Consider the following 56,541-nt stretch of genomic DNA (forward strand, 5'->3'; position numbering starts at 1 on the left):
TACGCGGCACGACGGTCCGCACCACCCCACCGCGTCCGGCGGCCGGAGCGTCGCGCCGGCCGGAACGGGCGGCGGCCCGGCCGCCGTCGAGCACCTGCAACGCCGGCCGGAACGGGTCACCGGAGCGGGTGCTGCGCGGCGTACGCCGCTGCTCGGCACCCTGGCCACGGGTCGGCGTGCCGCGCTCCTCGCGGACCGTGCGACCCCTCGGGGTGTACGCGCGCGCGCCGGAGATGCCCCCGATGCCCGGCTCGCCGGTGCGCGGCTCGCCGTCGACGGGCTTGGCATCACGTGCAGAACCGCGCCGGGACCCCGTAGGGTCCCGGCGCGGCTCGTCCGACCTTGGTGGCACCGGTCAGCCTCCCGCACCCTGGCTGGTCACCGACGGCTGGCCGTTGGCCGGCTGCGGCACCTCGAGGGTCTTGCCGTCCGGCAGCCGGATGTAGCCGGGCTCGCCGGCGTCGACCAGACCCAGCCGCCGCGCCTCGGCGGTCAGGTTGCCCGGCGCCTCGGCCTCGGCGATCTGCTTGTCCAGCTGCTGCTTCTCCAGGTCCAGTCGAGCCTGCTGCTGCTGCAACCGCTCCAACCGGAACGCGTTCTCATTGATCTTGGTGTTGACCGCCAGGATGCCCAGCACCCCGCCGACCACCAGCACCACGATCAGCGCCGCGAACGGCGCACGCGGCACCGAGATCGGCGGCGGCGGCGCCACCCGCAACCGGGGCGGGCGGGCGACGGTCGCACTGCCGGCCTTCTCGACCGGACGCAGCGCGGCGGTGCCCTGAGTCGGGAACTCGCGCGCCCCCCGGGCGCGAGTCTCCCCCTGCCGGTTCACTCGATCGATGCGTGGCGTACCGTTTCCGAGGCGTGGAGCCCGCTCCGCCGCGATCCGGCCCCCCGACCGCGGTGCGCGCTGCCCGCCGCCGGTGACGTCCCGGCGGTCGCGCTTGTCAATGCTCATGTCCCTCCCCCTCAACATCCGTCCCTCTAGCCGTCCCGGTGCCCCTGACCCCCCACGGATCAGGCGGACCCCGTGCCCGGTTGGTGCATTCCCTTCACCCGTCGGCGGGACCGTTCGCGGTCGGTCCGCCCAAGCTCTGTCGCGTTCGGGTCGAGTCGCTCCGCGGCCCGCAGCCGCACCGAGGCGGCCCGCGGGTTCGCGGCGACCTCCGCCTCCCCGGGCAGTTCGGCGCCCCGGCTGAGCAGCCGGAACGTCGGACCGGACCCGGGAAGCTCGACCGGGAGGTCAATCGGGCCCTTACTGCGGACCCGGTCCGTGAGGGCCGCCTTGGTGAGCCTGTCCTCCAGCGAGTGGTAGGACAGGACCACCATGCGACCGCCCACGGTCAGTGCGTCGAGTGCGGATGGCAACGCTGTCTCCAGCGCTGCCAGCTCTCTGTTTACCTCGATCCGTAAAGCCTGAAACGTTCTCTTTGCCGGGTGACCGCCCGTTCGTCGGGCTGGCGCCGGAATGGAGTCCCGAACCAGCTCCGCCAGCAGCGCGGACGAGGTGATCCGGGCCCGCTCCCGCTGCCGGATGATCGCCGAGGCGATCCGACCGGCGAACTTCTCCTCGCCGTAGACCCGCAGCACCCGGGCCAGATCCGGATGCGCGTACGTGTTGACCACCTCCTCGGCGGTCACCCCCCGGGTCTGGTCCATCCGCATGTCCAGCGGCGCGTCCTGGGCGTACGCGAACCCGCGGTCGGGCGCGTCCAACTGCAACGACGAGACACCCAGGTCGAACAGGATGCCGTCGATGGCCGGATAGCCCAGCCGCTCCAGCACGTCCGGCAACTCGTCGTAGACGGCGTGCTCCAGGTGCACCCGATCGGCGAACCGGGCCAACCGGACCCGCGCGTGAGCGAGCGCCTCGGTGTCCCGGTCGAGCCCGATCAGGACCGTCTCCGGATGCGCCTCGAGCACCGCCTCCGCGTGCCCGGCCAGGCCGAGCGTCGCGTCGACGTAGACCGTCCGGCCGCCTCGACCCAGCGCGGGGGCCAGCAGCTCGAGGCACCGCTCGAGCAGCACCGGCACGTGCGTGCCGCGCAACTCCCCCATGTTGACCCCCACTGGTTGAAACGTCCGTTCTTGTCGTGCGCCTGTCGTCGGACGGCGCTGCCGTCGTACCGCCAGATCCCCATCCGCTCCCGCCTGACACCGGACCGTCGCCCAGTGACTGGATCGTGCGCCTGGCACCGGGGAAGTGATGCCAGGAACTCGAAAGCGGCTGGAGATCTCGCAGTACGTCGGGCGCCGTTACCGCCCTACAGACCGCCGGGCAGCACCCCCTCCTCGATGTCGGCGAAGTCGTCTTCGCTCTCGGCGAGGTAGGTCTCCCAGGCGACCTTGTCCCAGATCTCCACCCGCGTGCTCGCGCCGATCACCACCAACTCGCGGTTGAGTGCGGCGTAGGCGCGCAGGTGGGCCGGAATGGTCACCCGACCCTGCTTGTCCGGAACCTCGTCGTGCGCACTGGCGAAGAAGACCCGGCTGTAGGCCCGGGCCGCCTTGTGTGTCATCGGCTGTGCGCGCAACTGCTCCGCGATCCGCTGGAACTCAGGAGTCGGGAAGACGTAGAGGCAGCGCTCCTGCCCTTTGGTGACCACGACACCCCCCGCCAGCTCATCCCGGAACTTCGCCGGAAGGATCAACCGGCCCTTTTCGTCCAGGCGCGGAGTGTGGGTGCCGAGAAACATCGGCCCAACCCCCTCGCCCTTGAGCGGCGTTCGCGGCGCCGCTGACCCCCCGGGCCGGTGAGCCCTCCCGGCCTCACCATTGGTCCCCACTCTACTCCACTTCCCTCCACCCGCAACCAAATTCACCCGCGCGGCGCGCCTTACTCGGGGGCAAAACCGCACGTCACGAGGGGTGGAGCGGAGTGGAGGGCGCCGGCCGCCCCTCGGCGTGGTCCGCTTTCCGACATAGATCGACTCCGTCCGGGGGACGCCGACCCGGCCGCCCGCGCAGCCACCACGGCCGAACGGTTCACCGTCGGCGGCGATCTGGTGGGGCCGGCGGTCCGGTAACCTCGCTCGCGTGACGGACGCGAAAATGCCCCTACGGGCCAAGGTGGCCAGCTCCGTGTCACGGACCGCCGCGGCGCTCTCCCGGGCGGCTGGCCGTGGCGACGGTTCGGTGATCGGCGGGTGGATCGGCCTGAAGATCGACCCGGACCTGCTGGCCCACCTGTCGGCCGGGCGCGCGATCGCGCTCGTCTCCGGCACCAACGGCAAGACCACCACCACCCGGTTGACCTCCGCCGCGGTCGGCGTGCTCGGCCGGGTCGCCACCAACTCGTTCGGCGCCAACATGCCCAGCGGGCACACCTCGGCGCTGGCCAAGGCCGGCAGCACCCCGTACGCGGTGCTGGAGGTCGACGAGCACTATCTGGCCCAGGTGCTGGAGGCGACCGAGCCACACGTGGTCGCGCTGCTGAACCTCTCCCGCGACCAGCTCGACCGCGCCAAGGAGGTCGCCATGATGGCGCAGCTCTGGCGCGCGGCGCTGGTCCGGCACACCGACGTACGGGTGGTGGCCAACGCCGACGACCCGCTGGTGGTGTGGGCCGCCACCCCGCCCGGCGACCCCGCCCGGGGCATCAAGCCGCCGCACGTGACGTGGTTCAGCGCCGGCCAGCGCTGGCACGACGACTCCTGGGTCTGCCCGGAGTGCGGCTCGACGATCCAGCGCTCCGGCGAGCAGTGGTGGTGCACCGGCTGCCCGCTACGGCGACCGGAGCCGCACTGGGTCGTCGAGGACGAGGGCGTGCTCGACCCCAGCGGCGCCTGGCACAAGGTCTCCCTCCAGCTGCCCGGCAAGGTCAACCTCGGCAACGCGGCGACGGCGCTGGCGGTGGCGGCCGAGTTCGGCGTCCGCCCGGTCGACGCGGTGTCCCGCCTCGGCATCGTCACCTCGGTCGCCGGCCGCTACGCGCAGGTCGACAAGGACGGGCGCAACATCCGGCTGCTGCTGGCCAAGAACCCGGCCAGCTGGCTGGAGGCGTTCGACATGGCCGACGAAGCGCCGACCCTGCTCTCCATCAACGCGCGCGACCCCGACGGCATGGACACCTCCTGGCTCTACGACGTCGACTTCGCCCCGCTCCGGGGCCGGCAGGTGCTGATCACCGGCGACCGGGCGTACGACCTGGCGGTGCGGCTGGACGTCAACGACGTCCCGTTCCAGCACGTCCGGACGTTCGACGACGCGCTCCGGGCGGTCCCGCCCGGGCGGCTGGAGGTCATCGCGAACTACACCGCGTTCCAGGACATCCGAGCGGAGTTGGACCGTGTCATCTGAGAGTCTGCGCATCGTCTGGATCTACCCCGACCTGCTCTCCACCTACGGAGACCGGGGCAACGCCCTGATCCTCGCCCGTCGGGCCCGTCAGCGCGGGATGCCGGTCGAGGTGCTGGAGGTCCGCTCGGATGAGCGGCTGCCCGCGACCGCCGACATCTACCTAGTCGGCGGCGGCGAGGACGGCCCGCAGGCGCTGGGCGCCCAGCGGCTGCTCGCCGACGGCGGCCTGCACCGCGCTGTCGCCCAGGGCTCGGTCGTGTTCGGCGTCTGCGCCGGCTACCAACTGCTCGGCACGTCGTTCTTCGCCAAGGGCGTGCAGTGCCGCGGGCTGGAGCTGCTCGACCTGCAGTCCGACCGGGGTGAGACCCGGGCCGTGGGCGAGCTGGCCGGCGAGATCGACCCCCGGCTGGGCCTGCCCCCGCTCACCGGCTTCGAGAACCACGGCGGTCGCACCCACCTCGGTCCGGAGGTCTCGCCGTTGGCCCGGGTCACCGCCGGGGTGGGCAACGACGGCGCCACCGAGGGCGCGTGGCGCGGCAAGCTCCTGGGCACCTACTCGCACGGCCCGGCGCTGGCTCGCAACCCGGCCCTGGCCGACCTGTTGCTGCGCTGGGCCACCGGGGCGCACCAGCTCCCGCCGTTGGACGACACCTGGTCGGACCGGCTCCGCAACGAGCGCCGCTCCGCGGTGGCCGCCGCCCGGGCATGATCCGCGCCGTCCGGCGGCTGCTCCGGCAGCCGTCGGCCGTCCGGTTCGCCCTGCTCGTGCTGCTGATCGGCGCCTGCGGGTTACTGCTGCTGCTGGTGCCCCACCCGGATCCGGAGCAGCTGCCGCTGGTCGCCGACCGGCTGGGCGATTTGGCCCCGGTGGCGGCGATCCTCGGGGGCGCGCTGCTGCTGGTGGCGCTGGTGCCCCGGACCTTCATCACGCTCGCCGCGGGCGCGATCTTCGGCCCCCTGGAGGGCGCCGGGTACGCACTGGGCGCCGCGCTGCTGGCCGCGGCGATCGGGTTCACCGTCGGCCGGTTGCTCGGTCGGGAGTTCGTCGCCGAACGGGTCCGCGGTCGACTGGCCCGCCTCGACCGCTGGTTCGCCCGGCAGAGCGTGCTCGGGGTGGTCACCGTCCGGCTGCTGCCGATCGCCGGCTTCGGGCTGGTCAGCTACGGCTACGGCACGACCGGCGCCCGGGTGCTGCCGTTCCTGGCCGGCAGCGTGATCGCGTCCGCGCCGACAGCCTTCGGCTACGCGGCGATCGGTGCGGCGGTCAGCTCCCCGGGCGAGGTCAACTGGTACGCCGCCGCCCCGGCCAGCCTGGGCCTGATCGCCAGCCTGGTGCTCATCCACCAGTGGTGGCGCGCCGAACGCCGCCGCCGCGCCACCCAACCCTGACCCCGCCCCACTCCACCCCCACCCCCAGCCCCGCCGATCTTGCAGTTCCTGTCCCGACAAACCGTGCTGCGACGGGCGAAACGACATCCGAAAGTGCAAGATCGACGAGGCCGGGGCGACGAGGCCGGGGCGACGAGGCCGGGGCGACGCGGGCAGGGCGACGCGGGGCGGGGACGGGGTGCGGGTCAGGCGACCACGGAGACCATGCGGCCCTTGACCACGATGACCTTGCGGGGTTCCTTGCCGCCCAGGGTCGCGGCCACCGCGTCCAGGGCCGCCGCGCGGACGGTCTCCTCGGCGGCGTCGGCGGCGACCTCGATGCGGCCACGAACCTTGCCGTTGACCTGCACCGGGTAGGTCACCGTGTCGGCCACCAGCAACGCCGGGTCGGCGCTCGGGAAGTCCGCGTACGTCAGCGAGGTGTCATGGCCCAGCTTGCGCCACAACTCCTCGGCCAGGTGCGGGGCGAACGGCGCCACCATCAGCACCAGCGGCTCGGCCACCTCGCGGGGCGTCGCCGACAGCCCGGTCAGCCCGTTGGTCAGCTGGATCAGCTTGGCGATGGCGGTGTTGAACCGGATGCCGTCCATGTCGCCACGGACCCCGTCGATGACCTTGTGCAGCAGCCGGCGGGTCGCCTCGTCGGCCGGGTCCTCGGTGATCCGCAGGGCACCGGTCTGCTCGTCGACAACGGCCCGCCAGACCCGCTGCAGGAACCGGTACGAGCCGACCACCGCCCGGGTCTCCCAGGGGCGGGACACCTCCAGCGGGCCCATCGACATCTCGTACACGCGGAAGGTGTCAGCGCCGTAGGCGGCGCACATCTCGTCGGGGGTCACCACGTTCTTCAGCGACTTGCCCATCTTGCCGTACTCGCGGTTCACCGCCAGGTCGCCCAGGTAGTAGGCGCCGTCGCGCTCGAAGACCTCCTCGGCCTGCACGTAGCTGCCGCGCGAGTCGGTGTACGCGTACGCCTGGATCATGCCCTGGTTGAACAGCTTGCGGAACGGCTCGAACGACGACACGTGCCCCAGGTCGAACAGGACCTTGTGCCAGAAGCGCGCGTACAGCAGGTGCAGCACGGCGTGCTCGGCGCCGCCGACGTACAGGTCGGTGCCCCCGCAGTCGCCCTCGCCGCGCGGACCCATCCAGTAGCGCTCGTTCTCCGCGTCCACGAACCGGTCGGAGTTGCTCGGGTCCAGGTAGCGCAGCTCGTACCAGCAGGAGCCGGCCCACTGCGGCATCACGTTGGTCTCGCGGGTGTAGCGCTTCGGCCCGTCGCCCAGGTCCAGCTCCACCTCGACCCAGTCGCGGCGACGCGACAGCGGGGTCTCCGGGTTGGAGGCCGCGTCGTCCGGGTCGAACGTCTTCGGGGAGAAGTCCTCCACCTCCGGCAGCTCGACAGGCAGCATCTCCTCCGGCAGGGCGATCGCGGCGCCGGTCTCGTCGTAGACGATCGGGAACGGCTCACCCCAGTAGCGCTGCCGGGAGAACAGCCAGTCGCGCAGCCGGTAGGTCACCGCGCCGGTGCCGTGTCCGTTCGCCTCCAGCCACGCGATGATCGCCGCCTTGGCGTCGGCGACCCCCAGGCCGTCCAGGTCCAGGCCGCGCTCGGGCGCGGCGCTGTTGATCGCCGGGCCGTCACCGGTGTACGCCTTGCCGTCGAAGCCCTCCGACGGCTGCACGGTCCGCACGATGGGCAGCTCGAAGACCTCGGCGAACGCCCAGTCCCGCTCGTCCTGCGCCGGCACCGCCATGATCGCGCCGGTGCCGTAGCCGGCCAGCACGTAGTCGGCGATGAAGATCGGGATCTGGCCGCCGGTGACCGGGTTGGTGGCGTACGCGCCGATGAAGACGCCGGTCTTCTCCTTGCTGTCGGACTGCCGCTCGACGTCGGTCTTGGCGGCTGCCGCCTTCCGGTACGCCTCGACGGCCTCCCGGGGGCCGGCGTGCCCGCCGGTCCAGGCGTCCCGCGTGCCCGCCGGCCAGCTGGTCGGCGCCAGCGTGTCGACCAGCTCGTGCTCCGGCGCCAGCACCATGTAGGTGGCGCCGAAGATGGTGTCCGGCCGGGTGGTGAACACCCGGATCGGCGCCCCGGCCGTGGCGAAGTCGATGTGCGCGCCCTGCGAGCGGCCGATCCAGTTGCGCTGCATCAGCTTGATCGGCTCGGGCCAGTCCAGGCTGTCCAGGTCGTCCAGCAGCCGGTCACCGTACGCGGTGATCCGCATCTTCCACTGCTTCAGGTTGCGCTTGAAGACCGGGAAGTTGCCCCGGTCGGAGCGACCGTCGGCGGTGACCTCCTCGTTGGCCAGCACGGTGCCCAGCCCTGGGCACCAGTTCACCGGCGCCTCCGAGACGTACGCCAGCCGGTGGTCGTCGACGACCTGCCGGCGCTCGGCGACGCTCAGCTCCGCCCAGGGGCGGCCGTCCGGGGTGGACCGGTTGCCGCCTTCGAACTCGGCGATCAGCTCGGCGATGGGCCGGGCCTTCGCGGCGTCGCGGTCGTACCAGGAGTTGAAGATCTGCAGGAAGATCCACTGCGTCCAGCGATAGAAGTCGGTGTCGATCGTCGCCACCGAACGCCGCTCGTCGTGCGCCAGACCCAGTCGGCGCAGCTGCGCCTTGTACCGCTCGATGTTCGCCACCGTGGTGGTACGCGGGTGGGTGCCGGTCTGCACCGCGTACTGCTCGGCGGGCAGACCGAACGCGTCGAAGCCCATCGCGTGCAGCACGTTGCGCCCGGCCATCCGCTGGTAACGGGCGTAGCAGTCGGTGCCGATGTAGCCCAGTGGGTGGCCGACGTGCAGGCCCGCACCGGAGGGGTACGGGAACATGTCCAGCACGTACAGCTTCTCCGCGCCGGCGCGCGGGTGGGTCGGGTCGGCCAGCGGCCCGGTCGGGTTCGGTGCGTGGAAGGTGCCCTCGCGCGCCCAGGTGTCCTGCCAACGGATCTCGATCTCGTCGGCCAGGGCCGCGGTGTACCGGAACGGGGGAATGTCGCCCGCCGGTGCGGCTGCCTCACTCATCGTCTCTCCTCGCTTCGCTTCGCTTCGTCTCGGCACCACCGGGCCGGGCCGGCGGCGGGCACAAAAAAGCCCCTCGCGCAGGAGGGGCCGCCGTGCTGTCGCTGCGTTCAGCGCATCAGCACGGCCCGGTAAGAAGCAGGAAGACTCCGGCCATGCCCCGCAGTGTACCTCGCCCACGGTTCGTCCTGCCGGCCCCCGGGCGGCTCGAAGCCGTTCCCCCGAGCTGGCGAAAATCGGTGCGTAACCGACGGACTACCTGCGGGGGTCGGCGATAACGACAAACATGGTTAGCCTGAGAGACCAGTGAGATTCCTGCGGCAAACGAGGCTCGGCGTCGCGAACCCAACGGCGGGTCCAGGTGCTCTCTGTGCAGAGCTGCCGTGACGGCGACGAGGAGGAGGCCCGTGACACAACAGACCTGGGACGAGGTGGGCGGCCTATTGCCGCACGACGAGTTCCGCGCCGCCAGCGAGGCCATCGTGGCCAACATCGAGCAGGTCATCGAGGGTAAGACCGCCACCGTGCGGCTCGCCCTGGCCGTCCTGCTCGCCGAGGGTCACCTCCTGATCGAAGACGTCCCAGGTGTCGGCAAGACCAAGCTGGCCAAGGCCCTCGCGCGGTCCATCGACTGCACGGTGCGGCGCATCCAGTTCACCCCCGACCTGCTGCCCAGCGACGTCACCGGGGTCAGCGTCTACAACCAGGAGACGCACGACTTCGAGTTCCGTCCGGGCGCCGTGTTCGCCAACCTGGTGGTCGGCGACGAGATCAACCGGGCCTCGCCGAAGACCCAGTCGGCGTTGCTGGAGTGCATGGAGGAGCGGCAGGTCACCGTCGACGGGGTGACGTACCAGCTCCAGACCCCGTTCATGGTGATCGCCACCCAGAACCCGATCGAGATGGAGGGGACCTACCCGCTGCCGGAGGCGCAGCGCGACCGGTTCACCGCCCGCATCGCGATGGGTTACCCGGACTCCAACGCCGAGCTGGCCATGCTCGACGGTCACGGCGCCACCGACCCGCTGCACGAGCTGCGCGCGGTCTCCGACGCGGCCATCGTCCGGCAGCTCATCGCCACCGTCCGGCAGGTGCACGTCGCGGACGCGGTCAAGCAGTACGCGATCGACCTGGTCACCGCCACCCGCGAGGCCCCCGACCTGCGGCTCGGCGCGTCCCCCCGGGCGACCCTGCAGTTGCTGCGCACCGCCCGCGCGGTCGCCGCCCTGGAGGGCCGCGACTACGTCCTCCCCGACGACCTGCAGGCCCTGGCGGTGCCGGTGCTCGCCCACCGGATCATCCCGACCGCCGACGCGCAGCTCGCCCGACGCACCACCGACGCCATCGTCTCCGAGCTGGTGCACCGCCTGCCGCTCCCCCACGACCGGCAGCGCAACCCGTACGACACCCGGCCCGCCACCGGAAACGGCCGCGCGCCCTACGAGCCGCGGAGGCCATGACGTGCGTGCCGGGCTACGCGGGCTGACCACCCGCGGGCGGTCCTTCCTCGCCGCCGCGGTCGCGGCGGCGATCTCGGCCGGCATCCTCGGCGAGAAGGACCTGCTGCGGGTGGCCGTGCTGTTGGCCATCCTGCCGTTGCTGGCCGCCGCCTACGTCGGGCGCAGCCGCTACAAGCTGGCCTGCAACCGTTCGCTGGACCCGCACCGGGTTCCGGTCGGGGCCAACTCCCGGGTGGTGCTGCGCCTGCAGAACCTGTCCCGGCTGCCGACCGGCACCCTGCTCCTGGAGGACCGGCTGCCCTACGCGCTGGGCAGCCGGCCCCGGGTCGTGTTGGAGCGGCTCGGCGCGCACCAGGCCAGCTCCGTGGCGTACACGGTGCGGGCCGACGTGCGGGGCCGCTACGACGTGGGCCCGCTGGTCGTCCGGATGACCGATCCGTTCGGCCTCTGCGAGCTCACCCGCTCGTTCCCCAGCACCGACCACCTGACGGTCATCCCGCAGGTCACCCCGCTGCCGTCGGTCCGGCTCCCCGGGGAGTACGCGGGCAGCGGCGACAGCCGGGCCCGCTCGGTGGCGGTGCACGGCGAGGACGACGCGGCGACCCGGGAGTACCGGCGCGGCGACGACCTGCGCCGGGTGCACTGGAAGTCCACCGCCCGCACCGGTGAGCTGATGGTGCGCCGCGAGGAGCAGCCCTGGGAGAGCCGCGCCACCGTCGTGCTGGACACCCGGGCGTACGGCCACCGCGGCGAGGGGCCGACGGCCAGTTTCGAGTGGGCGGTCTCGGCCGCCGCGAGCATCGCCGTCCACCTGCGGCAGGCCGGTTACAAGTTGCGGCTGGTCACCGGCGCGGGGGCGGACGTGGACGCCTCGGAGGCCGGCGGGGACGGGGCGCTGCTCGACCACCTGGCCGAGGTACGACTGGATCAGCGTGCCGAGGTCACCGGCCTCGTGCAGCGGGTCCGCCAGCGCTCCGACGGTGGTCTGATCATCGGCCTGTTCGGCACTGTCAGCGTCGCCGAGGCGGAGCTGCTGGCCGGGCTGCGGGGCAACAACGCCACCTGCGTCGGCTTCCTGTTGAACAGCTCCACCTGGCTCAGCCTGCCCGAGAAGGCCCGCGCCGAGGCGGAACACGCGCACGCCGCCGCCGTCCTCGCCATGTTGCAGAGTGGCTGGCGGGTGGTCGGCGTCGACCACGGCGGCCGGCTACCGGCGCTGTGGCCGCAGGCCGGCCGGGGTGCGCAGGGGTTCGCCATGCGGGCCGCGCTGGCCGAGACGGTCGCCGGCGGTGTGCGATGAACGGAAGGCTCCCCTCATGATCAGCAGTCGGAACATCGGCGTGGTGGCGGCGGTGGCCACGCTGCTGGCCGCCGCACCGCTGTCGGCCATCTTCCAGGGCTGGACGTGGTTGATCGAGTCCATCATCGCGGTCGCCGTGGTGGCCGGGGTGGCCGCGCTGACCCGACTCGTCCGGGCACCGCTGTGGGGTCAGGTGCTGGGCATGCTGGCCGGCCTGATGCTTGCCCTGACCTGGTTGTTCCCCAGCGGCGAGGAGCTGCTCGCGATCCTGCCGACCCCGGGCACATTCGCGTACTTCGGTGACCTGCTCGCCGGCTCCATGCAGGACATGCGTTCGTACGGGGTCGAGGTCCCGGACACTGACCCGCTGCTGTTCATCGCCGTCCTCGGCGTCGGTGCGGTCGCCGTGCTGGTGGACGTGCTGGCCGTGGGGTTGCGTCGGCCCGCCCTGGCCGGGCTGCCGATGCTCGCCATCTACTCGGTGCCGGTCGCCGTCTACGTCGACAGCGTCCCCGCGGTGCCGTTCGTGGTGGGCGCCGCCGGTTACCTCTGGCTGCTGGTCACCGACAACGTCGACCGCGTACGCCGCTTCGGGCGGCGGTTCACCGGTGACGGCCGCGACGTCGACGTGTGGGAGGCCTCCCCGCTGGCGTCCGCCGGCCGCCGGCTCGCGGCGGTCGGGGTGGCCCTGGCGGTGCTGCTGCCGTTGGCGGTGCCCGGCATGACCGGCGGGCTGCTCGACTCGCTCAGCCGAGGGTCGGGCAACGGCACCGGGAACGGGGGCGGCTCGGGTGGCACGTCGGGTCGGATCGACCTGTTCGCCTCGCTCGCCGGCCAGCTCAACCAGTCCCAGGTAGCCGACCTGGTGAAGGTGAAGACGTCCGAGCAGAACCCGTTCTACCTGCGCTACGCGGTCGCCGACGAGCTGCGCCCCAGCGGTTTCCAGGCGCGCAACCCCAGCGGCCGGTCGGTGAACCGGGACCTGCCGAACCCGGCCGAGAGGGCCGGCCCAGGCGTGCAGCAGGCCACCTACCAGGCGACGGTCGAGGTCACCAAGAGCCTCAGCATGTCGCTGATGCCGGTGTACGCCGAGCCGACCCGCACCGACGACCTCAGCGACAACTGGCTCTACGACACCAACCAGCAGGTGGTCTTCTCCAACCGGGAGAACTCCCGGGGCCGGAAGTACTCCTTCGACTACGTCCGCTCGACCTTCACGCAGGCGGCGTTGCGGGCCGCGCAGCCACTGCCGGCCGACCATCCCGTACGCCGCCAGATGACCGCCACCCCCGCGCCGGTGCCCGAGGTGGAGGAGCTGGTCAAGGGGTTGATCCAGGGCAAGCGCACGGACTACGACCGGGTGTTGGCGATCTACCAGCACTTCTCGGCGGACAACGGGTTCAGCTACCGGTTGAGCACCGAGAGCGGCAGCAGCGGTCAGGACATCGTCAACTTCCTGACCAACAAGGTCGGCTACTGCCAGCAGTACGCCGCCGCGATGGCCTGGCTGGTCCGCTCGGCCGGCATCCCGGCCCGGGTCGCGTTCGGGTTCACCAACGGCAGCAAGCGCGACGGTGACACCTACACGCTGACCAACCTCAATCTGCACGCCTGGACCGAGGTCTACTTCGACGGGGCCGGTTGGGTGCCGTTCGACGCCACCCCGGCGTACGGGGTGCCCGGCGCGACCCGGTCGCCCTGGGCGCCGGACAACGACGCACCGGAGACGCCCAGCCCGGACACTGAGGTCCCGACCACCCCGACGGACCCGGGAGCCTCGGCCGGGCCCTCCAGCCCGGACAACGCCGACCGGGAAACCGACGAGGGGTTCGCAGCCGGTGGGACGACGCCGGACGAGCAGCCACCGGTCTGGCCCTGGTGGGCGGCGGGCCTGGTGGCACTGCTGGCGCTGCTCGCGGTGCCGGCACTGCGCCGGTTGGCGCTACGCCGCCGACGGGGTGGCCGCGAGGTGCGCGCGGCGGTGGCCTCCGCCAGTGTCGACGGCGACAGCGAGCCGGGGGCGCGACCGGTGGTGGTCAGTGTGGACGCCAGCCGGGCCCGCGCGGACGCGCACGCCGCCTGGGCGGAGCTGCTCGACACGCTGGTGGACTTCCGGGTCCCGGTTGATCCGACCGAGACGCCCCGGGCGACCGCGGACCGACTTGTCCGGGACGCTCTGGACGACGACGAGGCGATCGGGTCGGCGCGGCTGCTCGGCCGGGCGGAGGAGCGGGCCCGCTACGCGCGGGATCCGCTGACCGGTGAGCGGTTGTTGCCGGCGCTCCGCGCGGTCCGTGCGGCGCTCGCCACCGGGGCGGACCGACGGACCCGCCTGCTCGCCACGGTGCTGCCGCCCTCGGTGTTGCTGCGCTGGCGTACCACCCTGGCGGACAGGTCCGGCCGGATGGTGGCGTTCACCGGGCGGGCCCGGTACCGCCTGCTGCGGTGGAACCCTCGACGGATGCTGGCCGACCGGGCAGCTCGCTGACCGGGCAGTTCCCCGACTCGCTGACAGGGCAGTTCCAGATCCGGGGCGGCGGCCACCACCGCCGCCCCCCTGTCTGCCCGCCTAAGGTGCCGCCACCCAAGATCGTGCCCGATCCAGGAAAGAGGCCCCTCCCTGGCGCACGATGCCACTCCATCCGGGATCGAGCACGATCATGCGGAAAGGTGGTCCTGCGGAGAGTGATCAGCGGGAAGAAGGGCGCGCGGATACGACGGAGGTCGCCGGTCGCCGGGGGCTGTGCCCGGCGACCGCTCGTCGCGCCGTACGGCCCGCCTCAGCGGCGGGACGGGCTCAGCGGTGCCCCTCCGGGCGCTGCCGCCACCTGTCCTCCATGCGGTCCAGGATCGACGACCGGCGACCGGATCGGCCACCGCGCGGACGACGGCGACTCGTCGTGCCGCCCACCACGTGCAGGTCGGGTGACTGCGCCCGCCGGTGCGACTGCACCGCGAACGCGGCCGACGCCAGCATGACGACAAAGCCCGCCACCGCCAGTGGTGGAGTCTTGATCACCGCGCCATAGACCAGTAGAGCCAAGCCAGCGATGATGACGCCGGCGGCGACGAGCAGGCGACGCCGCGCATGGAAGCGCGGATCGCTGGCGCGCACGGCCGAGGCGAATTTGGGGTCCTCGGCAAGCGACCGCTCGATCTGCTCGAACAGCCGCTGCTCGTGCTCCGAGAGCGGCACGGCACTCCTCCCCGGTCACGTTGGTCGGGCCCACTCGGGCCGACAGACCGTGGCAGCCATCCGGCTGCTTACCCGCAAGTCTACGAGGGGGGTCGCGCGTCGGAAAGCGGGACGACCTATGGGCGGGGTGGATTTTCGTTTCGACGGGGATCACGGTCGCCCATCAGACTGGCCGGACCTATGACGGACCGCCCGAAACGGGCAGCGGCGGCGTCCGCGGCAGCTTCCGCCTCGCGCCAGCCGCGCTCGGGGGCGCCGAGGGTGAGTTGCCGGGGAGCGCCCTTCGCCGGGGCGAGTCCTTCCACCCGGACACCGACGAGTCGGATCCGCTCGCCCGGGTCCAGGGCGGTGTAGAGCGCCCAGACCGTGTCGAACATCTCACGGGCGGTGTCGGTGGGCACGTCGAGGGTGCGAGATCGGCTGACGGTGCGGAAGTCGGCCAGCCGGACCTTGAGCGAGACGGTGCGCCCCACCTGGCCGGAGCCGCGTAACCGGACGCCGACCTTAGCGCTGAGCGCGAGCAACGCGCGGCGGATCTCCAACGGGTCGGCCACGTCGACGTCGAAGGTCACCTCGGCGCCGATCGACTTGTCGACGTGCTCGGGGCTGACCCCGCGCGGGTCGCGACCCCAGGCCAGCTCATGCAGGTGCGACGCCGAGGCGGCACCGACGGCTCGACGGAGCATGCCCACCGGCGCCTCGGCGAGGTCGCCGACGGTGGCCAGGCCGAGCTTGCGCAGCGCCTCGGCGGCCCGCTCCCCCACCCCCCACAGGGCGTCCACCGGCAACGGGTGCAGGAAGTCGAGCACCTGCCCCGGAGGCACGACCAGCAGGCCGTCCGGCTTGGCCCGGGTGGAACCCAGCTTGGCCACGAACTTGGTCGGCGCCACCCCGACCGAGCAGGTCAGCGCCTGCTCGTCGGCGACCCGGCGACGGATCAGCCGGGCGATGGTGGCCGGCGAACCGAAGAGCCGCCGGGCGCCGGTCACGTCGAGGAACGCCTCGTCGAGGGAGAGCGGCTCGACCAGCGGCGTGACGTCCCGGAAGATCTGCATGACGGCCCGGGAGGCGGCCGAGTACGCGGAGAAGTCCGGTGGCAGGTACACCGCGTGCGGGCAGCGGGCCCGGGCCTGGCTGGTCGGCATCGCGCTGCGTACGCCGTACCGGCGGGCCTCGTAACTGGCCGAGCTGACCACGCCGCGCGGGCCGACGCCGCCGACGATCACCGGCCGGCCACGCAGCTCGGGGCGGCGGCGCACCTCGACCGCGGCGAAGAAGGCGTCCATGTCGACGTGCAGGATCGGGCTGGCGGAGTCGTCGGCGTCCGGCCCGAAGCGCGGATCGTCGCCCCGGGGCAACGACTGACTGCGGCCCATCCCGGCAGGTTAACCCGGGGGTACGACACCACCATCGGCCAGTGGGCCGAACCGCCCCCGGGTCAGCCCCGGACGACCAGCAACGGCACTGTCAGCTCGGCGGCGGTGTCCGACCCGTGGTAGGCCACCAACTTCGACGCCATCGGCCGCTCGGTACGGCTGGCCATGACCGCGTACGTGTCGTTGCAGGTCACCACCACGTCGCCGACGCGGCCCAGGTGTTCCTCGGGCACCGGCCCGAACCAGCCGGTGGCCACCACCTCGTCGCGGGTGCGTACCCGGGCCGTGGCGCCCAGCACCGCCGACCAGGCGGCCAGCACGTCCTCGGTCGCGCCCGGCTCGGTGTGCAGGTAGCGGACCCGGGCCTCGCCGGCCACCAGCCGCACACCGGCCCGCAGCCGCGGATCGGTGTCCAGGTCGAAGCGGTGCGCGGCGGGAATGTCGAGCTGACCGTGGTCGGCGGTGACCAGCAGCGCCGCGTCCGGGGGCAGCCCGTCGACCAGCCGGGCGAGCAGGGCGTCCACCTCGGCGGCGGCGACCCGCCAGGGCTCCGAGTCGACGCCGTAGACGTGGCCGTACCGGTCCAGGTCGGCGTGGTAACCGGAGACCAGGGCCGGCCCGGAGCCGGCGGCCAGCGCGGCCAGCATGGCGGCGGCCACCGCGTCTCCGCCGGCGGCGCCCCGGAAGTCGCCACCCCGGTTGGCGGCGACTGTCAACCCGCTGCCGCCGAACTCCGGCCGACTCACCACTGTCGTCGTCACCCCGGCGGCGCGGGCCCGCTCCAACTGGGTGGGCACCGGCTGCCAGCGCAGCGGCGACGGATCGGCGGCCCAGTCCGTGTGGGTGAGCACCCGATCGGTGCCGGGCACCCGGACGGTGAAGCCGAGCACCCCGTGCGCGCCCGGCGCGACACCGGTGCCCAGCGACACCAGGCTGGTCGGGGTGGTGGACGGGAAACCGGCGATCAGCGGGCGGGCCACCGTCGCGGCGAGCCCGGCGAGCGTCGGCGCGTACGGCGCCGCGGTCGGCAGCTGGTACCAGCCGAGCCCGTCGACCAGCAGTACGGCGATCCGGCGTACCCCGGCCAACGAGGGCACCAGCCCGAGCGGGTCGGTCGAGCCGGGCACCCCCAGCACTGCCAGCGCGCTGGGCAGCACGTCGGCGAGCCGGCCGCCGCCGTGCTGCGGCCCGAGGATCGCCAGCGGCGCCGGCACGTCACCGGCCTCGGCGGTCATGCCGGGCGGCGGGCGAACAGGTGCAGTTGGGCGGCCAGATCCCGGTACGGCGACTGGGCGGCCAGCGCACGTTCCAGCTCGACCAGGGCTGCGGGCTGCCCGTCGGCGACAGCGGCCGGCAGCAGGTCGGCCAGCACGCGTACCCCATGGATCTCCTCGACCACCAGCCCGGCGGCGCCGAGCAGCGCGGCGGCGCCCGGGGCGTCGTAGCGTCGGCGCAGCGTGTCGCGCGGCCCCGCGGTGCCGGCCGGATCGGCGGCCACCGCGGTGGCGACGTCCAGGTGCCCGTTCATCGCCCGGCCCAGCACGGCGGCGGCCCGGCCGGCCACCAGCACACTGGCCGCGCCACCCGGGCGCAGCGCGCTGGCCAGCGCGGCCACCACCGGCGTCGGGTCGTCGACCACCTCCAGTACGGCGTGGCAGAGCACCAGATCGACGCCGGCCGGCTCGACCAGCCCGGCGAGGGCGTCGCCGTCGCCCTGCACGGCGACGATCCGGTCGGCCACCCCGGCCTCGGCGGCGCGGCGGGTGAGCGCGGCGAGCGCGTCGGGGCTGGCGTCGACGACGGTGACCCGATGCCCGGCGCGGGCCAGCGGAACGGCGAAACCGCCGGTGCCGCCGCCCACGTCCAGCACGGTGAGCTCGGCGTCGCCGCGCCGGTCCAGCTCGGCGCGGAGCACCGACCAGATCACGGCGGTGCGGGGTGTCAGCGGCGGCTCGGCGAACCGGCCTCGGGTCTGCTCCACCCGGCCGAGCCTAGTCACCCGGCCCGGTGGTGGCGCGGGCGTGTGGTGGGTGCGCCCACCACACGCCCGATCGGTGCGTGGTGCGGCGGGAGGTCAGGCCTCGGCACCCTCAGTCTCGTCCTCCGCCCGGGACCGGCGCTCGTTGGCCACCGGACCGTTGGTCACCTCGTACTCGCGGGGGTCGGCGAGGTGCGACGGCACCCAGCCGTTGCCCAGTCGGGTCCGCCGGGCGTTGGCGATTCCACCGGTGTACGCGTGATTTCCCGTCACTGTCGTTCCCCCTCACGGATCACGGGCCGCTCTGCCCGCTCGCAACGAGTCTCCCGCTCGGCGGCTCGGGAAACCGTAATGTGGATCACTGGATCAGCGGAAGTCACGGGACGCGGGGCTCACCGGCGGCTCGATGGCGTCCAGCCGGTCGGCGACCAGGTTGGTCACCCCCTCGTGCCGCTGCAACCGCCCCCGGACCACCAGCGCGGCGCTGGTCCGCGCCACCCGCCGGTAGCGCTGCCACAGCCCCGGCGAACAGGTGACGTTGAGCATCCCCGTCTCGTCCTCCAGGTTGAGGAAGGTCACCCCGCCCGCGGTCGCCGGGCGTTGCCGGTGGGTGACGATGCCACCGACCCGGATCCGTTGCCCCGGCTCCACCCTGCCGAGCCGGGCGATCGGCACCGCGCCGAGCACGTCGAGTTGCCCCCGGATGAACCGGGCCGGATGGCTCTCCGGCGACAGCCCGGTGGCCCACACGTCGGCGACCAGCCGGTCCACCGCCTCCATTCCGGGCAGCGTGGGCGCCGCCGCGCCGGTCACCGTGCCGGGCAACCGACCCGGCCGGTCCTGGGCCGCCGCGCCGGCCGCCCACAGCGCCTCCCGCCGGGTCAGCCCGAAACAGGCGAAGGCGTCCGCGGTGGCCAGCGCCTCCAGCTGCGCGGCGGTGAGACCGAGCCGCCGGGCCAGATCCGGCATGTCACGGTACGGCCCACCGGCGACCCGTTCGGCCTCGATCCGTTCGGCCACGTCGGCGCCGAGGGTCCGCACGCTGGACAGGCCGAGCCGGACGGCGGGGCCGCCCAGCCCCCAGGCGTGCGGCGGCTCCCCCGGCCCGCTGCCCCACCGGGTGTCCGGGGTGGACTCCAACACCGCCTTGGCCCCGCTGGCGTTGATGTCCGGACGGCGCACCTCCACCCCGTGCCGGCGGGCGTCGTCGACCAGGGTCTGCGGCGAGTAGAAGCCCATCGGCTGGGCGTTGAGCAGCGCGGCCAGGAACGGCGCCGGGTGGTAGCGCTTGAGCCAGGAACTGGCGTACACCAGGTAGGCGAAGCTCATCGCGTGGCTCTCCGGGAAGCCGTAACTGGCGAACGCGGTGAGCTTGCGGTAGACGTCGTCGGCCAGCTCACCGGTGATGCCCCGCTCGGCCATCCCGGCGTAGAGCCGCTCGGCGATCCGGGTCATCCGCTCGACCGACCGTTTGGCGCCCATCGCCCGGCGCAACTGGTCGGCCTCGGCCGCGTCGAAGCCGGCCAGGTCGATGGCGAGCTGCATCAGCTGCTCCTGGAACAACGGCACACCCAGGGTCTTCTCCAGGGCGTTACGCATCAGCGGGTGCGCGAAGGTCACCGGCTCCTGACCGTTCTTGCGCCGGATGAACGGGTGCACCGAACCACCCTGGATCGGGCCGGGCCGGATCAGCGCCACCTCGACCACCAGGTCGTAGAACTCGCGGGGCTTGAGCCGGGGCAGGGTGGCCATCTGGGCGCGGCTCTCCACCTGGAACACCCCGACCGAGTCGGCCCGGCAGAGCATGTCGTAGACCTCCGGGTCGTCCAGGGTCATGTCACCCAGGTCGAGACTCTCGCCGATCATGTCGTAGCCGTAGTGCAGGGCGGAGAGCATGCCCAGGCCGAGCAGGTCGAACTTGACCAGGCCCACCGCCGCGCAGTCGTCCTTGTCCCACTGCAGGACGCTGCGCCCGGGCATCCGCCCCCACTCCACCGGGCAGACCTCGATCACCGGCCGGTCGCAGATCACCATGCCACCGGAGTGGATGCCCAGGTGCCGCGGGAACGTCTGCAACTCGTTGGCGTACTCCACCACCTGCTCGGGGATGTTCTCCACATCGACGGTGGCGACCGAGCCCCACCTGTCGATCTGCTTGCTCCAGGCGTCCTGCTGCCCCGGCGAGTAGCCGAAGGCCTTGGCCACGTCCCGCACCGCCGAGCGGGGCCGGTAGGAGATGACGTTGGCGACCTGGGCGGCGTGCTCCCGGCCGTAGCGGGTGTAGACGTGCTGGATCACCTCCTCCCGACGGTCGGACTCGATGTCCACGTCGATGTCCGGTGGGCCGTCGCGTTCCGGGGCGAGGAACCGCTCGAAGAGCAGCCGGTGCCGCACCGCGTCCACATTGGTGATCCGCAAGGCGTAGCAGACCGCCGAGTTGGCCGCCGAGCCCCGGCCCTGGCAGTAGATGTCCTTGTCCTGGTCACGGCAGAACCTGACGATGTCGTAGACCACCAGGAAGTAGCCGGGGAACCCCAGCTCCTCGATCATGTTCAGTTCGTGGTCGAGCTGCGCGTACGCCGCCGGGTGCGCCTGCGGCGGCCCGTAGCGTTCGTGCGCCCCGTCAGCGGTGAGCTTGCGCAGCCAGCTCATCTCGGTGTGCCCCGGTGGCACCGGGTACGCCGGCAGCTGCGGCGCGACGAGTTGCAGGTCGAAGGCCAACTCGGCGCCGAACTCGGCGGCCCGCGCCACCGCACCCGGGTACGCGGCGAACCGGGCCGCCATCTCCGCGCCGCTGCGCAGGTGGGCGGTCGCCGCCGCGGGCAGCCACCCGTCGATCTCGTCCAGGCTGCGTCGGGCCCGCACCGCGGCGACGGTGGTGGCCAGCCGCCGCCGGCCAGGGCTGGCGTAGTGCACGTTGTTGCTGGCCACCGTCGGCAACCCGGCCGCCGCGGCCAGCTCGGCGAGCGCGTCGTTGCGGTCGGCGTCGACGGGGTGGCCGTGGTCGGTCAGCTCCACCGCCACCGTCTCCGCGCCGAAGAGCGCGGTCAGCCGGTCCAACTCGCGGGCCGCCGCGTCCACCCCCTCGGTGAGCAGCGCCCCCGGCACGTGCCCCTTGCGGCAGCCGGTCAGCACCAGCACGTGGTCCTTCAGCTCGGCGGCGACCTCTTCCAGCTCCCCGTAGACCGGGCGGCCCTTCTCCCCGCCGCGTAGCTGGGCGCGGGCGATGGTGGTCGCCAGCCGGGCGTATCCCTCGTGGCCGTGCGCGAGCACCAGCAGGTGCGCGCCCTGCGGGTCGGGCTCGCCGTTCTGCGGACCGGGCAGGTCGAGGGACAACTCCGCGCCGAAGATGGTCGGCAGGCCCAGCGTGCGGGCCGCCTCGGCGAAGCGGACCACCCCGTAGAAGCCGTCGTGGTCGGTGACGGCGAGCGCGGTGAGCCCCAGCCGGGCCGCCTCCTCGGCCAACTCCTCCGGGTGACTGGCGCCGTCGAGGAAGCTGAAGTTGGTGTGCGCGTGCAGCTCCGCGTAGGGCACCACGCCGTCGGGGCGGGTCAGCTCCGGCGGCTGGTACTGCTCACGGCGGCGGCTCCAGGCCGGGGAGTCACCACCATCGGCGTCCACGGCGAGCGGGTCCACCACGTGCAGGTGCCGCTCACCTCTGCTCCCGCGGTTGCCACCCGCTCGGGTGTCACCGGCCCGGCCGGAGAGCACGCGCTCCAGCTCCGACCAGGGCATCTTCGGGTTGTGAAAGCTCATCCGGCCGCTCCGGCCGCTCCGGCCGCGCTGCTCGGCCCGGTACTGCTCGGCCGAGGAACGCTGGGCGACCGGGTCGACGACGGACACGACGGCGGTCGCCCCGCCGGCGGCGAGAGGTGCGATGAGCGTGATGACTCACCGGCATCTTGATGCCGGTGAGTCATCACGCTCATCAGGACGTCTGTTCCCCCGCCAGCGCGGAGCCAGCCGACGCCGGGCAGGGATCGACCTGACTCAGTCATAGATCGCCTCCACCAACCACTGCCCCGACTCCACGGCCAGCAGCAGGGCAGCACCGTCGGCCAGGCTGACCTGGAACCGGGCCCGGCGGCGGGCCTCGGCCGGCGCCCACCAGCGCTCGTCCACCGGCCACGGCCCGGCCCAACCCACGATCTCCGCTGGCTGACCGGTGCCGACCACCAGTCGGGCGGGCGCGGCGCTCACCGCCAACCGCGCGCTGATCACCACCGGCTCGCCAGCGGCGTCGTGCACGGTCGCGGCGAGCGGATTGGGCAGCACCACGGCGGGCGCGGGCGGCGGCAGCCGGCCCGGCCACGGCGGGGTGCCCTCACCAGCCCTCGCGCCGGCCGGCGGGCCGGGCCGGGCCGGGAGTCGTTCGTCGCCCCACGGCACCAGTCGCACCTGGTCGGCCGGGGAACGCCCACCACCGAGCACCGCGGTGACCACCGCTTCCGGGCCGAGGATGCCCTGCACCCGGCTCAGCGCCCGGTGCGCGCGTTCCCGCTCCTCGCCGGTCTCCCCCCAGAGACCGGCCTGCAGACCGGCCTGGGCGATCACCCCGTCCGGGACCAGTCGCAGCCGGATGATGCCGGCGGTCGGTCGGGCCGCGCGGGCACCGGCACGACCGTTGCTGCCGGAGAGCCACCCGTCGAGCTGCCAGCGCACCCGGTCGGCGATGGCCGCGGCGGTGAGCAGGCCATCGTGCCGCCACACCCGGTGCAGCTCCTGCCCGTGCTCGGTGACCGCCTCGATGCCGAGCCGGGTGCAGGCCAGCCCGTGCCCGGCCAGCCGCTCGTGCAGCTGCTCGGCCAACGCCCGGGCCACGAACGCCGCCGCGTCGACCCGGTCGATCGGCTCGTCGTGCTCCGAGGTCACCGTCAGGTCGGCCGGCGGCTGTCGGACGGCGAGTGGGCGGTGGTCCCGCCCGGCGGCCAGCCGATGGGCCAGCGCACCGTCGAACCCGAACCGGGCCAGCACGTCGCCGGCCGGCAGCGCGGCGAAGTCGCCGAGGGTACGCACCCCCAGCCGGCGCAGCAGGTCGGCCAGCGCCGACCGGCCGAGCGCCTCGACCGGCAACCCGGCCAGGAACTCCGGTGTCCCGCCCGGGGTCACCACCCGGCCGGCGCGAGCGGCCAACCCGGCCGCGAACACCCCGTCGGCGATGCCGACCTGGCTCTCCACCAGGCAGGACTGGGCCACGTGTTCGATGATCCGCTCGGCGGCGGCCTCCTCGCCGCCGAGGTAACGGCTCGGCCCCCGGGCGGCCACCGCGCAGGCGCCCGGACGGACCACCTCGACGCCGGCCACCAGTTCCTCCACCGCGGCGACCACCGGCTCGAACGCCCGGGCGTCCCGACCCGGGTCGTACTCCACGACGGTGAGTTGGGGGCAGCGGCCCTGCGCCTCCCGTTTGCGCAGGCCCCGACGCACCCCCTCGGCGCGGGCCCGCTCGGAGCAGGCGACCACCCGGTTGGCGTGCAGCACGGCGACCGGGCCGGTCGCCGGCACCCCGTCGACGATCTCGGCGGCGAGCACCGGCCAGTCCGGGCACCACAGCAGCAGGGTCCGTGCCGGCGCGCCGGTCATCCCCGACCGACCAGGGCGAGCGGCGCGGCCGACCGGCCCACGGGCGACGGCGGCGTACGAGGGATCACCCGGGTCAACTCGTCGCCCGGCAGCCAGACCTTGATCTCCTTGGGTCGGGCGGCCGCCCCGCGCCCGCGCGCCGAGACGGTGATCTCCCGGCGGCGCAACCGCCCCCGGCCCAGCCCGAGCCCCTCCCAGACACCACGGACCACCTGCAACGTCACGTCCGCGCCGTCCCACCGGCCGTACGGGACGAGCACACTGCCGCGCTGCCGGGCCCGGGCGGCCAACCGGGTGGCGACGGAGGCGGAGACCGTCGCCGGCACTGTGGTGACCACGACGTCCACCCCGTCGATCAGCGCGGCCACGACGGTGGCCCACTCCGGGCCGGGGTTCGGCACCAGGGCCAACCGGTCCAGGGCGATGCCCAGCTCAGCGGCCGCGCCCGCGCCGAACGTCGGCACCCCGACCACGGCACACCACGAGCCGGCCCGGGACGCCGCAGCGAGCAGGGCCAACATCAGTGAGGTGCCGCCGCTGCGGCTGGGCTGGCCGGCGGCGACCGCGATGGTGCTGCCCCGGCGCAGGCCCCGGTTGGGCAGCAGACCGGTCAACTCGGGCACCACCGGCAGCACCCGGTGGCCACCGACCGGGTCGGGTGCGCTCGCCGGGCGCACCAGATCGGCCAGCGCGGCGGAACCGACCACCATGCGGCCCGCCATTGGACCAACTCCCCCGTCGTTGCTGTGGATCAGATCAGGACCGGCACGCCGTGCCACCGGCCGCCCGGCTCCCCCCGCAGGGCGGCCGGTGGCACGACGGGATCAGGCGGCGAGGCCGTCCAGAGCCGGTTGGTGGGCCACGCCGAGCGCGGCTTCCACCACCGTGACGAACTGTTCGGCAGCGCGGAGCAGATCGTCGGCCTCCCGGGCGCTGACCACCCGGGGGATGCCGGCCTCGGCGGCGGCACGCTTGCTGGCCCCCGCTGCGAAGAACCGGGACCACTCGTCGAGCTCTGGAGCGACCGCGCAGAGGAGGACCCAGACGCTGGTGATCCGGTTGCGCCGACTCGGCGCGGGCCGGGCCCGGGCGGCGAGCAGGGCCGCCGCCGCGCGCAGGGCGGCCAGGTGGGCAGCCGCGTAGCGCAGGCCGTCAGGTCGGGTCTGGCCGGCCTCGACCAGCCCACGGCGGGCCAACATGAGGAGCTGGGCGGGGGTGCGATGCGGCAGCACGTGTGCCGGCACCGTCGGTGCCTGAGCCGGGTTGGTCGGCATGGGTGTCTCTCCTCCACGTGGCCGAGACGTCACTGCGGCGGCTGCTGCCACCGACGAGACGCCGAGGTCGGGGTGGTGCGGAGGAAGACGCACCGGGTGTGGCCGGCCGGGTGTGGATGCTTCCCCACACCACACCCGGCCGGCGGACCGGCGGGTGCGTCGCCCGCCGCCCGGGGGTCGTGGGCGGCGGACGACGCTCCTGCCTGTTGGGACCAGGCTCGCGACTGCCCGGAAACCCAGGTGCGGCCCGCGGAGCCGCACCGCCCGGAGGTGGCGCCGCGAAACGCCGCGCTCCGGCTGGTTGGAACGGGCGTTCGAGGCAATCGAACACTCGTTCTAACTACTGCTGACAGTACACCTCCCCTCCGACGAAAATGCAACGTGTGACGCGCTGAGCGTGCCGGCCGGATGAACCCACCCCGGCGAACCGGGAAGAATGACGACATGCAGCCACACCCGAACGTACGAGCGGTGCAGGACGCGCTCACCGCCGCCGGCACGCGCGACGGCACCGGCGAGCCCAGCCTGGTCCGTCTGCTGCCCGACGCGGTGCACACCGCCGCGGCGGCCGCCGAGGCGCTCGACGTCGAGGTCGGTCAGATCGCCAACTCCCTGATCTTCGACGCGGACGACACGCCACTGCTCGTGCTCACCTCCGGCGCGCACCGGGTCGACACCGCCGGCCTGGCGGCATCGATCGGCGTCACCCGGCTGCGCCGGGCCACCCCGGAGTTCGTCCGGACCCACACCGGACAGCCGATCGGCGGGGTCGCCCCCCTCGGGCACCCGCACCCGCTGCGCACCCTGGTGGACACGGCGCTGGCGGCGTACCCGGAGATCTGGGCCGCGGGTGGCGTACCCCAGGCGGTCTTTCCGACCACCTACACCGAACTGCTGCGGGTCACCGCCGGTACCCCGGCCGAGGTGGCGTGAGCGAGCGGAGCGTGCTGACCAACCAGTCCGGCAGCGCGGTCCCGGAGCTGGTCACGCTGCACGTGTGGCGGACCTCCCGCGGCGCGCTGCCCCGGGCGCTGACCCGGATGGCGCTGGACCCACGCCGGCTGCGCGCCCTCCCGGGCGCTCGGTTCGGCAAGCTGCTGGGCACCGGGACCGGCACCGACTTCGGGCCGAGGGACGCCGACCTGACCCGGTGGGCGGCGCTGACCGTCTGGGACTCCCCCGCCGCGGCGGCCGACTTCGACGCCTCGTCGGTCGGACGGGCCTGGGCACGCATCGCCCACGCCCAGGCCCGGATCGACCTGCGCCCACTGACCAGCCGGGGCGAGTGGTCCGGCCAGCGGCCGTTCGGTGACCCGTCGGGCGGCCGGGTCACCGGCCCGGTGCTGGCACTGACCCGGGCCCGGCTGCGGGCCCGCCGGGCCGCCACCTTCTGGCGGGCGATCCCACCGGTGGCCGCCGCCCTGCGCGACGCGCCCGGGCTGCTGGCCCGGTTCGGGGTCGGCGAGGCACCGTTGGGCTGGCAGGGCACGGTGAGCGTGTGGCGCGACCCGACGGACCTGGTGGCGTTCGCGTACCGTCACCCGGAGCATCGGGCGGCGATCATGCGAACCCCCACCGCGGGCTGGTACGCCGAGGAGCTGTTCGCCCGGTTCGAGGTGCGCGACGTGGTCGGCGACCGGTCGGTGCTCGGGTGGGCCGCCGATGGTGGCCCGGAAACGGTGAAGGGTGGACGGGCATGAGGTTGGTGCGCTGGACGCCGGACGATCTCGTCCGGCGGCTGGACGACGTGGTGGCCGTCTACGGCGAGGCGATGGGATACCGCACCGACCTGCTGGAGGCCCGGCGCGGTTACATCGCCACCCACGTTCGCCGGCCGGGTTTCCGGGCGGTCGCCAGCCTGACCAGCGAGGGGCACCTCGCCGGCTTCGGCTACGGCTATCTGGGCGCCTCCGGTCAGTGGTGGCACGACCAGGTGCACCGCGCGCTGGACGCCCCGACCCGTACGCGCTGGCTCACCCACTGCTTCGAGGTGGTCGAGCTGCACGTCCGGCCACCGGCGCAGGGGCACGGCCTGGGCACCGGTCAGCTGCGCGCCCTGCTCGGCATGGCGGAGGGCGACACCACGCTGCTGTCCACCCCGGAGGCTGACGAGCAGACCTCGCGGGCCTGGCGGCTGTACCGACGGTTCGGCTTCGTCGACGTGCTGCGCGACTTCCACTTCCCCGGCGACGAGCGGCCGTTCGGTGTGCTCGGTCGGGATCTGCCGCTCGACCCGCCGGCGTCATGACCCGACGGATCTCCTGGACACTGCTCGCCGTCCTGGTGCTCGCCCAGATCTGCTACCCGCTCACCACCGGCGACACCCGGGCCGGGCTCACCGTGGCCACCGTCGTCCTCGGCTGGCTGCTCTCGGTCGGCCACGCGCTGCTCAGCCGGGGCCCACGGGTGGCGGCGGCGCTGGTCGCGGTGGCCACCGGCGGCGGGTTCGCGATCGAGGCGATCGGGGTGGCCACCGGCGTGCCGTTCGGCAGCTACGACTACTCCGGGGAGCTGGGCCCCAAGCTGGCCGGGGTGCCACTGATCATTCCGCTGGCCTGGACCTGGATGGCCTGGCCGGCGTGGCTGGCAGCGGTCCGACTGACCGGCGGCAACGCCGCAACGGCCGACGGCGGCGCACTGACCGCCGGCGGCAGCGGGTCGACGGTGGGGCGGTGGGTGGGGCGGATCGCGCTGGCCACTGTGGGGCTGGCCGCCTGGGACCTCTTCCTGGACCCGCAGATGGTGGCCGAGGGCTACTGGGTCTGGCGCGACGCCACCCCGACGTTGCCCGGCCTGGCCGGCATCCCGGTCAGCAACTACCTGGGCTGGCTGCTCTTCGCGGTGCTGATGATGAGCGCGCTGCGCCCGCTGGCCGGGCCGACCGCCGCGCACACCGATCGGCGGGACCACCCGATGGTCGCGCTGTACCTGTGGACGTACTTCTCCAGCATCCTGGCCCACGCGGTCTTCCTCGACCTGCCCGCCTCGGCGCTGTGGGGCGCTGCCGGCATGGCGGTGACCGCCGTGCCGCTGGCGGTGACCCTGCTGCGCGACCGCCGGAGCCGCGCAGCGGACCGGGAGGACCACGAGCCGCGCCGCGCCGGCGTCGACGCCACCCGATGACCGTCCTGCTCGCCCTGCTGATCGCCGTCGCCGCGTTGACCGGACACACCTGGCTCAACGCCGCCCGCTGGCTGCGCCGGCCCACCGACCGGCCGGACGCCGTCGACGAGCCGGTGGCCGTGCTGCTGCCGCTGCGCGACGAGGCCACCCGGGTCACACCCTGCCTGCGCGCCCTGCTCGCCCAACGCGGCGTACCCGGGCTGCGCATCGTGGTCCTCGACGACGGGTCCACCGATGGCACCGCCGACGTGGTCCGCGCGGTGGTCGGCGACGACCCCCGGGTCACGCTGCTCAGCGGCGTCGCCCCGCCGCCGGGCTGGCTGGGCAAGCCGCACGCCTGCTGGCAGCTGGCCACCCGGGCCGACCCGGACGCCACCGCGCTGGTCTTCGTCGACGCCGACGTGGTGCTCGCCCCGCACGCCGTGGCCGCGGCCGTCACCGAGTTGCGCGCCGCCCGGGTGACGTTGCTGTCGCCGTACCCCCGGATCGTGGTGGCGACGGCGGCCGACCGGTTGGTGCAGCCGCTGTTGCAGTGGCTCTGGCTCACCTTCCTGCCGCTGCGCGCGATGGAACGCTCACCGCGGCCGTCACTGGCCGCGGCGGGCGGGCAGTTCCTGGTGGTGGACCGGGCCGGCTACACCGCCGCCGGCGGGCACGCCGCGGTCGCCGACCGGATCCTGGAGGACGTCGAGCTGGCCCGGGCGGTCAAGCGGGCCGGCGGGCGGATCGCCCTGGCCGACGGCTCCCGGCTGGCCACCTGCCGGATGTACGACGACTGGCCGCAACTGCGCGACGGGTACTCGAAGTCGCTCTGGGCGTCGTTCGGGCACCCGGGCGCGGCGGCGGCCGTGGTGGCGGCGCTGCTGCTGCTCTACACCGCTCCGCCACTGGTGGCGCTGGCTGGCGTGGTGGCCGGCGCGCCCGGGGTGGCCGCCGTGGGCCTGGCCGGCTACCTGCTGGGGGTGGCCGGGCGGGTGCTCACCGCCCGCGCGACAGGTGGCCGATGGTGGCCCGACGCGCTCGCACACCCCGTGTCGGTCGTGGTCCTCGGTTGGCTGACGGTGCGGTCGTACCATCTGCGAAAGCGACGCCGCCTGACCTGGCGGGGTCGCCCGGTCAGCTAGGAGGACGCGGTATGGCGCGGATCGTGGTCGTCGGCGCCGGGGTGGGTGGCCTCGCCACCGCCGCCCGGCTGGCCGCCACCGGGCACCAGGTGACCGTCTTCGAGCGGGCCGACACGGTCGGCGGCAAGCTCGGCCGGTACGCGCACGACACACCGGCCGGGTCGTTCCACTTCGACACCGGGCCGAGCCTGCTCACCCTGCCCGAGGTCTTCCACGACCTGTTCGAGGCGACCGGGGCGAAGCTCGACGAGTACCTGGACCTGGTCGGCCTGGACCCGATCGTCCGGCACGTCTTCCCCGGCGGCGGCCCGGCACTGGACTCGTGCGCCGACCCGGTGGAGTTCGCCAGCCGGATCGGCGCCGCCTTCGGCGACCGGGCGGCGGCCGACTGGCAGCGGTTGTGGCGTCGGGCCGCTCGGGTGTGGAACGCCTCCTCGCGGGACATCCTGCGCCGTACCGTCGACTCCCCCCGCGACCTCGCGTCGCTGGCCTGGCGCGTCGGCGACCTGGCCGCCATCGCCCCGGGTCGCACCCTGCGCGGCCTGGGCCGCCGGCACCTGTCCGACCCGCGGCTGCGGATGATGCTGGACCGGTACGCCACCTACACCGGCGCCGACCCACGTCGGGCACCCGCGGCGCTGGTCGCGGTCCCCTACGCCGAGTTGGCCTTCGGTGGCTGGTACCTGCGCGGCGGGCTGGGCACGCTCGCCGACGCGCTGCTGACCCGTTGCCTGGACCTCGGCGTGGTCGTGCAGACCGACGCCACTGTCACCCGGATCGACGCCACCGGCGGCCGGGTGCACGGGGTACGCCTCGCCGGAGTCGCCGCCCCGGTGCCCGCCGACGTGGTGGTGGCCAACGTGGACGCGATCACCGTCTACCGTGACCTGCTGCCGCACCCGGGTCGGCTGGCCGCGCTGACCGACCGCAGCCTCGCCGGTTTCGTGCTGCTGCTCGGCGTCTCCGGCAGCACCGGGCTGGCCCACCACAACGTCTTCTTCCCCGACGACTACGACGCCGAGTTCGACGCGGTCTTCGGTGACCCCGGGCGCGGGGTGCGGGCCCGGCCGGCGGCCGACCCGACGGTGTTCGTCACGGTGGCCGACGACCCGATGGTCCGCCCAGCCGGACACGAGGCGTGGTTCGTGCTGGTCAACGCCGCTCGGCAGGGCACCGCGGCGGGAGCTGTCGACTGGCGACGTCCGGGGCTGGCCGACGCGTACGCCGACCGGATCCTGGACGTGCTGGCGCGGCGCGGTGTGGACGTCCGCGACCGGTTGCTGTTCCGTGAGGTCCGTACCCCCGCCGACCTGGACGTGGCGACCGGCGCGCCCGGTGGCTCGATCTACGGCACCGCCGGTGGGCTGCTCCGCCCGGCCAACCGGGGCCCGGCGAACGGGCTGTGGCTGGTGGGTGGCTCCACCCACCCGGGCGGCGGGTTGCCGATGGTGACCCTCTCCGCGCAGATCGTCGCCGACGAGATCGGCCCCGCCTGGTAGACCGTGCTCAATCGGCGTCGAGCAGGGCGCGCCGGATGCTGGAGAGCAGTTGCCCCAGGCCGAACCCGGCCAGCAGCACCCAGACCGCTGTCGCCATGGTGATGGTGCCGGCGGCCAGGTCCGGCTCGATCAGCCCGGCCAACCCGGCGACCAGCAAGCCGGCCAGCGCCACCGAGACCCGGGTGGGGCGTTCGCCCACTGTCACCGCACCGATCTCCCGCATACCGGCGGCGACCGCCCGCGCCCGGACGTACTCGTGCAGCCAGGACAGCGCGCCGCCCGCGACGACCAGCCCACCTGGTGCGCCCACCAGCCAGAACGCCAGCAGCCACGCCACCTCACCGAGCCGGTCGGCGACCGAGTCGTAGACGTAGCCCAGCCGGGTGGTGCGGCCGGTGGCGACCGCCACCGCACCGTCCACGCTGTCCGCCACGGCGGCGAGCAGCACGAACAGCGCACCGAGGAACGGCCCGTCCCCCGGCCGGCTCACCAGCAACGGTACGCAGAAGCAGAGCAGGACTCCGGCCACGGTGACCGCGGTGGGGCTGACCCGCAGTCGGCCCAGCACATATCCGACGTGGTACGCGAATCGCAGCCAGGCACGCACCACCGGCGCCGCGACCCGAGGGTCGAACCCGCCGTGCAGCCGCGCCCACGCCGTGGCGTACTGATCCCAGTTCAGCTGTGTGCCCACCACGGATCAACCGTCGCGCCGGGCAACAGGTGTCGCAGGCGCAGTGTTCACACGCGCGCGCCGGCTTTCAGGTTCTGCCAGACCTCACGGGTCGCCGTGGACCGGTTGAGGGTGATGAAGTGGATTCCCGGCACGCCCTCGTCCAGCAGTCGGCGGCACATCTCGCTGGCCTGCTCGATGCCGAGCCGGCGGACGGCGTCCGGGTCGTCGGCGACGCGCTCGAAGCGGGCCGCCAACGCCGGCGGGAACGGCGCACCGGACAGCTGCACGGACCGTTCGATGGTGCCGATCTGGGTCACCGGCATCACCCCGGCCAGGATCGGGGTGTCACAGCCGGCGGCGGCCACCCGGTCGCGTAACCGCAGGTAGTCGTCGGCGTCGAAGAACATCTGGGTGATCGCGAACTCCGCGCCGGCTCGACACTTACGGACGAACTGGGCGGTGTCGCTGGCCACGTCGGGCGAGCGCGGGTGCTTGTACGGGAAGGCCGCCACGCCGACGCTGAAGTCACCGGCGTCACGCACCAACCGGACCAGGTCCTCGGCGTAGTCCACCCCCTCGGGGTGGCGGATCCACTCGCCGCTCGGGTTGCCCGGAGGGTCACCCCGAACGGCCAGCACGTTGCGCACCCCCACCCCGGCGAGCCGGCCGACCACGTGCCGCAGCTCGGCGACCGAGTGGTTGACCGCGGTCAGGTGGGCCATCGGCAGCAGGGTGGTCTCGGTGGCGATCCGCTCGGTCACCGCCACGGTGGTGTCCCGGGTCGAGCCGCCCGCGCCGTACGTGATCGACACGAACGACGGGCGCAGCGACTCCAGCTCGCGGATGGCCTGCCAGAGCAGCAGCTCCCCCGCCTCGGTCTTGGGCGGGAAGAACTCGAACGAGAAGGTCGGCTGGTGCTCACGAATGAGCTCCCCGATCGCCGGCTGCGGATTGGGGAGTGTCGAGGGAAGACCGAGCGCCACGCTCCGACTCTAGCGGTCGGCGCCAACAGGACCCAGGCCCTTCCCATCCAGCGGCCGACGCCGCCCGGTCCGCCGACCCGGTGGCCGGTGTCGGTCGGGCGCTCACCTGGTTGGCGAGGTCGCCTGATCCGCGCCGAGCCGGCGGGCGGAAAGGCGTCGTACCTCCGGGGTAGAAATTGGCGGTGCGGGAGGGGCGGCGGGGTGGCCCGGGGGTCCCGTGCGGGGGTCAGCAACCGAGCGATGACGCCGGTCCCGTCCGGTCGGGCGGGTCGGGCGCCACCGCACCGACTCCCGCCAGGAGGACCCATGATCCCGCCCGCCTCGCCGCGCTGCACGCAGCTCGGGCCGTTGCTGGCTCGGTGCCGACTCGACCGGGGCTGGAGCCAGCAGCGAGCCGCCGCCGAGTTGTGCGCCGCCGCCGGGGTGCCGACGCTGAGTCGGCACGAGATCTCCCGGTGGGAGCGCCAGCGTCGCGTGCCGGGCGGGTTCTGGCTCGGCTGGCTCGCCGTCGTCCTGGACGTGCCGCTGGTGACGCTCGCCGAGGCCGCCGCTGCCACCCGCCGGGCCGGCTCGACGCGGGCCACCGGGCCGGGACGCGCCACCGGGCCGGGACGCGCCACGCCGCGCGGCGTACGACCGGCTGGGCCAACGGGTCCCGGCCGCACCACGCGTGGCGGTGGAGCACGAACGATGACGACCGGCTAGCGTCGGGGCGTGACCCACGCTGCTCCTGTCTCCCCCGTCGACCGCAACGGCCTGCGGGAGCGGGTCGACAAGGCTCTCACCGAGTTCCTGGCCGGCCAACGTGTCCGGCTCGCCGCCGTGGACGACGCGCTGATTCCGGTGGCCGAGGCGATCGAGGCGTTCGTGCTCGGTGGCGGCAAGCGGCTGCGTCCGGCATTCGCGTACTGGGGGTTCCGGGGTGCTGGCGGGGTGGACAGCGACCAGGTGATCACCGCCCTGGCCGCGCTGGAGTTCGTCCAGGCCAGCGCCCTGATTCACGACGACCTGATGGACCGTTCCGACACCCGTCGCGGCGAGCCCGCGGTCCACCGGAGGTTCGCCACCCGGCACCGGGAGGCCGGCTGGGGCGGCGACCCGGACGGTTTCGGTGACGCCGCGGCCATCCTGCTCGGTGACCTCTGCCTGGTCTGGTCCGATGAGCTGCTGCACTCCGCGGGCCTGGACCTGTGGGCGTTGGCCCGGGCCCGGCCGGTCTTCGACGAGATGCGCACCGAGGTCACCGTCGGGCAGTATCTCGACGTGCTGACGCAGGTCACCGGGGACACCTCGGTGCAACGGGCCAGCAAGGTCGCCCGGTTCAAGTCCGCGAAGTACACCGTCGAACGTCCGATGCTGCTCGGGGCCGCACTGGCCGACGCGCCCGAGGACGTGCGGGCGGCCTACTCGGCGTACGGGCTGCCGTTGGGTGAGGCGTTTCAGCTCCGCGACGACGTGCTGGGGGTTTTCGGTGACCCGGCGCTGACCGGCAAGCCGGCCGGCGACGATCTGCGCGAGGGCAAGCGCACCTATCTGGTGGCGGCGGCGGTGGAGGCCACCGACGACGCGGGCCGCGAGTTGCTGCTCGGCCGGCTCGGCGACCAGGAGCTGGACGAGCAGGGGGTGACCCTGCTCCGCGAGGTGATCTCGGGGAGCGGGGCGCTGGCCCGCACCGAACAGCGGATCACCACACTCACCGACGCCGCCCTGACCGCGCTGACCGCCGTCGACCTCGACACCGAGGCCCGTCAGGCCCTGGTCGACCTGGCCATAGCCGCAACCCGCCGCACCGACTAACCCCCTGCCCCACCCCCACCTGCCCCTGCCCCCCACCCCCAGGGTTGATCATGAGGTTAGCGACCTCCGCCTCGGCGTGTCGCGCCGCTAACCTCATGATCAACTCGGGGGAAGCGGGGTGGGGGCCGGGCGGGGCCGGGTGGGGCAGGGTGGGGCGGGGGCAGGGTGGGGTTAGAAGCCTTGGGCTTGGGCTCGGCGTTTTACCTCGCGGGCCTGATCGCCGGAGAGGGCGGCGGCCGGGGTGGAGCCGGGCAGGGTGTCGTCCGGCTCGTAGAGCCAGCGCAGGGCGGCCTCGTCGTCGTAGCCGTTGTCGGCGAGCAGGTTGAGCACACCGGGCAGGTGCTTGAGCACGGTCTGGTTGGCAACCAGGTCCGCCGGGATGCGGCGGACGCCGTCGCGGCGGACCGCCAACAGCTCCCGGTCACGGATCATCTGGTGCACCTTGCTGATCGACACGTCGAGGCGTTCCGCGACGTCGGGCAGGGTCAACCAGCCGGCCGGGTCGGTGGGTCCGGCGAGCTCCAGGCCGGGCGCGGCCTGATCGGGTACGGGTTCGGTCACCCGACCACCCTGCCACGCCGCCGCCGCGACGAGCCACCGGCACCCCGGCGACCCGTCGGCACACGCTCTCGTGAACGCCCCTGACCAGCGAACAAGGGGCACACCGCGCGGCCGGACGGCCCGGGCCGGCGTACGGCTGTAGCATCCTGTTCATCCTTAGCCCCCTGGACACATAGACTCCCTGCCGATGGACACTCAGGTCGCCGACACGTTGCTGGGCTCGCTGATCGACGGGCGCTACCGCATTCGCGGTCGCGTGGCCCGTGGTGGCATGGCGACCGTGTACACCGCCACGGACGAGCGCCTTGAGCGCACCGTCGCTGTCAAGATCATTCACCCGACCCAGGCGAGCGAGGCGCGCGCCAGGATCGCCAACTTCGTGGCCCGGTTCACCGACGAGGCGAAGACGATCGCCCGGCTGACCCACCCGAACGTGGTGGCGGTCTACGACCAGGGCACCCACGCCGGTCTGCCGTACCTGGTGATGGAGTACGTCCGTGGCCGCACGCTGCGCGACGTGCTGGCCGAGCGCCGCCGACTCAACCCGGACGAGGCGCTGGCCATCACCGAGCAGATGCTCGCCGCGATCGCCGCCGCGCACCGGGCGGGTCTCGTACACCGCGACGTCAAACCGGAGAACGTGCTGGTCGCCGAGGCGCCCACCGGTGGCGTCGCCAACCTGGTCGACAGCGTCGTGAAGGTGGCCGACTTCGGGTTGGCCCGGGCGGTCGAGGCGAGCGCCGACGAGGAGCAGGGCAACCAACTGATGGCCACCGTGGCGTACGTCGCCCCGGAGCTGGTCACCGAGGGCCGCGCCGATCCGCGCACCGACGTCTACTCGGCCGGCATCGTGCTGTTCGAGATGCTCACCGGCCGGGTGCCGTACGACGGGGACCGCCCGGTGGACGTCGCCTGGCAGCACGTCGACCGGGACGTGCCGGCGCCCTCGACGCTGGTGCCGGGCCTGCCGTCGGTCCTCGACGACCTGGTGCAGCGGGCCACCCGGCGTGACCCCGGCGCCCGGCCCGCGGACGCCGGCGCTCTGCTGGCCGAGGTGCAGGTTGCCCGGGATCGGCTGGGCGACGCCAACAGCCACACCGCCGTGCTCCGCCCGGTCAGCGACGAACCGTTGCTCTCCCAGCCGACCATGATGGTCGCGACGGTCCAGCCGCCCAACCGCCCGTCCTGGGCACGGCTGCCCGAGGGGGCCAGCAGCCAGGGGCCGGGTCGGCGTCGGGCCGCCCCGGAGCCCGCCGAGGGCCTGGGCGCCCGGCTCGCCGCGCTGCGCACCACGGTGCTGAACCACCCGCGTGGCCGACTGGCCGTCGCGGCCGTGGTGGTGACGCTGGGGCTGGTGGCCGCGATCGGTGGTTGGTGGTTCGGCGTCGGTCGCTACACGGACGCTCCGCAGCTGGTGAGCCTGAGCAAGGCCGAGGCGCAGGCACAGGCCGACCGCGCCGGGCTCGTCCTCGAGTACGCCGAGCCGCGCTTCGACGAGAAGGCCCCGAAGGACAGCGTGCTGGGGCAGGATCCGGCGTCCGCAACCAAGATCGTCAAGGGTGGCACGATCACCCTGACCCTCTCGCTGGGCCCGGAGCGTTTCCCCGTACCGGACGTGATCGGCAAGGAGTTCGAGCTCGCCGAGGCGGACCTGCTCAACGCGAAGCTGGTGGTGGCCAAGGGCACCCCCCGCTACGACGACAGCCTGCCGGCCGGCGTCGTGGTGGAGAGTTCCCCCAAGGTGGGCGCCGAGGTCAAGCCAGGGACGAAGGTCACCCTCATTCTGAGCCGGGGCAGGGCGCCGGTGACGGTGCCGAACCTGGTCGGCAAGAGCCTGACCGAGGCCCGGACGACCCTGGCCCAGCTCAACCTGGTGCTGGTGGAGAACTACAAGGACTCCGACAAACCGAGGGACGAGATCCTCGGGCAGAGCCCGGCCGATGGCGCCGGCGTGGAGAAGGGCACCCAGGTCAAGTTGGACGTCAGCAAGGGGCCGCCGCTGATCGCCATGCCGCGGGTGGTGGACCTGCCCTGCCAGCAGGCCAAGCAGGCGCTGGAGGGCCAGGGCTTCCCGGTGACGGTGGCGATCAACCCGAACGCCGTGGTCCGGATCCAGATCCCGGGCGAGAACCAGCAGGTGGCTCCGGGCACCCCGGTCACCCTGACGTGCTTCTGATGCCGACGATCTTGCGGCCGGTGGGCACGCACACTCCGACCTCGGGTGGGCTGGCGAAGGCCGCCCTGCCGTACGCCGACGTGACGGGTGCGCAGGTGGTGCAGGTCTACGTCTCCAATTCGCGAGGCTGGGCACTGCCCAACGGCGACCCCGGGCAGGACGCCCTGTTCCGCGACGGTTGCGCCGAGCGGGGCATTCCCGCGTTCATCCACGCCGCGCTGCTGGTCAATCTCGGCTCGCCCACCCCGGCCACCGTGGAGAAGTCGGCCCAGACGCTGGCGCACGCGCTGCGTCGGGGGGTGGCGATCGGCGCGCGCGGGGTGGTGTTCCACGCGGGCAGTTCGGTGGACGAGGGGCACGCCGAGGCGGCGATGCGACAGGTTCGCGAGGTGTTGCTGCCGTTGCTCGACTGGACCGCCGACGCTGGCGGGCCGATGTTGCTGGTCGAGCCGAGCGCGGGTGGAGGCCGGTCACTCGCCTCCCGGGTGGAGCAGCTCGGGCCCTACCTGGACGCGGTGGACCGGCACCCCATGCTCGGGGTCTGCTTCGACACCTGCCACGCCTGGGCGGCCGGTCACGACCTGGCGGCCGAGGGCGGCATGACGGCGACCCTGGACACCATGGTGGCCACTGTCGGTGCGGACCGGCTGCGGCTGGTCCACGCCAACGACTCGAAGGATCTGTGCGGTTCCACCCGGGATCGGCACGAGAACATCGGCAAGGGCACCATCGGTGAGCCGGCCTTCGCCGAGCTGATGGCCCACCCGGCCACCGCCGGCGTCCCGACCGTCGTGGAAACCCCCAGCGAGAAGCACGTGGGCCACGCCGCCGACATCACCACCCTCACCCGCCTGACCCCCCAGTAACCCCCACCTGACCCACCGGGAACCCCACCTGCTCCCACCGGGAACCCCACCTGGTTGATCAAGAGGTTTGCGTCATCCGGGGGCCGGAATCTGACGCAAACCTCTTGATCACCGAGGTGAGCGGGGGGTGGGGTGGGGGTTGGTTGGGTGGGGTTAGGCGTTGGCCAGGATGCGGGGTAGGGCCGCGAGGGCGCGGTCGATGTCCGCGTCGCTGACGCCCAGGTGGGTGACCAGGCGGGCGGTACGGGGGCCGAGCACCGAGATGAGGACACCCTCGGCCCGTGCCGCGGCTGCCAGGGCCCGCGCGTCCAGAGTGTGCTTGGTGAGGTCCAGCGCGACCAGGTTGGTACGGACCGTCGTGGCCAGCACACCGAACGGCGCGACCGCCTCGGCGAGCCGGGCCGCCTTCGCGTGGTCGTCGGCCAGCCGGTCGATGTGCTGCGCGAGCGCGTACCGACCGGCGGCGGCGACGACGCCGGCCTGGCGCATGCCACCGCCCATCCGCTTACGGATCGTCCGAGCACGCTCGATCTTCTCGGCGCTGCCCACCACCAGCGAGCCGACCGGCGCGCCGAGGCCCTTGGAGAGGCACACCGACAACGTGTCGAAGAGCCGGCCGTACTCGATCAGCGGCACCCCGTCGGCGACGTGCGCGTGCCAGATCCGGGCGCCGTCGCAGTGCAGCGCGACCCCCGCCTCGTCGGCGACCCCGCGCAGATCCCGCAGAGTCGCCAGCGGAATCACCCCACCGCCGCCCCGGTTGTGGGTCTGCTCGACGGCGATCGCCCGGGTGGGAACGGCGAAGTAGCCGTCCGGCCGGATCATCCCGGCCACCACCTCCGGGTCGATGTCCGCGCCCACCGCGGGCCAGGTCCGCGAGGAGATTCCGCCGTACGCGGCCGCGGCACCAATCTCGTACGTGACCACGTGCGCGTCGGCGTCGCAGAGCAACTCGTCGCCGGGCGACACCAACAGTTGCAGGGCGATCTGGTTCGCCATCGACCCGCTCGGGGCGAACAGCGCCGCCTCGTGCCCGAACAACGCGGCGACCTCGGCCTCCAGCGCGTTGACGCTCGGGTCCTCGCCGTACACGTCGTCACCGACCTCGGCGGCGGCCATCGCCTCCCGCATCCCGGCGGTGGGTCGGGTCACCGTGTCGGACCGCAGGTCCACGAACAGATCAGCCACTGTCATCCCTTCGGTTCGCCGACTGCGGGGCTCGCAGGCTCAGCCATGCGGGGGCTCGCGAGATCAGCCACGCAGCATCTCCGCCACGAGGAACGCCAACTCCAACGACTGCTGGGTGTTCAGTCGCGGGTCGCAGGCGGTTTCGTACCGGTCGGGCAGGTCGAGGTCCTCGATGCCCTGGGCGCCACCGAGGCACTCGGTGACGTCCTCGCCGGTCAACTCGACGTGCAGGCCACCGGGGTGGGTCTCCAGCCCTCGGTGCACCTCGAAGTAGCCGAGCACCTCGTCGACGATGCGGTCGAAGTGCCGGGTCTTGTAGCCGTTCGACGACTCGTGCGTGTTGCCGTGCATCGGGTCGCACTGCCAGACCACCTTGGCCCCGGCGGCGGTGACCTTGGCGACGATCGGCGGCAGCGCGTCGCGTACCCGGTGGTTGCCCATCCGGCTGATCAGGGTGAGCCGGCCCGGGATGTTGTCCGGGTTGAGCTTCTCGCACAGCTCGATCGCCTCATCCGGGGACGTGGTCGGGCCGAGCTTGACCCCGATCGGGTTGGCGATCCGGGAGATGAAGTCGATGTGCGCCCCGTTGATCTGCCGGGTGCGCTCGCCGATCCAGAGGAAGTGCCCGGAGAGCCCGTAGGCGCGCCGGTCGGAGACCCGGGTGAGCGCGCGGTCGTACTCCAGGGCGAGGGCCTCGTGGGAGCAGTAGAGCGTGACGGTACGCAGCGCCTCGTCGTCGGTCATGCCGCAGGCCCGGATGAAGGCCAGCGCCCGGTCGATCTCCCGGGCGATCGCCTCGTAACGCTCCCCCGCCGGGGAGTTCTTCACGAAGCCCTTGTTCCAGTCGTGCACGGCGTGCAGGTCGGCGAGCCCGCCGGCGAGGTACGCCCGGAGCATGTTCATCGCCGCGGCCGAGTTGGCGTACGCCCGGATCATGCGCTGCGGGTCGGCGACCCGGGCGGCCGGATCGGCCTCCAGCGAGTTGATCATGTCGCCGCGGTACGCGGGCAACCCACGGGCGTCGGTCGGCAGTGAGCGGGGCTTCGTGTACTGCCCGGCGACCCGGGCGACCTTGACCACCGGCAGTGACGCGCCGTAGGTGAGCACGATCGCCATCTGGAGCAGGGTGCGGGCGTTGGCCAGCAGGTGGCTCTCGGTGTTGTCGACGAACGTCTCGGCGCAGTCACCGCCCTGCAACAGGAACGCCTTGCCCTCGCAGACCAGGGCCAGCTTCTGCCGGAGCTGGTCCACCTCGTAGGGCGCGACGACCGACGGCACGGTGTCGAGGACCTTGCAGACGGCGGCGACGGCGGTCGGGTCGGACCACGGCGGAACCTGCTCGCGGGGCAGCTCCCGCCATCGGTCCAGGCCGAGCGCGGCGTCCTCGGCGGAGTCGACTGTCGGACGGCTGGTCTGCAGGCCCGGGCTGCCCACCGCGGGATGGCTCAGCTGATGCCACTCATGGCGCATGACAGAAAGCGTACGGCGACCGTCGCGGTGCCCGGGCGGCGAGGGGGACGGTTCCGGCAGATGGGAGATCAATTCGCCGGGCGCTGGTCAGGACGCGGGGGTAAGGGGAGCCTTCGCCGGCGGCGCGCTGTCGGCCGGGGCACCCGGTGCCTCACCGGCGATGCACCAGTCGCTGCCGTCGCGGGTGACGGTGAACACCAACGGCCGGACAACGGTGCGCTTACCGGCGGTGACCGAGACCGAGACGCTGACCTCCTGCCCGAGCGGGCCGGACCGGATGTCGGTGATGGCCGCCTCGGGCACCTGGAAGTGGTCGGCGAAGTCACCGTTGGGGCCGGTAGCGCCCAGGTCGAAGCCGTCGTGCAGCAGCGCGCAGAGCTGGCTGCGGCCGGCGGCGACGTCCTTGGCCGCCATCGCGTCGAGGTACGCCTGCACGCGCTCGCGGGAGCGGGTGGTGGCCTCCTCGGCGGGCGCTCGGGCCGGCTTGGCGGCGGACTCGTCCTCGTCCCCGCCGCCGATCCCGCAGCCGACCAGGGCGACCGGCAGCAGCATCAGCCCGGCGGCGGTCGCCGCCAGCCCGCGGTGGGTCGAGCGCATGATCACCTCCGTCGACGCTGAGATCGAGACGTGCCGAGCCGCGAGTCTGCCACATCCAGCTGATCGAACCCAACGGTGGCGGCCCGGTCGACGCTGGGCGTCGACCGGGCCGCTGTGTCACGGGCGGGAAGGGACGGTGCGGGTCCCTTCCCGCCGTGTGGGTGGTGCGCCGGCCTTCGGCTCAGCCGAGGCCGCCCTTGATGGCGCCGATGAGCTCGCCGTTGCTCGTGTCACCGGAGAGTTCCCAGAAGAACGCGCCACCGAGGCCCTGGTTGTTCGCGTACGTCATCTTGCCGTTGATGGTCGACGGGGTGTCGTAGCTCCACCAGTTGCTGCCGCACTTGGCGTACGCGGTGCCGGCGATCGTGCCGGTGGCCGGGCAGGTGTTCTTGAGGACCTTGTAGTCCTCGATGCCCGCCTCGTAGGTGCCCGGTGCCGCGCCGGTGGCGCTGCCGCCCGGCGCCGCCTGGGTGACACCGGTCCAGCCCCGCCCGTAGAAGCCGATGCCGAGCAGCAGCTTGCTGGCCGGGACGCCCTTGCTCTTGAGCTTCTGGATCGCCGCGTCGGAGTTGAAGCCCTGCTGCGGGATGCCGGTGTACGAGGTCAGCGGCGAATGCGGCGCCGTCGGCCCCTGGGCGTTGAACGCCCCGAAGTAGTCGTACGTCATCGGCATCAGCCAGTTGAGGTTGCCGATGGCGCCGGCGTAGTCGGTGGCGTCGATCTTGCCGCCGTTGCTGCCGTCCGCGGTGATGGCGGCGGTGACCAGGGCGTTGGAGCCGAACTTCGACCGCAGCGCGCTGATCACGTTCTTGAAGGCGTTCGGGCCGCTGGTGTCACAGCTCAGACCGCAGGCGTTGGGGTACTCCCAGTCGACGTCGATGCCGTCGAAGACGTCCGCCCAGCGCGGGTCCTCGACCAGGTTGTAGCAGCTCTCGGCGAAGGCGGCCGGGTTCTGCGCGGCCTGCGTGAAGCCGCCGGACCAGGTCCAGCCACCGAACGACCAGATCACCTTCAGGTGCGGGTTCAGCTGCTTGAGCTTGCGCAGCTGGTTGAAGCTGCCCCGCAGCGGCTGGTCCCAGGTGTCGGCGACGCCGTCGACGCTGTCCGCCGCCGTGTACGCCTTCTCGTAGTCGGCGTAGCTGTCACCGATCGAGCAGCGACCGCCGGTGGTGTTGCCGAAGGCGTACAGGATGTGGGTCAGCTTGGCGGCCGAGCCGCTGGTCTGGATGTTCTTGACGTGGTAGTTGCGGGCGTACACGCCCCACTCGGCGAAGTAGCCGACGACCTTCTTGCCACCGGTGTTCGGCGGCGGCGTGGTCGGCGGTGGCGTGGTGGGTGGCGGGGTGGTCGGTGGCGTCGTGGTCGGTGGGGTGGTGGTCGGCGGGGTCGTGGTGGGCGGGGTCGTTCCGCCGCCGCACGCGGCACCGTTGATGGTGCAGTTCAGCGGTGCCTTGTAGGCGCCGCTGCCGTTGTAGCCCCAACTGAACGAGGCGCCGGGGGCGAGGCCGCCGGCCCAGCTCTTCTTGACCGCGACGTAGTGGTTGCCGCTGCTGGTGACGTCGGCGTCCCACGCGCTGCTGATGGTGGTGCCCGACGGCAGGTCGAACTCAATGCGCCAGGTGGTGACGGTGGCACTGGACCCGTTGGTGACGGTCACCCTCGTCTCGTGACCGGTCCCCCAGTCCTGCGCCTTGGTGAAGGTGGTGGTGACCGTGCCGGCGCCGAACGCGGTGGTCACCGGCACCGCTGCGACGGTCACGGCGACCACGGCACCGGCCCAGAGGGCTCGGCGGAGCGATCTTTTCATGCGGCGTCTCCCGAACTGTTAGGAAACTTTCCAAAAGAGATGGTGAGACGGTACTCACGCCGTCATCAGTTCGTCAAGATGTGCATGTTTCGATTTCTCCTGGTGCACGGAGTGCACACGCTGCGCCCATACCCGGCCGACGCCCGGCCCGCGAGTAGCCTCGGTCCATGACCGTCTTCGACATCCCGATCGACGCCCTCAACGGCGGCCCCGCCGACCTGGCCCGCCACCGCGGCAAGACGTTGCTGGTCGTCAACGTGGCCTCCCGCTGCGGCCTCACCCCGCAGTACGCCGGCCTCCAGAAGCTCGCCGACTCCTACGCCGACCGGGGCCTGGTGGTGCTCGGCGTGCCGTGCAACCAGTTCGCCGGGCAGGAGCCGGGCAGCGCCGCCGAGATCAGCGACTTCTGCCAGGTCAACTACGGGGTCACCTTCCCGTTGACCGAGAAGGTCGACGTCAACGGCCCCGACCGGCACCCGCTCTACGCCGCGTTGGTGCAGACTCCGGACGCCGACGGGCACACCGGTGACGTGCGGTGGAACTTCGAGAAGTTCCTGGTGGCCCCGGACGGCTCGGTCGCCGCCCGCTTCGCACCCACCGTCGAGCCCGGCTCGGACGAGCTACGCACCGCCATCGAGAAGACCCTCCCTACCTCCTGACACCCCAGGGCGCCGCGCGTGCCGCCCTGATCACGCTCGAACATGGATGTAGTGGTCTCCCGGCTTCCGGACGCCACTACATCCCGGATCGAGCACGATCTTGCGCCCGAGGGCGGCCGGGCCGACACCGCACGGCGGCCGGCACGAACCGCTGGCCACCGGAGAGTGGCACGTCACCGGAGAGCCGGTCGGCGACCAGCGTGAGCAGTACGTTGTCCAGGACGGGTGCGGCGCCACCAGGCACCCGCCGGGAAGGCGAGGTCGCGAGCAGCCCCCGCCGGGTGAGCGAGTCCGTGGGCAGCCGCCCGCCGGGGTGACCGGAATAACCCACCAGGCTGGTCGGGAATGCGTCGCGGGTGGACGGAGTTGGGAACGAGCATGACAACTGTGGGACTGATCGGCAGTGGCAACATCGGCGGCACCGTGGCCCGGCTTGCCGTCGACGCCGGCTACGACGTGGTGCTGAGCAACTCGCGCGGCCCGGAGACCCTCACCGACCTGGTCGAGGCCCTGGGCGGGCACGCCAGCGCCGGCACCGCGCAGGACGCAGCACAGGTGGGTGACCTGGTGGTGGTCAGCGTGCCGCTGAAGGCGTACCGCGCGGTGCCCGTGGAGCCACTGGCCGGCAAGGTCGTCATCGACACCAACAACTACTACCCGCAGCGCGACGGGGCCTTCCCGGAGCTGGACTCCGGCGAGATCACCAGCAGTGAGCTGCTGCAGCGGCACCTGCCGCAGTCGCGGGTGGTCAAGGTCTTCAACAACATCTACTTCAAGGGCCTGGCCGCGCTCTCCCGGCCGTCCGGTGCGGCCGACCGCAGCGCCCTCGCGATCGCCGGTGACGACGCCGACGCGAAGGCCGAGGTGACCGCCTTCCTGGACCGGATCGGGTACGACGCGGTCGACGTCGGCCCGCTGGCCGAGGGGTGGCGCTACCAGCCGGACACTCCGGCGTACGGCACGCTCTACTCCGCCAGCCCTACCGACTGGGAGCACCCGGCCACCGGCGACGCCGCGAAGCTGCGCGCCGCCCTGGCCGCCGCCACCCGCTGACCAACCGCCGCCGCCCTCCCGCGACCGCCTACCGGCTCCTCGCGCGGAGGGCGGCGGCGAGTTCGTCGTCGTAGCTGGCGATCGGCCGCCCGTCCGCGTCGTACGCGACGAGCCGGCCCTGCGCCATGCTGGCCGAGCGGAACGAGAACGTCCGGCTCCCCGGGTACGCGTCGAGCAGCGGAATGACCCGAGGTGGCCCACCCGGGGCGGAGAAGTATTCCAGCCTGGTCACCTGCGGGGAGACCACCCCGTTGACCCGCACCTTGGTCCTCTCGGCCCGGGTGCCGAAGGTGACCGGCGCGTCCGTGCCGTAGGCGGCGCACTCGACCGGGCCCCGGCAGACGAAGAAGTACCGCGGGTTGACCACGTCGTCGAGGGCGTACGCCTTGAAGGTCGGGTCGGCACCGGCGGGCAATGGTTGTACCGCGAAGAACGCGACAGCCACGGTGGCCGTCACGCCCACCCGCAACCAGCCCCGTCGGCCCGCCGGTCGCCGGTGCGGGCGGGCGGCGGCGACCGCGACGCCACCGAAGCCGACCAGGCACAGCAGGAGCACCCCGATCGCGCGGGCGTTCTCGAAAAGGAACTGCACCCCCGGCCGCGTCGACACCGGACTGAGCACCGCGCCCAACGAGACGACCATGGCGGCCAGCAGCGCTCCCCCGGCCGCCCGCTGGGTGACGCCGGACGCACCGATCAGCAGCATCGCCGCGAGCACCGGCCACACCTGGTGGTGGGTCCAGGACACCGGGGACGCGGCGACGGTGGCGCAGCCGACCAGCACCGCCGCGTGCCCGCTGCGGCCCTGTCGCGTCAACTGTCGCGCCCGCAGCAGGGCCGCCACGCAGACGAACGCCACCAGGGTGGCCCAGAGCACTGGCAACGCCGCCTCGTCCACGCCGACGCGCAGCAGCATGCCATGCAGGGACTGGTTACCCAGTGACGCCAGGTTGCCGATCCGTGAGGTCTGCCGGACGGCCTCGGTCCAGTACGTCCAACTCTCGCCGGGCAGCACGATCCCGGCGAGCCCCGCGCAGGCCAGGAATGTCGCCACGGCGCGGCCCGCGTCGCGGTAGCGGCCGGTGGCGAGGAAGTAGACGACGAACAGCAACGGGGTCAGCTTGATCGCCGAGGCGACCCCGACCAGCACCCCGCGCAGCCGGGGCGGGACCAGGCCCACCCCGTCGAGCAGGGCCATCAGCACGATGAAGATGCTGACCTGACCGAAGCGCAGATTGCTCTGCACCGGTGCGGAGAGCATCAGCACCGTGGCCGCCACCGCCACCACGAGCGGTCGCCGGGACTGCCGGGTGGTCAGCGCGACACCGACCGTCCCGGCGATGGCGACGACCGCCGCGCACGTCGCCACCAACCAGATTCCCCGCAGGACGCCCTCCGGCACGGCGGTGATCGGCCCCAGCACGAGGGCGGCGAACGGCGGATAGGTGAACGGACCGCCGTTGGCCGCCACGAAGCCGTACAGCGGCCGACCGGCGTGCAGGTCGGCCAGCGCGCCGTAGTAGATGTGCAGGTCGGAGAGGCGATCCGGACGGCGCAGAACGAGCACACAGGACACCAGCGCGACGACGACGAAGGCCACCCACGCCAGCGCCACCCGGCGATCCCGCATCGACCGAGAATAAACGGGACGGCACCAAGAAACACCCGCTGGGGCAACTTGCGCCGTAGTCCCGTTCACGGGACCCTGTTCTCTGGGTTGCCAACCGCTCACCGAACGTGCCCCCGGAGGCGACATGCACATGCCCCGTACCCTCCCCCGCCGACTGCTGGCCGGCACCGGCGTGCTCCTGCTCGGCACCGCCCTCGCTGCCGCCGGCGTCGGTGTTCCGGCCGTCGCCGCGACGGGCGCGGACACCGTCGGATACGTCCGGCTCGCCCACCTCTCCCCCGACACCCCGGCCGTCGACGTCTACCTGGCCGCACCGGGCACCGCGAAGCCGCGGGTCTTCCCGGGGGTCGGCTACGGCGTGGTCTCCGACTACCTCGAACTCGCGCCCGGCCGGTACGCGGTGGCGATGCGCGAGGCCGGCGCTCCCGCCAGCGATCCCCCGGTGCTCACCACCGAGGTCGCGGTGACCAGTGGCGACGCGTTCACGGTGGCCGGTGTCGGGCGGCACGCCGACCTCGGCCTGCGGGTGCTCACCGACGACCTCAGCGCCCCCAGCGACGGGCGTGCCAAGGTGCGGGTCGTGCAGGCGTCGGTGCGGACCCCGATCCTCGACGTGGCCGCCTCCGACGGCCCGAAGATCGCCGACGGGGTGCAGTTCGCCACCACCACCGACTACCAGCAGGTCGAGCCGGGCAGATGGCGGCTGAAGCTGACCGGTGCCGGTGGTCCGAGCACCGACGCCGAGGTGCGGCTCACCGGCGGCGCTGTCTACTCGCTGCTGGTGCTCGACGCGAAGCAGGGCGGGCTGACCGCCGAGCTGCGCCGCGACGCCGAGGGCGGCACCGTCGTCCCGGCCGGTGGGGTGGACACCGGCGCCGGGGGCACCGCCCGCACCGGGCTCGACGCGTACCCCCTGGTGGCCGGCGGCCTGGCCGCGGTGGCCGGGGTGGTCGCGTTGCTGCTCTGGCGTCGGCGGCGCAGCACCTGGTGAGCGCCGGGCCGGGCCCGTCGATCCGGCGGCACCGTGACCGTCGGGTGCCGCTGGCCGCGCTGGTCGCGGCCGGCGCGGCGGTCTGCCTCGCCGCGAGCACCGGGGTCGGGCTGGCCACCACCGACCCGCCGCCGGTCGCGACCTGGCACCCCGGCTGCGGCGACGGCTGTCCGTCGGTGGCCGCCGCGCCCACGCCACACGGTCCACCCACGCGGGTACGCGTACCGCACATCGGTGTCGACTCACCGCTCACGGTGCTGGGCCTGGACGGCGCGGGCGCGCTGATCCCGCCGACCGACTTCGACACCGCCGGCTGGTACGGCGGCGGCCCGGCTCCCGGCGACACCGGCCCGGCCGTACTCGCCGGGCATCTGGACTCCCGACGCGGGCCGGCGGTCTTCGCCCGGCTCGGTGAGCTGCGGCCCGGCGACCTGGTGGAGGTGTGGCGCGGCGGGCAGCGGTTGCCGTTCCGGGTGACCGGGTCGTTGCGTACCCGTAAGGACCAGTTTCCGACGGCAGTGGTCTACGGGCCGACGCCCGGGGCGGAGCTGCGCCTGGTCACCTGCGGGGGCGACTTCGACCAGCGGCGCGGGCACTACGTCGACAACGTGGTGGTGTTCGCGGTGACCGAGGCCGCAGGCCCGGTCCTGCCGACGTCGGCGGCGGGTTGAGCCGCGCACCCGGCCGGCATGGGCCCGCGCCGCGAGGTCCCGGCCCGCCGCGTGATCAACTCGGGTTCAAGGAAGTCGCGGTGTCCGGCGTGCCCGGATGCCGCGACTTTCAGGAGCCCGAGTGGATCAAGCCTTCAACCCGGCGGCCTCGCTCCGCCTCGGCGCGGATCAGCACGGCAGGCCGCGCGGGCCCCGGCGCCAGGGCCGGGGGTGTCAGAGGGGGCGGCGGCCGGCGAAGCCGCACTCGGCCCGGTGATACCAGCGCACGTCGGAGTCGCCCTCCAACCAGCACCAGAGCACGGCCCGGCCGGCCCGCTCGCCGGGGAAGTCGAGCAGCACCGGGGCGATGCCCTTGACCTGGATGTCGTGCTGGTGCAGCTCGTCGACGACGGCGTGCAGCCGGGCCTCCAGCGCCTTCACCTCGGCCAGCCCGCCGAGCGCGCTCACGCCGTGGTCGGCCAGGTCGGCGCGCAGCTCGGCCAGGTCAGCCCGCACCCGGATCAACTCGTCGACGCGGGGTTGCAGAGTGGCCACCAGGTGCCGGGCCTGGGCAAGTGTGAACACCCGGCCAGTATGCGGCACGCACGGCCCCGCGACGTGCCCGCAACCGCTGGGCGTGACGCGTCCGGACGGTCAGTCGGCCTGTGCCGCCAGTTCGCGCGCCCGATCCCGGGCGGCCTCCAGCGCGGCGAGCAGCGCCGCGCGTACGCCGTGCTTCTCCAGCTCGCGGATGGCGGAGATGGTGGTGCCGGCCGGCGAGGTGACCGCCTCGCGCAGCTTGACCGGGTGCTCACCGGAGTCACGCAGCATCACCGCCGACCCGATCGCGGTCTGCACGATCAACTCGTGTGCCACCTGGCGGGGCAGCCCGAGCAGGATTCCCGCGTCGATCATGGCTTCGACCAGCAGGTAGAAGTAGGCCGGGCCGGAGCCGGAGAGCGCGGTGACCGCGTCCTGCTGCGACTCGGGCACCCGGATCGTCTGGCCGAGCGGCTTGAACATCTCCTCGGCCAACGTCAGGTGCGCCCCGGTGGCGTACGCACCGGCGGAGATCGCGGTCATCGCCTCGTCGACAAGCGCCGGGGTGTTGGTCATCACCCGCACCACCGGGGTGCCGTCGGGCAGCCGGCGGCTGAAGAAGCTGGTGGGAAGGCCGGCGCAGAGCGAGATGACGAGCTTGTCGGCCGGCACCTTGGGGCCGATCTCGTCGAGCAGCGCGGCGGCGTCCTGGGGCTTCACCGAGATCGCGAGCACCGCCGCCTCGTCCACGGCGGTCAGGTTGTCGACCACCCGTACGCCGTAACGGGCTGTCAACTCCTCGGCCCGAGCGGGCCGGCGGGCGGTGGCCAGCAGCCGGTCCACCGGCCATCCCGAGCGCAGCAGCCCGGAGAGCATCAGCTCACCGATCTTGCCCGCGCCGATCACCGCGACCGTGTGCACTCCGGCGGACATGTCGGCCGTACCCCCTCGCGTCGGGTCGCGGCGTGGCGGGCCCGCGGGCCCGCCACGCCGTCGACGATCGATCAGCTGCCGAAGAAGACCTCGGCCTCGGCGTACCGCTCCAGCGGCACGGTCTTCAGCTCGCGGGTCGCGTCGGCCAGCGGCACCCGGACGATGTCGGTGCTCTGCATCGCGACCATCTTGCCCCAGTCGCCGTCGTTGACGGCGTCGATGGCCTGCAGGCCCAGGCGGGTGGCGAGCACCCGGTCGAAGGCGGTCGGGGTGCCACCGCGCTGGATGTGACCCAGCACCACGGTGCGGGCCTCCTTGCCGGTCTTGGCCTCCAGCTGCTCGGCGAGCCACTGGCCGATGCCGCCGAGGCGGACGTGGCCGAAGGAGTCGAGCTCCTGGTTGGCGAGCACCATCTGGCCGTCCAGCGGCTGGGCGCCCTCGGCGACCACGACGATCGGGGCGTACTGGTGCTGGAAGCGCTTCTCGACGTAGCCGGCCACCTGGTCGACGTCGAACTGGCGCTCGGGCAGCAGGATCACGTTGGCGCCGCCGGCCAGGCCGGCGTGCAGGGCGATCCAGCCGGCGTGGCGGCCCATCACCTCGACGACCAGGGTGCGGTGGTGGCTCTCCGCGGTGGTGTGCAGCCGGTCGATGGCCTCCATCGCGATGTTGACAGCGGTGTCGAAGCCGAAGGTGTAGTCGGTGGCGCCGAGGTCGTTGTCGATCGTCTTCGGCACGCCGACGACGTGCACGCCCAGCTCGTAGAGCTTGGTGGCCACGCCGAGGGTGTCCTCGCCGCCGATCGCGATCAGCGCGTCCACGCCCTGGGCGGCGAGGTTGTCCTTGATCCGCTCGACGCCGTTCTCGATCTTGAACGGGTTGGTACGGGACGAGCCGAGGATGGTGCCGCCGCGGGGCAGGATGCCGCGGACGTCGGCGATGTCCAGCGGCCGGGACAGACCCTCCAGCGGGCCCTTCCAGCCGTCCCGGAAGCCCACGAACTCGTGACCGTAAGTGGCGACGCCCTTGCGGACCACCGCCCGGATGACCGCGTTGAGACCGGGGCAGTCGCCGCCGCCGGTGAGCACGCCGATACGCATGATCCGCTCATCCTCCTGGAGCATCAGGTAAAGCCCGATTTGCCCCAGGATATGTGTCAGGTCAGACCATCGGCGCCGTTGCCGGCCCGGGGCGGGCCGTCACTGCGCACTGTAGTCGGCCCGCCGGTACGACGACAGCGCGCCCCGGCCACCCACCCCCGGTCAGTAGGTCACCTCGTGGTTCTCGCCGAGCTCCGGTGGCCGGCCGGTGACGGCGGACTTCGCGTAGCCGAGCAGGTTCACCACGGTGCTGCTCGGCGAGTCCCAGTACTCGGCGGAGCTGGCGTGCACCTTGATCAACGTCAGCCCTGGGGTGTCCAGCCCATCCGGGAACCACACCTTGAGCAGCGGGTTCCACAGCTGCTCGGCGCGGGCCCGGTCGAACCCCTCGGTGGCGGTGCCGGAGATCGACACCCAGGCGTTGTGCTTCTGGTCAGAGAAGGCGATGTTGACCTCCGGGTTCACCCGGATCTGGCGGACCTTGGCCGAGTCGGCAGAGGCGAAGAACCACAACTCACCGTCGAACTCGGCCTCCTGGAGCCCCATCGGCCGGCTCATTTGCCGCCCGTCCAGAGCGGTGGTGGTCAACATGCAGATCCGCGCGGCACGGGCCAGGCCGGTGACCCGGGCGCGCGCCTCCGCGGCGCTGGTCGGCTGGTCGCTCATGGCAATCTCCCTCGGCTCGGCTGGTCGAACCGTTGCCCGGGACAGAACCGGTCAAACCTAACGGCGGCGTGGCCACCACTAGCGGGCGGTCATCGCCCGCCAGCGGGCCAGATTGTGCCGGGCATCGACCAGAGCATCGTGCCGGGCCGCGTCCGCGTCCGGCAGGGGCGGCCTACCCCGGTCGTCCCAGAGCTGCCGCAGCTCCTTGGTGTAGCGGGGAATCTCCCGGGGCAGGGCCGGCATCGCACCCCAGAGCTGGGCGAGCACCACGTGGTCGTACGCGGCGAACCAGGCCCACAACTCCAGCTGCTCCCCCGGCCGGTCCCGGATCGGCTCGATGAGGAAGTCGTACAGGTCGTCGCGGATGCGCTCGCGCGAGCGCCAGGCCCGGTCCGCCGGGGATGGCAGCTTGTCCAGCACGTTGCGGCGGACCCAGGGCACGGCGCGGGAGTCGTCGAACTCGGTGGAGACCGCGTAGAACTCGCGGCCGTACTCGTCGACGACACCGATCGAGACGAGGTCGACCGTCGTGCCGTCCTCGATGAACTCGCAGTCGTAGAAGTAGCGGTAGACCATTCCGGGCATCTTCGCCCACCGCCGCTTCATCGTCCCCGGCGGGGCCCACCCCGCGCCCCGGCGACACCTTGTGAGTGGCGCGTCGCAGCTCGTGACGGTCACGGAAGTGCTTCGAGGGGTGTACAGCAAGCGACCGGACCGTCATGATCTGATGTGTACCGCTACCGGACGCCGAATCGGTGTCAGTTCACCTTGTCGGGGCCCATCAGGTTCGCCCGGTGAGCGAGTTGTGGTCCATGACCGGGGGAGGGGTTGGGCCGTGGAGGTTCGCCTGCCAGAGCCGGGTGACGCGCTCACGGGTGTGGAGATGTTCGCTGGGCTGGAGCCCGAGGTGCGGCAGCGCGTCATCGCCGCCGCTGTTCCACGTACCTATCGCAAGGGCCAACTGCTCTTCGTGGAGAACGACCCCGGCGAGTCACTGATAGTGCTGCGCCGTGGCGCGGTGGCCGTGTTTCGGACCGCGCCCACCGGCGAGCGGGCCGTGCTGTCGGTTATCCGTCCGCCGGACGTGCTCGGCGAAGTCTCCCTGCTCGACGCGTCCACCCGGTCCGCCTCGGCGGAGGCCATCGAGGACTGCGCGGCGCTCGCGCTGTCGCGGGGCGCGTTCATGGAGTTGGTGCACTCCAACCCCCGCATCCTGGACGCGGTGATGCGCTCACTGGGCGGGTTGATCCGCCGGCTCACCGAGCAGAACGCCGACCACGTCTTCCTCGACCTGCCCGGTCGGGTGGCGAAGACGCTGGTCCGGCTGGCCGGCGAGAGCCAGGCACCGATGATCACGATCGAGCTCAATCAGAGCCAGCTGGCCGAGATGGCCGGTGGTTCCCGGCAGAGCGTCAACCAGGCGATCGGCTCGTTCGCGAGTCGCGGCTGGCTGCGTACCGAGGGTCGTCGGATCGTGGTGACCGACGTGGCCGCGCTGCGTCGGCGCGCCGGCATGAACGACCGCTAATCGGTCGGCCGGCACCGGGCGGCTGCACGACGGGTGCGGCCGGCGGACCGAGGGCCCACCGACCGCACCCGGGCGATCAGTTCTCCGTGCTGTCGGCCGGCGGCGCGCCCGGCCCCGGACCGATCTTCTTCGGATCGGTCGGCTTACCAGCCGTGGACGTGCTCGACGAGGTGGTCGTGGTCTCCCCCGACCCGCCCGACTGACCCTCAGGCTCTTCCACCATGCCCTGCTCCTCCAGTTCGGCGAGAGTGACAGCATCGACGTCGATCGTGTCGCCCGGAGCCCACTGTGTGCCACCCGGATCGGTCCACGAGGCGGACAATCGTACTTGCACGGCACTCTCCCTGACATGAAACTTCCTGGTACGGAACACTAACCCCGGCCGATCGACGACGTTGCCCGTCCACCCGTCGGTTACCCGACTGGCGGGTCAGCCGCGATACTGGCCCCTCTCGCCCACGGAGCTGAACATCGACCTCAAGTGTGGACACTGCGCCCGCGCGGCCGGGCCGGACGACCGCTTCTGCGGCGGCTGTGGCCAGCCGCTCGGCGTCAACTGTGCGCACTGCGGGCACGCCAACAGCACCGAGGTCAACTTCTGCACCAGCTGCGGTCAGCCGCTGCGCGACCACGTCGTCGTGGTGCAGGAGGACCGGCGTCAGGTCAGCGTCCTCTTCGTCGACATAGTGGACTTCACCAGGTACGCGGAGCAGGCCGACCCGGAGCAGGCCCGCAGTCTGCAGCAGACCTACTTCGCCACGGTGCGCCGGATCGTGCACCAGTACGGCGGGGTGGTCGAGAAGTACATCGGTGACGCAGCGATGGCGCTGTTCGGCGCGCCGGTGGCCACCGACAACGACGCGTTGCGGTGTGTGCGCGCCGGCCTGGAGCTGCAGCGGAGCCTGGCCCGACAGCCCGCCGGTCCGCAGCCGCCGCTGGGCTTCCGGGTCGGCATCGCGACAGGCGAGGCCCTGGTCGACCTCTCCGCCACCCGCGACGGTGGGCAGGCGTTCGTCACCGGAGACGTGGTCAACACGGCCTCCCGCCTGCAGGGGTTCGCCCCACCGGGCGGTGTCGTCGTCGACGAGAGCACCTGGTCGGCCACCCGGCACGAGATGGAGTACGCCGACCAGCCACCGGTCACCCTGCGCGGCCGGTCCGCGGTGAGCCGGATCTGGCTGGCCGTCCAGGTCCGACCGCACCGGGACCCGCGCGGCGCCGAGCTGACCCCGATGGTGGACCGGGAGCACGAGCGCGGCCTGCTGGTCAACGCGCTGCACCGGATGGTGACCGAGCGGACCTCCCAGTTGGTGACGGTGTTCGGCCCGGCCGGTGTGGGCAAGAGCCGGCTGCTGCGCGAGCTGGCCCGCAACGCCGGCAGCATGCCCGGCCCACCGGTCACCTGGCTCGTCGGGCAGTGCCCGCCGTTCGGCGAGAACGTCACCTGGGCCGCACTGTCGGACATCGTGAAGACCTGGGTGGGCGTGCCGGAGGTCGACGACCCGGCCGCGCTGCGCGAGCGGCTGCGGGCCCGGCTGGCGCAGCTCGCCGACCCGCACGCGACCCGGCTGGCCGAGGCGCTCGGGCCGCTGATCGGCGTACCCGGCGAGCGGCTCACCCCCGGCGAGACCGAGGCGGCCTGGCGGCGCTTCCTGCTCGCCCTGGCCGCCACCGGTCCGACCGTGCTCGCCTTCGAGGACATGCACTGGGCGGACCAGGCGATGCTCGCCTTCGTCGAGCAACTCGGCGCGACGGCGCGCGGCATACCGCTGCTGGTCGTCGCGACCGCCCGCCCGGAACTGCGGGAACGGCACCCGGCCTGGACCGGCACGATCAGTGGCGCGATGTCCATCTCGGTGCCGCCGATGCACGACACCGACATCGACACGCTCTACTCGCTGCTTCTCGGGCAGTCGACGCTGCCCTCCGCCTCGCGTACCCCGCTGATCGAGTTCGCCGACGGCAACCCGCTCTACGCCCAGGAGTACGCCCGGATGCTGCTGGATGGTGGCCTGCTCGACGGCGTCGACTCGGTCGCCCGCCCCGACCTCGACGGCGGCCCGGAGATGCCCCGCACCGTGCAGGCGGTCATCGCGAACCGGCTGGACCTGCTGGACCCGGCCGACCGGGCGGTGCTCCAGGCCGCCGCCGTGGTCGGCGTGGTGTTCTGGGCCGCGCCGGTGGCGATGGCGCTGGGGCGGCCGGTGGAGTGGGTCGAGCGCGCGCTGGACCGCCTGCAACGTCGCGACCTGGTGTACGAGCAGAGCACGTCGACGATGCCCGGTCAGCCCGAGTACCGGTTCCGGCACATCCTGGTGCGCGACGTCTGCTACCAGCGGCTACCCCGGGCCGAACGGGTGCTGCGTCACCAACGCACCGCCGACTGGATGGCGCAGCTCACCGACGGCCGCCAGTACGACCTGGCCGAGGTGCTGGCCCACCATCGCTGGGCGGCACACGAGATCGCCCGCACCGTCGGGCTGGACACCGCCCCCTACGCCCCGCCGGCTCGGGCCGCGCTGCACCGGGCGGCCCGCCGGGCGTACGAGCTGCACGCGCTGGACACCGCCGCCGCGCTGGTCAGCCGCGCGCTGGCCCTCGACGTCGGGCCGGACCCGGCGTTGGAGCTGTTCGACGCGGAGCTGGCGTTCTATCGGGACGGGGACGCCTTCCTGGTGGCGGGGGGCACGGACACCCTCAGCCGGCTGGCCGAGCGGCTCACCGCCGGCGGCGACCGGACGGGGGCGGCGCGCGCCTGGACGCTGCTGGCCACCGCCGCGTGGAGCCGGGCCGACCGTTCGGCGACGTTGCACTGCCTGGACCAGGCGATCGGGATCTACAGCGACCTGCCGGACAGTCAGGAGAAGGCGGGCGCCCTGCTGGAGCTGGCCCGGGTGCACATGCTGAACGCGGAGACCGAGCCGGCGTGCGCGGCGGCGCGGGCGGCAGCAGCCCTCGCCGAGCGGCTGGAGCTGCGCGAGGTCCAGGCCAACGCCCGGATCACCCTGGCCGTGGCGCGCTACCTGGCCGGCTCCGCCTCGGCGTTCCCGGAGCTGGCGGAGGTGACCGAGCACTGCCGGGTGGAGCGGCTGACCAGTCGACGGCGGGCGGTGCAGAACCTGGCCTGGGCGTTGCAGGAGGAGGGCGACCTGGCCGGCTCGGCCCGGTTGGTCGACGAGCAGCTCACCCTCGACCTGGGCGGCGAGCACAGCCTGGCCACCAGCTTCGCCGACCAGTGGGCGCGGTCGTACTACGCGGGTGACTGGACGGCGGCGCTGGCGATGGCCGCGGAGTCGACCCGACGACCGACCGCGGAGTGGGATCTGCACATCGTGGCGGTCTCGGGTTGGATGCGCGGGCTGGCCGGCGCCGAGCTGGACGAGACCGCGGGACCGGACGGACCGGGTGGGGACCTGGTCGAGCAGGCGCTGGTGGCGGCGCGGCGCAGCGGATTCCACCGGGTGCTGCGCTCCACCCTGGCGCACGCCGCGTTGTGCCGGGCGGTGCAGGGCCGCCGCGACGAGGCGATGGCGCTGCTCACCGAACTGGACGAGGACTGGCGGCGGACTCGGATGATTCCGTTCGCGGAGTGGGTGCCGACGGTCGGTCACGTCGCCGGAGTGCTCGGCGCGGACGCGGCCCGGCTGGTCCGGCAGCTGCTCGACCGGGCGCCCCGGATGACCCCGTGGGCGCACGCCGCCGGTCAGGTCGCCGACGCCACGCTGGCCCGGCACGTCGGGGACGCCCCGACCGCGGCGAGCCTGCTGCGGTCGGCGGCGGGGAGCTACGCCCGGATGACCGACGTGACCGACGAGGTCATCACACTGGCGCTGGCGATCGGCCCGCTGGCCGAGACCGACCCGCCCGCCGCCGCGGCGACCCGGGCCCGTCTGCACGACTTCGCCACCCGCCACCGCGCCCCCCACCTGCTCCAGCTGCCCTGACCGTCGACGGGCGGTGGCTAGGCGGCCAGCGGCGCCGGGATGGGTTCCTTGAGCTTCTGGGCGTAGATGTCGACGTACTCCCGGCCGGAGAGCTCCATC

At 73.0% G+C, this 56,541-nt stretch carries 50 protein-coding genes and 1 pseudogene (2 of these 51 running past the window's edge); 22 read left to right on the top strand and 29 right to left on the bottom strand.

The annotated features are described in order from the left end of the window. The 4 genes and pseudogenes from ACX27O_RS29400 to mraZ form a co-directional block, all read right to left on the bottom strand. Positions 1-352 carry the start of a penicillin-binding transpeptidase domain-containing protein gene (locus tag ACX27O_RS29400; protein WP_210866147.1) on the bottom strand. The gene continues 1,856 nt to the left of window position 1, outside the view, so 352 of the gene's 2,208 nt are visible here — the first part of the coding sequence; its start codon is at positions 350-352; its stop codon lies beyond the left edge, outside the window. 3 nt (positions 353-355) lie between these two features. Continuing rightward, positions 356-961 carry a hypothetical protein gene (locus ACX27O_RS29405; RefSeq protein ID WP_030334527.1) on the bottom strand — a complete coding sequence of 202 codons (606 nt, stop codon included), beginning with the start codon at positions 959-961 and terminating at the stop codon, positions 356-358. Then, a pseudogene (gene rsmH / locus ACX27O_RS29410) lies at positions 951-2,061 on the bottom strand (16S rRNA (cytosine(1402)-N(4))-methyltransferase RsmH). The gene ACX27O_RS29405 and the pseudogene rsmH overlap by 11 nt, the downstream one beginning before the upstream one ends. Positions 2,062-2,267: 206 nt before the next feature. Next, positions 2,268-2,699, bottom strand: coding sequence for a division/cell wall cluster transcriptional repressor MraZ (gene mraZ / locus ACX27O_RS29415; protein WP_030334529.1), 432 nt, complete (start codon positions 2,697-2,699; stop codon positions 2,268-2,270). Positions 2,700-3,054: 355 nt separating this feature from the next. Here mraZ and ACX27O_RS29420 point away from each other — a divergent pair, with 355 nt between their 5' ends. The 3 genes from ACX27O_RS29420 to ACX27O_RS29430 are packed head-to-tail and all read left to right on the top strand — an operon-like array spanning position 3,055 to position 5,691. Then, positions 3,055-4,302, top strand: a complete 1,248-nt coding sequence (locus ACX27O_RS29420) for a MurT ligase domain-containing protein (RefSeq protein WP_030334532.1) — start codon at positions 3,055-3,057, stop codon at positions 4,300-4,302. Then, positions 4,292-5,011: a type 1 glutamine amidotransferase gene (locus tag ACX27O_RS29425; RefSeq protein ID WP_030334533.1), complete on the top strand. Its 720-nt coding sequence runs from the start codon at positions 4,292-4,294 to the stop codon at positions 5,009-5,011. Before ACX27O_RS29420 ends, ACX27O_RS29425 begins: the two co-directional genes overlap by 11 nt. Further along, entirely contained in the window at positions 5,008-5,691 is a 684-nt protein-coding gene (locus ACX27O_RS29430; protein WP_036411969.1) for a TVP38/TMEM64 family protein, read from the top strand. The genes ACX27O_RS29425 and ACX27O_RS29430 overlap by 4 nt, the downstream gene beginning before the upstream one ends. A gap of 185 nt (positions 5,692-5,876) precedes the next feature. Here ACX27O_RS29430 and leuS read toward each other — a convergent pair whose 3' ends face one another. Then, positions 5,877-8,717 carry a leucine--tRNA ligase gene (leuS, locus tag ACX27O_RS29435; RefSeq protein WP_030334535.1) on the bottom strand — a complete coding sequence of 947 codons (2,841 nt, stop codon included), beginning with the start codon at positions 8,715-8,717 and terminating at the stop codon, positions 5,877-5,879. A 404-nt stretch (positions 8,718-9,121) separates the two neighbouring features. On the opposite strand from leuS, the gene ACX27O_RS29440 reads away from it, so the two are divergent. From ACX27O_RS29440 to ACX27O_RS29450, 3 genes are read left to right on the top strand one after another with little or no spacing between them, the layout of a single operon-like run. Then, the gene (locus tag ACX27O_RS29440; protein WP_030334536.1) at positions 9,122-10,174 is read left to right on the top strand and encodes an AAA family ATPase; all 1,053 of its coding nucleotides are present in this window, start codon (positions 9,122-9,124) and stop codon (positions 10,172-10,174) included. 1 nt (position 10,175) lies between these two features. Continuing rightward, entirely contained in the window at positions 10,176-11,474 is a 1,299-nt protein-coding gene (locus tag ACX27O_RS29445) for a DUF58 domain-containing protein (RefSeq protein WP_030334538.1), read from the top strand. A 16-nt stretch (positions 11,475-11,490) separates the two neighbouring features. Further along, positions 11,491-13,962: a transglutaminase TgpA family protein gene (locus ACX27O_RS29450; protein WP_458940427.1), complete on the top strand. Its 2,472-nt coding sequence runs from the start codon at positions 11,491-11,493 to the stop codon at positions 13,960-13,962. 309 nt (positions 13,963-14,271) lie between these two features. On the opposite strand, the gene ACX27O_RS29455 is transcribed toward ACX27O_RS29450, so the two are convergent. From ACX27O_RS29455 to ACX27O_RS29495, 9 genes are all read right to left on the bottom strand, one after another. After that, entirely contained in the window at positions 14,272-14,670 is a 399-nt protein-coding gene (locus tag ACX27O_RS29455; protein WP_030334542.1) for a DUF3040 domain-containing protein, read from the bottom strand. A gap of 116 nt (positions 14,671-14,786) precedes the next feature. Next, complete coding sequence (locus tag ACX27O_RS29460; RefSeq protein ID WP_030334544.1) at positions 14,787-16,046, bottom strand: DNA polymerase IV; 1,260 nt, start codon at positions 16,044-16,046, stop codon at positions 14,787-14,789. A gap of 62 nt (positions 16,047-16,108) precedes the next feature. Beyond that, a complete protein-coding gene (locus ACX27O_RS29465; protein WP_030334546.1) occupies positions 16,109-17,281 on the bottom strand; it encodes an alkaline phosphatase family protein in 1,173 nt (390 codons plus the stop codon). Continuing rightward, positions 17,278-18,045 carry a methyltransferase domain-containing protein gene (locus tag ACX27O_RS29470; RefSeq protein ID WP_030334547.1) on the bottom strand — a complete coding sequence of 256 codons (768 nt, stop codon included), beginning with the start codon at positions 18,043-18,045 and terminating at the stop codon, positions 17,278-17,280. The genes ACX27O_RS29465 and ACX27O_RS29470 overlap by 4 nt, the downstream gene beginning before the upstream one ends. A 75-nt stretch (positions 18,046-18,120) precedes the next feature. Continuing rightward, positions 18,121-18,297 carry a hypothetical protein gene (locus tag ACX27O_RS29475; RefSeq protein ID WP_167337320.1) on the bottom strand — a complete coding sequence of 59 codons (177 nt, stop codon included), beginning with the start codon at positions 18,295-18,297 and terminating at the stop codon, positions 18,121-18,123. A 93-nt stretch (positions 18,298-18,390) separates the two neighbouring features. Continuing rightward, positions 18,391-21,780 (bottom strand): error-prone DNA polymerase, encoded by a 3,390-nt coding sequence (locus ACX27O_RS29480; protein ID WP_458940442.1) that lies wholly within the window; start codon positions 21,778-21,780, stop codon positions 18,391-18,393. A 234-nt stretch (positions 21,781-22,014) separates the two neighbouring features. After that, positions 22,015-23,607 (bottom strand): DNA polymerase Y family protein, encoded by a 1,593-nt coding sequence (locus ACX27O_RS29485; protein ID WP_358128109.1) that lies wholly within the window; start codon positions 23,605-23,607, stop codon positions 22,015-22,017. Then, positions 23,604-24,329: a hypothetical protein gene (locus ACX27O_RS29490; protein ID WP_030334553.1), complete on the bottom strand. Its 726-nt coding sequence runs from the start codon at positions 24,327-24,329 to the stop codon at positions 23,604-23,606. Before ACX27O_RS29490 ends, ACX27O_RS29485 begins: the two co-directional genes overlap by 4 nt. A gap of 102 nt (positions 24,330-24,431) precedes the next feature. Further along, the gene (locus ACX27O_RS29495) at positions 24,432-24,881 is read right to left on the bottom strand and encodes an SAV_6107 family HEPN domain-containing protein (protein WP_030334555.1); all 450 of its coding nucleotides are present in this window, start codon (positions 24,879-24,881) and stop codon (positions 24,432-24,434) included. 444 nt (positions 24,882-25,325) lie between these two features. On the opposite strand from ACX27O_RS29495, the gene ACX27O_RS29500 reads away from it, so the two are divergent. The 6 genes from ACX27O_RS29500 to ACX27O_RS29525 are packed head-to-tail and all read left to right on the top strand — an operon-like array spanning position 25,326 to position 30,627. Then, positions 25,326-25,814, top strand: a complete 489-nt coding sequence (locus ACX27O_RS29500) for a YbaK/EbsC family protein (RefSeq protein WP_030334557.1) — start codon at positions 25,326-25,328, stop codon at positions 25,812-25,814. An 11-nt stretch (positions 25,815-25,825) separates the two neighbouring features. Further along, positions 25,826-26,581, top strand: coding sequence for a monooxygenase (locus ACX27O_RS29505; RefSeq protein WP_458940443.1), 756 nt, complete (start codon positions 25,826-25,828; stop codon positions 26,579-26,581). Further along, complete coding sequence (locus ACX27O_RS29510; RefSeq protein WP_030334560.1) at positions 26,578-27,129, top strand: GNAT family N-acetyltransferase; 552 nt, start codon at positions 26,578-26,580, stop codon at positions 27,127-27,129. Before ACX27O_RS29505 ends, ACX27O_RS29510 begins: the two co-directional genes overlap by 4 nt. Beyond that, entirely contained in the window at positions 27,126-28,004 is an 879-nt protein-coding gene (locus tag ACX27O_RS29515) for a carotenoid biosynthesis protein (RefSeq protein WP_458940428.1), read from the top strand. Before ACX27O_RS29510 ends, ACX27O_RS29515 begins: the two co-directional genes overlap by 4 nt. Next, the gene (locus ACX27O_RS29520; RefSeq protein ID WP_030334564.1) at positions 28,001-29,128 is read left to right on the top strand and encodes a glycosyltransferase family 2 protein; all 1,128 of its coding nucleotides are present in this window, start codon (positions 28,001-28,003) and stop codon (positions 29,126-29,128) included. The genes ACX27O_RS29515 and ACX27O_RS29520 overlap by 4 nt, the downstream gene beginning before the upstream one ends. Before the next feature lie 11 nt (positions 29,129-29,139). Further along, positions 29,140-30,627: a phytoene desaturase family protein gene (locus tag ACX27O_RS29525; protein WP_458940429.1), complete on the top strand. Its 1,488-nt coding sequence runs from the start codon at positions 29,140-29,142 to the stop codon at positions 30,625-30,627. Positions 30,628-30,634: 7 nt separating this feature from the next. Here ACX27O_RS29525 and ACX27O_RS29530 read toward each other — a convergent pair whose 3' ends face one another. Continuing rightward, complete coding sequence (locus ACX27O_RS29530) at positions 30,635-31,324, bottom strand: CDP-alcohol phosphatidyltransferase family protein (RefSeq protein WP_030334567.1); 690 nt, start codon at positions 31,322-31,324, stop codon at positions 30,635-30,637. 44 nt (positions 31,325-31,368) lie between these two features. Continuing rightward, positions 31,369-32,286, bottom strand: a complete 918-nt coding sequence (gene metF, locus ACX27O_RS29535) for a methylenetetrahydrofolate reductase [NAD(P)H] (RefSeq protein ID WP_030334570.1) — start codon at positions 32,284-32,286, stop codon at positions 31,369-31,371. Positions 32,287-32,592: 306 nt separating this feature from the next. Here metF and ACX27O_RS29540 point away from each other — a divergent pair, with 306 nt between their 5' ends. Next, complete coding sequence (locus ACX27O_RS29540; protein ID WP_458940430.1) at positions 32,593-32,991, top strand: helix-turn-helix domain-containing protein; 399 nt, start codon at positions 32,593-32,595, stop codon at positions 32,989-32,991. 9 nt (positions 32,992-33,000) lie between these two features. Beyond that, a complete protein-coding gene (locus ACX27O_RS29545) occupies positions 33,001-34,083 on the top strand; it encodes a polyprenyl synthetase family protein (RefSeq protein ID WP_400447687.1) in 1,083 nt (360 codons plus the stop codon). A 171-nt stretch (positions 34,084-34,254) separates the two neighbouring features. Here the strand turns inward: ACX27O_RS29545 and ACX27O_RS29550 are convergent, their stop codons facing one another. Next, positions 34,255-34,644 (bottom strand): Rv2175c family DNA-binding protein, encoded by a 390-nt coding sequence (locus ACX27O_RS29550; RefSeq protein ID WP_030337695.1) that lies wholly within the window; start codon positions 34,642-34,644, stop codon positions 34,255-34,257. 187 nt (positions 34,645-34,831) lie between these two features. Here ACX27O_RS29550 and pknB point away from each other — a divergent pair, with 187 nt between their 5' ends. Both pknB and ACX27O_RS29560 read left to right on the top strand, forming a co-directional pair. Beyond that, entirely contained in the window at positions 34,832-36,820 is a 1,989-nt protein-coding gene (gene pknB / locus ACX27O_RS29555) for a Stk1 family PASTA domain-containing Ser/Thr kinase (protein WP_030337696.1), read from the top strand. Further along, positions 36,820-37,686: a deoxyribonuclease IV gene (locus ACX27O_RS29560; protein WP_458940431.1), complete on the top strand. Its 867-nt coding sequence runs from the start codon at positions 36,820-36,822 to the stop codon at positions 37,684-37,686. Before pknB ends, ACX27O_RS29560 begins: the two co-directional genes overlap by 1 nt. A 153-nt stretch (positions 37,687-37,839) precedes the next feature. Here ACX27O_RS29560 and ACX27O_RS29565 read toward each other — a convergent pair whose 3' ends face one another. The 4 genes from ACX27O_RS29565 to ACX27O_RS29580 all read right to left on the bottom strand — a co-directional run bounded on the left by ACX27O_RS29565 (position 37,840) and on the right by ACX27O_RS29580 (position 42,748). Continuing rightward, complete coding sequence (locus ACX27O_RS29565; protein ID WP_400447682.1) at positions 37,840-38,880, bottom strand: threonine aldolase family protein; 1,041 nt, start codon at positions 38,878-38,880, stop codon at positions 37,840-37,842. Positions 38,881-38,937: 57 nt separating this feature from the next. Next, complete coding sequence (locus tag ACX27O_RS29570) at positions 38,938-40,344, bottom strand: class II 3-deoxy-7-phosphoheptulonate synthase (protein WP_030337699.1); 1,407 nt, start codon at positions 40,342-40,344, stop codon at positions 38,938-38,940. Positions 40,345-40,431: 87 nt separating this feature from the next. Further along, on the bottom strand, positions 40,432-40,941 hold the full coding sequence (locus ACX27O_RS29575; RefSeq protein ID WP_030337700.1) for a nuclear transport factor 2 family protein: 510 nt from the start codon (positions 40,939-40,941) through the stop codon (positions 40,432-40,434). A gap of 181 nt (positions 40,942-41,122) precedes the next feature. Then, positions 41,123-42,748: a glycosyl hydrolase family 18 protein gene (locus ACX27O_RS29580; RefSeq protein WP_030337701.1), complete on the bottom strand. Its 1,626-nt coding sequence runs from the start codon at positions 42,746-42,748 to the stop codon at positions 41,123-41,125. 167 nt (positions 42,749-42,915) lie between these two features. Here ACX27O_RS29580 and ACX27O_RS29585 point away from each other — a divergent pair, with 167 nt between their 5' ends. Together ACX27O_RS29585 and ACX27O_RS29590 are read left to right on the top strand one after the other, a co-directional pair. Continuing rightward, on the top strand, positions 42,916-43,407 hold the full coding sequence (locus ACX27O_RS29585) for a glutathione peroxidase (protein ID WP_458940433.1): 492 nt from the start codon (positions 42,916-42,918) through the stop codon (positions 43,405-43,407). 378 nt (positions 43,408-43,785) lie between these two features. Continuing rightward, positions 43,786-44,460, top strand: a complete 675-nt coding sequence (locus ACX27O_RS29590; RefSeq protein ID WP_030337703.1) for an NADPH-dependent F420 reductase — start codon at positions 43,786-43,788, stop codon at positions 44,458-44,460. A 28-nt stretch (positions 44,461-44,488) separates the two neighbouring features. On the opposite strand, the gene ACX27O_RS29595 is transcribed toward ACX27O_RS29590, so the two are convergent. After that, entirely contained in the window at positions 44,489-46,090 is a 1,602-nt protein-coding gene (locus tag ACX27O_RS29595) for a glycosyltransferase 87 family protein (protein WP_167337354.1), read from the bottom strand. Positions 46,091-46,214: 124 nt separating this feature from the next. Between ACX27O_RS29595 and ACX27O_RS29600 the strand changes: the two genes are divergently transcribed. Then, a complete protein-coding gene (locus tag ACX27O_RS29600) occupies positions 46,215-47,081 on the top strand; it encodes a DUF4397 domain-containing protein (RefSeq protein WP_030337705.1) in 867 nt (288 codons plus the stop codon). Next, complete coding sequence (locus ACX27O_RS29605; RefSeq protein ID WP_458940434.1) at positions 47,078-47,752, top strand: class F sortase; 675 nt, start codon at positions 47,078-47,080, stop codon at positions 47,750-47,752. The genes ACX27O_RS29600 and ACX27O_RS29605 overlap by 4 nt, the downstream gene beginning before the upstream one ends. 213 nt (positions 47,753-47,965) lie before the next feature. Here the strand turns inward: ACX27O_RS29605 and ACX27O_RS29610 are convergent, their stop codons facing one another. The 5 genes from ACX27O_RS29610 to ACX27O_RS29630 form a co-directional block, all read right to left on the bottom strand. Then, a complete protein-coding gene (locus tag ACX27O_RS29610) occupies positions 47,966-48,316 on the bottom strand; it encodes a DUF2203 domain-containing protein (RefSeq protein ID WP_036412622.1) in 351 nt (116 codons plus the stop codon). 69 nt (positions 48,317-48,385) lie between these two features. Then, positions 48,386-49,204 carry a pyrroline-5-carboxylate reductase gene (gene proC / locus ACX27O_RS29615; RefSeq protein WP_030337752.1) on the bottom strand — a complete coding sequence of 273 codons (819 nt, stop codon included), beginning with the start codon at positions 49,202-49,204 and terminating at the stop codon, positions 48,386-48,388. Between the two features lie 71 nt (positions 49,205-49,275). Further along, complete coding sequence (locus tag ACX27O_RS29620) at positions 49,276-50,304, bottom strand: 6-phosphofructokinase (protein ID WP_210866831.1); 1,029 nt, start codon at positions 50,302-50,304, stop codon at positions 49,276-49,278. 162 nt (positions 50,305-50,466) lie between these two features. Beyond that, complete coding sequence (locus ACX27O_RS29625) at positions 50,467-50,970, bottom strand: pyridoxamine 5'-phosphate oxidase family protein (protein WP_458940435.1); 504 nt, start codon at positions 50,968-50,970, stop codon at positions 50,467-50,469. Between the two features lie 78 nt (positions 50,971-51,048). Further along, on the bottom strand, positions 51,049-51,546 hold the full coding sequence (locus tag ACX27O_RS29630) for a polyadenylate-specific 3'-exoribonuclease AS (protein ID WP_030337709.1): 498 nt from the start codon (positions 51,544-51,546) through the stop codon (positions 51,049-51,051). A gap of 259 nt (positions 51,547-51,805) precedes the next feature. Between ACX27O_RS29630 and ACX27O_RS29635 the strand changes: the two genes are divergently transcribed. After that, the gene (locus ACX27O_RS29635; RefSeq protein ID WP_030337710.1) at positions 51,806-52,498 is read left to right on the top strand and encodes a Crp/Fnr family transcriptional regulator; all 693 of its coding nucleotides are present in this window, start codon (positions 51,806-51,808) and stop codon (positions 52,496-52,498) included. Positions 52,499-52,574: 76 nt separating this feature from the next. Here ACX27O_RS29635 and ACX27O_RS29640 read toward each other — a convergent pair whose 3' ends face one another. Continuing rightward, on the bottom strand, positions 52,575-52,832 hold the full coding sequence (locus ACX27O_RS29640) for a hypothetical protein (RefSeq protein WP_081884176.1): 258 nt from the start codon (positions 52,830-52,832) through the stop codon (positions 52,575-52,577). A gap of 61 nt (positions 52,833-52,893) precedes the next feature. On the opposite strand from ACX27O_RS29640, the gene ACX27O_RS29645 reads away from it, so the two are divergent. Continuing rightward, a complete protein-coding gene (locus ACX27O_RS29645) occupies positions 52,894-56,442 on the top strand; it encodes an adenylate/guanylate cyclase domain-containing protein (RefSeq protein ID WP_247681181.1) in 3,549 nt (1,182 codons plus the stop codon). A 17-nt stretch (positions 56,443-56,459) separates the two neighbouring features. On the opposite strand, the gene ACX27O_RS29650 is transcribed toward ACX27O_RS29645, so the two are convergent. Then, on the bottom strand, positions 56,460-56,541 hold the final stretch of the coding sequence (locus ACX27O_RS29650) for a lysophospholipid acyltransferase family protein (protein WP_030337712.1). The gene runs 611 nt beyond the window's last position; only the last 82 of its 693 coding nucleotides appear in the window; its start codon lies off the right edge, out of view; it ends in the stop codon at positions 56,460-56,462.

It is taken from the genome of Micromonospora sp. SD19, assembly GCF_054462275.1.

What these genes read in the sequence shown, in the direction of transcription:
- proC (WP_030337752.1), bottom strand. Translation starts at nt 49,204, where the DNA reads ATGTCCGCCGGAGTGCACACGGTCGCGGTGATCGGCGCGGGCAAGATC.
- pknB (WP_030337696.1), top strand. Translation starts at nt 34,832, where the DNA reads ATGGACACTCAGGTCGCCGACACGTTGCTGGGCTCGCTGATCGACGGG.
- ACX27O_RS29500 (WP_030334557.1), top strand. Translation starts at nt 25,326, where the DNA reads ATGCAGCCACACCCGAACGTACGAGCGGTGCAGGACGCGCTCACCGCC.
- ACX27O_RS29450 (WP_458940427.1), top strand. Translation starts at nt 11,491, where the DNA reads ATGATCAGCAGTCGGAACATCGGCGTGGTGGCGGCGGTGGCCACGCTG.
- ACX27O_RS29620 (WP_210866831.1), bottom strand. Translation starts at nt 50,304, where the DNA reads ATGCGTATCGGCGTGCTCACCGGCGGCGGCGACTGCCCCGGTCTCAAC.
- ACX27O_RS29630 (WP_030337709.1), bottom strand. Translation starts at nt 51,546, where the DNA reads ATGGTCTACCGCTACTTCTACGACTGCGAGTTCATCGAGGACGGCACG.
- ACX27O_RS29580 (WP_030337701.1), bottom strand. Translation starts at nt 42,748, where the DNA reads ATGAAAAGATCGCTCCGCCGAGCCCTCTGGGCCGGTGCCGTGGTCGCC.
- ACX27O_RS29490 (WP_030334553.1), bottom strand. Translation starts at nt 24,329, where the DNA reads ATGGCGGGCCGCATGGTGGTCGGTTCCGCCGCGCTGGCCGATCTGGTG.
- ACX27O_RS29515 (WP_458940428.1), top strand. Translation starts at nt 27,126, where the DNA reads ATGACCCGACGGATCTCCTGGACACTGCTCGCCGTCCTGGTGCTCGCC.
- ACX27O_RS29430 (WP_036411969.1), top strand. Translation starts at nt 5,008, where the DNA reads ATGATCCGCGCCGTCCGGCGGCTGCTCCGGCAGCCGTCGGCCGTCCGG.
- ACX27O_RS29525 (WP_458940429.1), top strand. Translation starts at nt 29,140, where the DNA reads ATGGCGCGGATCGTGGTCGTCGGCGCCGGGGTGGGTGGCCTCGCCACC.
- ACX27O_RS29625 (WP_458940435.1), bottom strand. Translation starts at nt 50,970, where the DNA reads ATGAGCGACCAGCCGACCAGCGCCGCGGAGGCGCGCGCCCGGGTCACC.
- ACX27O_RS29480 (WP_458940442.1), bottom strand. Translation starts at nt 21,780, where the DNA reads ATGAGCTTTCACAACCCGAAGATGCCCTGGTCGGAGCTGGAGCGCGTG.
- ACX27O_RS29600 (WP_030337705.1), top strand. Translation starts at nt 46,215, where the DNA reads ATGCACATGCCCCGTACCCTCCCCCGCCGACTGCTGGCCGGCACCGGC.
- ACX27O_RS29420 (WP_030334532.1), top strand. Translation starts at nt 3,055, where the DNA reads ATGCCCCTACGGGCCAAGGTGGCCAGCTCCGTGTCACGGACCGCCGCG.
- ACX27O_RS29540 (WP_458940430.1), top strand. Translation starts at nt 32,593, where the DNA reads ATGATCCCGCCCGCCTCGCCGCGCTGCACGCAGCTCGGGCCGTTGCTG.
- ACX27O_RS29465 (WP_030334546.1), bottom strand. Translation starts at nt 17,281, where the DNA reads ATGACCGCCGAGGCCGGTGACGTGCCGGCGCCGCTGGCGATCCTCGGG.
- ACX27O_RS29495 (WP_030334555.1), bottom strand. Translation starts at nt 24,881, where the DNA reads ATGCCGACCAACCCGGCTCAGGCACCGACGGTGCCGGCACACGTGCTG.
- ACX27O_RS29565 (WP_400447682.1), bottom strand. Translation starts at nt 38,880, where the DNA reads ATGACAGTGGCTGATCTGTTCGTGGACCTGCGGTCCGACACGGTGACC.
- ACX27O_RS29520 (WP_030334564.1), top strand. Translation starts at nt 28,001, where the DNA reads ATGACCGTCCTGCTCGCCCTGCTGATCGCCGTCGCCGCGTTGACCGGA.
- ACX27O_RS29485 (WP_358128109.1), bottom strand. Translation starts at nt 23,607, where the DNA reads ATGACCGGCGCGCCGGCACGGACCCTGCTGCTGTGGTGCCCGGACTGG.
- ACX27O_RS29460 (WP_030334544.1), bottom strand. Translation starts at nt 16,046, where the DNA reads ATGGGCCGCAGTCAGTCGTTGCCCCGGGGCGACGATCCGCGCTTCGGG.
- ACX27O_RS29575 (WP_030337700.1), bottom strand. Translation starts at nt 40,941, where the DNA reads ATGCGCTCGACCCACCGCGGGCTGGCGGCGACCGCCGCCGGGCTGATG.
- ACX27O_RS29585 (WP_458940433.1), top strand. Translation starts at nt 42,916, where the DNA reads ATGACCGTCTTCGACATCCCGATCGACGCCCTCAACGGCGGCCCCGCC.
- leuS (WP_030334535.1), bottom strand. Translation starts at nt 8,717, where the DNA reads ATGAGTGAGGCAGCCGCACCGGCGGGCGACATTCCCCCGTTCCGGTAC.
- ACX27O_RS29560 (WP_458940431.1), top strand. Translation starts at nt 36,820, where the DNA reads ATGCCGACGATCTTGCGGCCGGTGGGCACGCACACTCCGACCTCGGGT.
- ACX27O_RS29510 (WP_030334560.1), top strand. Translation starts at nt 26,578, where the DNA reads ATGAGGTTGGTGCGCTGGACGCCGGACGATCTCGTCCGGCGGCTGGAC.
- ACX27O_RS29570 (WP_030337699.1), bottom strand. Translation starts at nt 40,344, where the DNA reads ATGCGCCATGAGTGGCATCAGCTGAGCCATCCCGCGGTGGGCAGCCCG.
- ACX27O_RS29590 (WP_030337703.1), top strand. Translation starts at nt 43,786, where the DNA reads ATGACAACTGTGGGACTGATCGGCAGTGGCAACATCGGCGGCACCGTG.
- ACX27O_RS29405 (WP_030334527.1), bottom strand. Translation starts at nt 961, where the DNA reads ATGAGCATTGACAAGCGCGACCGCCGGGACGTCACCGGCGGCGGGCAG.
- ACX27O_RS29595 (WP_167337354.1), bottom strand. Translation starts at nt 46,090, where the DNA reads ATGCGGGATCGCCGGGTGGCGCTGGCGTGGGTGGCCTTCGTCGTCGTC.
- mraZ (WP_030334529.1), bottom strand. Translation starts at nt 2,699, where the DNA reads ATGTTTCTCGGCACCCACACTCCGCGCCTGGACGAAAAGGGCCGGTTG.